Origin of the sequence: Shewanella sp. Isolate11, assembly GCF_022398315.1 — a bacterium.
Taxonomy (GTDB): Bacteria; Pseudomonadota; Gammaproteobacteria; order Enterobacterales; family Shewanellaceae; genus Shewanella.
This window is the reverse complement of record NZ_JAKEVF010000006.1, coordinates 57,672-115,342: the sequence shown is the minus strand read 5'-3', so window position 1 is coordinate 115,342 and position 57,671 is coordinate 57,672. Positions and strand designations below refer to the sequence as shown.

General features: G+C 45.5%; 55 protein-coding genes and 2 riboswitches (2 of these 57 cut by a window edge). Of the genes, 44 read left to right on the top strand and 11 right to left on the bottom strand.

What is annotated here, in order from left to right; translation table 11 throughout:
• Positions 1–363 carry the 5' portion of a glutathione S-transferase family protein gene (locus L1D21_RS14290; RefSeq protein WP_239845942.1) on the bottom strand. Its footprint begins 279 nt before the window's first position, so the window shows 363 of its 642 coding nt (coding positions 1–363); its start codon is at positions 361–363; its stop codon lies beyond the left edge, outside the window.
• A gap of 174 nt (positions 364–537) precedes the next feature.
• On the opposite strand from L1D21_RS14290, the gene L1D21_RS14285 reads away from it, so the two are divergent.
• The 5 genes from L1D21_RS14285 to L1D21_RS14265 all read left to right on the top strand — a co-directional run bounded on the left by L1D21_RS14285 (position 538) and on the right by L1D21_RS14265 (position 8,870).
• Positions 538–1,224 carry a DNA-3-methyladenine glycosylase I gene (locus tag L1D21_RS14285; RefSeq protein ID WP_239845941.1) on the top strand — a complete coding sequence of 229 codons (687 nt, stop codon included), beginning with the start codon at positions 538–540 and terminating at the stop codon, positions 1,222–1,224.
• Between the two features lie 307 nt (positions 1,225–1,531).
• Positions 1,532–2,677, top strand: coding sequence for an efflux RND transporter periplasmic adaptor subunit (locus L1D21_RS14280; RefSeq protein WP_239845940.1), 1,146 nt, complete (start codon positions 1,532–1,534; stop codon positions 2,675–2,677).
• A 15-nt stretch (positions 2,678–2,692) separates the two neighbouring features.
• On the top strand, positions 2,693–5,836 hold the full coding sequence (locus L1D21_RS14275) for an efflux RND transporter permease subunit (RefSeq protein ID WP_239845939.1): 3,144 nt from the start codon (positions 2,693–2,695) through the stop codon (positions 5,834–5,836).
• A gap of 124 nt (positions 5,837–5,960) precedes the next feature.
• Positions 5,961–7,802 carry a M14 family metallopeptidase gene (locus L1D21_RS14270; protein WP_239845938.1) on the top strand — a complete coding sequence of 614 codons (1,842 nt, stop codon included), beginning with the start codon at positions 5,961–5,963 and terminating at the stop codon, positions 7,800–7,802.
• A gap of 306 nt (positions 7,803–8,108) precedes the next feature.
• Positions 8,109–8,870, top strand: a complete 762-nt coding sequence (locus tag L1D21_RS14265; protein ID WP_239845937.1) for a DUF4097 domain-containing protein — start codon at positions 8,109–8,111, stop codon at positions 8,868–8,870.
• Between the two features lie 107 nt (positions 8,871–8,977).
• Here the strand turns inward: L1D21_RS14265 and L1D21_RS14260 are convergent, their stop codons facing one another.
• Positions 8,978–9,223: a GIY-YIG nuclease family protein gene (locus L1D21_RS14260; protein WP_239845936.1), complete on the bottom strand. Its 246-nt coding sequence runs from the start codon at positions 9,221–9,223 to the stop codon at positions 8,978–8,980.
• A gap of 203 nt (positions 9,224–9,426) precedes the next feature.
• A riboswitch (FMN riboswitch) is annotated at positions 9,427–9,610 on the top strand.
• A gap of 155 nt (positions 9,611–9,765) precedes the next feature.
• Here L1D21_RS14260 and ribB point away from each other — a divergent pair.
• A complete protein-coding gene (gene ribB, locus L1D21_RS14255) occupies positions 9,766–10,419 on the top strand; it encodes a 3,4-dihydroxy-2-butanone-4-phosphate synthase (protein ID WP_239845935.1) in 654 nt (217 codons plus the stop codon).
• 83 nt (positions 10,420–10,502) lie between these two features.
• Here ribB and ftnA read toward each other — a convergent pair whose 3' ends face one another.
• The gene (gene ftnA / locus L1D21_RS14250) at positions 10,503–11,027 is read right to left on the bottom strand and encodes a non-heme ferritin (protein ID WP_239845934.1); all 525 of its coding nucleotides are present in this window, start codon (positions 11,025–11,027) and stop codon (positions 10,503–10,505) included.
• Between the two features lie 270 nt (positions 11,028–11,297).
• Here ftnA and moeA point away from each other — a divergent pair, with 270 nt between their 5' ends.
• Positions 11,298–12,542 carry a molybdopterin molybdotransferase MoeA gene (gene moeA / locus L1D21_RS14245; RefSeq protein WP_239846011.1) on the top strand — a complete coding sequence of 415 codons (1,245 nt, stop codon included), beginning with the start codon at positions 11,298–11,300 and terminating at the stop codon, positions 12,540–12,542.
• 12 nt (positions 12,543–12,554) lie between these two features.
• On the top strand, positions 12,555–13,325 hold the full coding sequence (gene moeB, locus L1D21_RS14240; protein WP_239845933.1) for a molybdopterin-synthase adenylyltransferase MoeB: 771 nt from the start codon (positions 12,555–12,557) through the stop codon (positions 13,323–13,325).
• Between the two features lie 110 nt (positions 13,326–13,435).
• Here moeB and folM read toward each other — a convergent pair whose 3' ends face one another.
• Positions 13,436–14,143: a dihydromonapterin reductase gene (gene folM / locus L1D21_RS14235; RefSeq protein ID WP_239845932.1), complete on the bottom strand. Its 708-nt coding sequence runs from the start codon at positions 14,141–14,143 to the stop codon at positions 13,436–13,438.
• A 389-nt stretch (positions 14,144–14,532) separates the two neighbouring features.
• Here folM and L1D21_RS14230 point away from each other — a divergent pair, with 389 nt between their 5' ends.
• The gene (locus tag L1D21_RS14230; protein WP_239845931.1) at positions 14,533–16,104 is read left to right on the top strand and encodes a BCCT family transporter; all 1,572 of its coding nucleotides are present in this window, start codon (positions 14,533–14,535) and stop codon (positions 16,102–16,104) included.
• Between the two features lie 85 nt (positions 16,105–16,189).
• Here the strand turns inward: L1D21_RS14230 and L1D21_RS14225 are convergent, their stop codons facing one another.
• The 4 genes from L1D21_RS14225 to L1D21_RS14210 all read right to left on the bottom strand — a co-directional run bounded on the left by L1D21_RS14225 (position 16,190) and on the right by L1D21_RS14210 (position 20,806).
• Positions 16,190–16,909, bottom strand: coding sequence for a 3'-5' exonuclease (locus tag L1D21_RS14225; RefSeq protein ID WP_239845930.1), 720 nt, complete (start codon positions 16,907–16,909; stop codon positions 16,190–16,192).
• A gap of 7 nt (positions 16,910–16,916) precedes the next feature.
• Positions 16,917–18,806, bottom strand: coding sequence for a putative nucleotidyltransferase substrate binding domain-containing protein (locus tag L1D21_RS14220; protein WP_239845929.1), 1,890 nt, complete (start codon positions 18,804–18,806; stop codon positions 16,917–16,919).
• Between the two features lie 214 nt (positions 18,807–19,020).
• Complete coding sequence (locus L1D21_RS14215) at positions 19,021–19,926, bottom strand: helix-turn-helix transcriptional regulator (RefSeq protein ID WP_239845928.1); 906 nt, start codon at positions 19,924–19,926, stop codon at positions 19,021–19,023.
• Between the two features lie 34 nt (positions 19,927–19,960).
• Positions 19,961–20,806: a formate dehydrogenase accessory sulfurtransferase FdhD gene (locus tag L1D21_RS14210; RefSeq protein ID WP_239845927.1), complete on the bottom strand. Its 846-nt coding sequence runs from the start codon at positions 20,804–20,806 to the stop codon at positions 19,961–19,963.
• Between the two features lie 301 nt (positions 20,807–21,107).
• Here L1D21_RS14210 and L1D21_RS14205 point away from each other — a divergent pair, with 301 nt between their 5' ends.
• The 20 genes from L1D21_RS14205 (at position 21,108) to L1D21_RS14110 (ending at position 42,125) form a co-directional block, all read left to right on the top strand.
• Positions 21,108–21,578 (top strand): DUF3305 domain-containing protein, encoded by a 471-nt coding sequence (locus L1D21_RS14205; protein ID WP_239845926.1) that lies wholly within the window; start codon positions 21,108–21,110, stop codon positions 21,576–21,578.
• Positions 21,578–22,168 (top strand): DUF3306 domain-containing protein, encoded by a 591-nt coding sequence (locus L1D21_RS14200; protein ID WP_239845925.1) that lies wholly within the window; start codon positions 21,578–21,580, stop codon positions 22,166–22,168. The genes L1D21_RS14205 and L1D21_RS14200 overlap by 1 nt, the downstream gene beginning before the upstream one ends.
• A gap of 189 nt (positions 22,169–22,357) precedes the next feature.
• Positions 22,358–24,028, top strand: coding sequence for a 4Fe-4S binding protein (locus L1D21_RS14195; protein WP_239846010.1), 1,671 nt, complete (start codon positions 22,358–22,360; stop codon positions 24,026–24,028).
• Positions 24,029–24,038: 10 nt separating this feature from the next.
• Positions 24,039–24,704: a molecular chaperone TorD family protein gene (locus L1D21_RS14190; protein ID WP_239845924.1), complete on the top strand. Its 666-nt coding sequence runs from the start codon at positions 24,039–24,041 to the stop codon at positions 24,702–24,704.
• A gap of 174 nt (positions 24,705–24,878) precedes the next feature.
• The gene (locus L1D21_RS14185; protein WP_239845923.1) at positions 24,879–25,076 is read left to right on the top strand and encodes a twin-arginine translocation signal domain-containing protein; all 198 of its coding nucleotides are present in this window, start codon (positions 24,879–24,881) and stop codon (positions 25,074–25,076) included.
• 69 nt (positions 25,077–25,145) lie between these two features.
• A complete protein-coding gene (locus tag L1D21_RS14180) occupies positions 25,146–27,995 on the top strand; it encodes a formate dehydrogenase subunit alpha (protein WP_239846009.1) in 2,850 nt (949 codons plus the stop codon).
• A 27-nt stretch (positions 27,996–28,022) separates the two neighbouring features.
• Positions 28,023–28,613, top strand: a complete 591-nt coding sequence (gene fdh3B, locus L1D21_RS14175) for a formate dehydrogenase FDH3 subunit beta (protein WP_239845922.1) — start codon at positions 28,023–28,025, stop codon at positions 28,611–28,613.
• A gap of 51 nt (positions 28,614–28,664) precedes the next feature.
• The gene (locus L1D21_RS14170; protein ID WP_239845921.1) at positions 28,665–29,678 is read left to right on the top strand and encodes a formate dehydrogenase subunit gamma; all 1,014 of its coding nucleotides are present in this window, start codon (positions 28,665–28,667) and stop codon (positions 29,676–29,678) included.
• A gap of 197 nt (positions 29,679–29,875) precedes the next feature.
• Entirely contained in the window at positions 29,876–30,085 is a 210-nt protein-coding gene (locus tag L1D21_RS14165; RefSeq protein WP_239845920.1) for a hypothetical protein, read from the top strand.
• Between the two features lie 509 nt (positions 30,086–30,594).
• A complete protein-coding gene (locus L1D21_RS14160; protein ID WP_239845919.1) occupies positions 30,595–30,792 on the top strand; it encodes a formate dehydrogenase in 198 nt (65 codons plus the stop codon).
• Between the two features lie 17 nt (positions 30,793–30,809).
• On the top strand, positions 30,810–33,665 hold the full coding sequence (locus tag L1D21_RS14155; RefSeq protein ID WP_239845918.1) for a molybdopterin-dependent oxidoreductase: 2,856 nt from the start codon (positions 30,810–30,812) through the stop codon (positions 33,663–33,665).
• A 20-nt stretch (positions 33,666–33,685) separates the two neighbouring features.
• The gene (gene fdh3B, locus L1D21_RS14150) at positions 33,686–34,255 is read left to right on the top strand and encodes a formate dehydrogenase FDH3 subunit beta (protein ID WP_239845917.1); all 570 of its coding nucleotides are present in this window, start codon (positions 33,686–33,688) and stop codon (positions 34,253–34,255) included.
• 68 nt (positions 34,256–34,323) lie between these two features.
• On the top strand, positions 34,324–35,319 hold the full coding sequence (locus L1D21_RS14145) for a formate dehydrogenase subunit gamma (protein WP_239845916.1): 996 nt from the start codon (positions 34,324–34,326) through the stop codon (positions 35,317–35,319).
• Between the two features lie 172 nt (positions 35,320–35,491).
• Positions 35,492–36,868, top strand: a complete 1,377-nt coding sequence (locus tag L1D21_RS14140; protein WP_239845915.1) for a class II fumarate hydratase — start codon at positions 35,492–35,494, stop codon at positions 36,866–36,868.
• Positions 36,869–37,106: 238 nt separating this feature from the next.
• On the top strand, positions 37,107–38,444 hold the full coding sequence (locus L1D21_RS14135; RefSeq protein ID WP_239845914.1) for a coproporphyrinogen III oxidase family protein: 1,338 nt from the start codon (positions 37,107–37,109) through the stop codon (positions 38,442–38,444).
• Between the two features lie 82 nt (positions 38,445–38,526).
• Complete coding sequence (locus L1D21_RS14130; protein WP_239845913.1) at positions 38,527–39,168, top strand: HD domain-containing protein; 642 nt, start codon at positions 38,527–38,529, stop codon at positions 39,166–39,168.
• 85 nt (positions 39,169–39,253) lie between these two features.
• Positions 39,254–39,793 carry a GNAT family protein gene (locus L1D21_RS14125; RefSeq protein ID WP_239845912.1) on the top strand — a complete coding sequence of 180 codons (540 nt, stop codon included), beginning with the start codon at positions 39,254–39,256 and terminating at the stop codon, positions 39,791–39,793.
• Between the two features lie 130 nt (positions 39,794–39,923).
• Positions 39,924–40,763 carry a PfkB family carbohydrate kinase gene (locus tag L1D21_RS14120; protein ID WP_239845911.1) on the top strand — a complete coding sequence of 280 codons (840 nt, stop codon included), beginning with the start codon at positions 39,924–39,926 and terminating at the stop codon, positions 40,761–40,763.
• Between the two features lie 224 nt (positions 40,764–40,987).
• Positions 40,988–41,683, top strand: a complete 696-nt coding sequence (locus tag L1D21_RS14115; protein ID WP_239845910.1) for an MOSC domain-containing protein — start codon at positions 40,988–40,990, stop codon at positions 41,681–41,683.
• Positions 41,684–41,807: 124 nt separating this feature from the next.
• Positions 41,808–42,125, top strand: coding sequence for a DUF4870 domain-containing protein (locus L1D21_RS14110; RefSeq protein ID WP_239846008.1), 318 nt, complete (start codon positions 41,808–41,810; stop codon positions 42,123–42,125).
• A gap of 54 nt (positions 42,126–42,179) precedes the next feature.
• On the opposite strand, the gene L1D21_RS14105 is transcribed toward L1D21_RS14110, so the two are convergent.
• The gene (locus L1D21_RS14105) at positions 42,180–43,829 is read right to left on the bottom strand and encodes an electron transfer flavoprotein-ubiquinone oxidoreductase (protein ID WP_239845909.1); all 1,650 of its coding nucleotides are present in this window, start codon (positions 43,827–43,829) and stop codon (positions 42,180–42,182) included.
• Between the two features lie 228 nt (positions 43,830–44,057).
• Positions 44,058–44,192, top strand: a riboswitch (molybdenum cofactor riboswitch).
• Between L1D21_RS14105 and moaA the strand changes: the two genes are divergently transcribed.
• From moaA to L1D21_RS14035, 14 genes are all read left to right on the top strand, one after another.
• On the top strand, positions 44,180–45,160 hold the full coding sequence (gene moaA / locus L1D21_RS14100; protein ID WP_239845908.1) for a GTP 3',8-cyclase MoaA: 981 nt from the start codon (positions 44,180–44,182) through the stop codon (positions 45,158–45,160). (Overlaps the previous riboswitch by 13 nt.)
• A 112-nt stretch (positions 45,161–45,272) precedes the next feature.
• The gene (moaB, locus tag L1D21_RS14095; RefSeq protein WP_239845907.1) at positions 45,273–45,803 is read left to right on the top strand and encodes a molybdenum cofactor biosynthesis protein B; all 531 of its coding nucleotides are present in this window, start codon (positions 45,273–45,275) and stop codon (positions 45,801–45,803) included.
• Positions 45,796–46,272, top strand: coding sequence for a cyclic pyranopterin monophosphate synthase MoaC (moaC, locus tag L1D21_RS14090; RefSeq protein WP_239845906.1), 477 nt, complete (start codon positions 45,796–45,798; stop codon positions 46,270–46,272). Before moaB ends, moaC begins: the two co-directional genes overlap by 8 nt.
• 29 nt (positions 46,273–46,301) lie before the next feature.
• Positions 46,302–46,553 carry a molybdopterin synthase sulfur carrier subunit gene (gene moaD / locus L1D21_RS14085; RefSeq protein ID WP_239845905.1) on the top strand — a complete coding sequence of 84 codons (252 nt, stop codon included), beginning with the start codon at positions 46,302–46,304 and terminating at the stop codon, positions 46,551–46,553.
• 1 nt (position 46,554) lies between these two features.
• Positions 46,555–47,019 carry a molybdopterin synthase catalytic subunit MoaE gene (moaE, locus tag L1D21_RS14080; RefSeq protein ID WP_239845904.1) on the top strand — a complete coding sequence of 155 codons (465 nt, stop codon included), beginning with the start codon at positions 46,555–46,557 and terminating at the stop codon, positions 47,017–47,019.
• Between the two features lie 71 nt (positions 47,020–47,090).
• A complete protein-coding gene (gene modA, locus L1D21_RS14075) occupies positions 47,091–47,840 on the top strand; it encodes a molybdate ABC transporter substrate-binding protein (RefSeq protein WP_239846007.1) in 750 nt (249 codons plus the stop codon).
• 3 nt (positions 47,841–47,843) lie between these two features.
• Positions 47,844–48,524, top strand: coding sequence for a molybdate ABC transporter permease subunit (gene modB / locus L1D21_RS14070; RefSeq protein ID WP_239846006.1), 681 nt, complete (start codon positions 47,844–47,846; stop codon positions 48,522–48,524).
• Complete coding sequence (locus tag L1D21_RS14065; protein WP_239845903.1) at positions 48,505–49,617, top strand: ABC transporter ATP-binding protein; 1,113 nt, start codon at positions 48,505–48,507, stop codon at positions 49,615–49,617. The genes modB and L1D21_RS14065 overlap by 20 nt, the downstream gene beginning before the upstream one ends.
• A 114-nt stretch (positions 49,618–49,731) precedes the next feature.
• Positions 49,732–50,079, top strand: coding sequence for a NirD/YgiW/YdeI family stress tolerance protein (locus L1D21_RS14060; protein ID WP_239845902.1), 348 nt, complete (start codon positions 49,732–49,734; stop codon positions 50,077–50,079).
• 63 nt (positions 50,080–50,142) lie between these two features.
• Positions 50,143–50,676 carry a PepSY domain-containing protein gene (locus L1D21_RS14055; RefSeq protein ID WP_239845901.1) on the top strand — a complete coding sequence of 178 codons (534 nt, stop codon included), beginning with the start codon at positions 50,143–50,145 and terminating at the stop codon, positions 50,674–50,676.
• A 4-nt stretch (positions 50,677–50,680) separates the two neighbouring features.
• The gene (locus tag L1D21_RS14050) at positions 50,681–51,358 is read left to right on the top strand and encodes a response regulator transcription factor (RefSeq protein WP_239845900.1); all 678 of its coding nucleotides are present in this window, start codon (positions 50,681–50,683) and stop codon (positions 51,356–51,358) included.
• 82 nt (positions 51,359–51,440) lie between these two features.
• Positions 51,441–52,667 carry a HAMP domain-containing sensor histidine kinase gene (locus L1D21_RS14045; RefSeq protein WP_239845899.1) on the top strand — a complete coding sequence of 409 codons (1,227 nt, stop codon included), beginning with the start codon at positions 51,441–51,443 and terminating at the stop codon, positions 52,665–52,667.
• A 15-nt stretch (positions 52,668–52,682) separates the two neighbouring features.
• A complete protein-coding gene (locus tag L1D21_RS14040; protein ID WP_239845898.1) occupies positions 52,683–53,360 on the top strand; it encodes a TIGR01621 family pseudouridine synthase in 678 nt (225 codons plus the stop codon).
• A gap of 16 nt (positions 53,361–53,376) precedes the next feature.
• Entirely contained in the window at positions 53,377–53,544 is a 168-nt protein-coding gene (locus tag L1D21_RS14035) for a YqaE/Pmp3 family membrane protein (RefSeq protein ID WP_239845897.1), read from the top strand.
• Between the two features lie 74 nt (positions 53,545–53,618).
• On the opposite strand, the gene L1D21_RS14030 is transcribed toward L1D21_RS14035, so the two are convergent.
• Entirely contained in the window at positions 53,619–56,150 is a 2,532-nt protein-coding gene (locus L1D21_RS14030; RefSeq protein WP_239845896.1) for a M14 family zinc carboxypeptidase, read from the bottom strand.
• 205 nt (positions 56,151–56,355) lie between these two features.
• On the opposite strand from L1D21_RS14030, the gene nfuA reads away from it, so the two are divergent.
• The gene (gene nfuA, locus L1D21_RS14025) at positions 56,356–56,934 is read left to right on the top strand and encodes a Fe-S biogenesis protein NfuA (RefSeq protein WP_239845895.1); all 579 of its coding nucleotides are present in this window, start codon (positions 56,356–56,358) and stop codon (positions 56,932–56,934) included.
• Between the two features lie 294 nt (positions 56,935–57,228).
• Here the strand turns inward: nfuA and dinF are convergent, their stop codons facing one another.
• Positions 57,229–57,671, bottom strand: partial view of an MATE family efflux transporter DinF gene (gene dinF / locus L1D21_RS14020; protein ID WP_239845894.1) — the 3' portion only. It continues 895 nt past the right edge of the window; only the last 443 of its 1,338 coding nucleotides appear in the window; its start codon lies off the right edge, out of view — the gene reads right to left on this strand; its stop codon occupies positions 57,229–57,231.

Below are 57,671 nucleotides of genomic sequence, written 5' to 3'. Positions count from 1 at the left end.
TAATAATCCATGATTCGCGTGCATATTTTCTATGACGTAGAGTTTATTATTCAGTTCGATATCCACTTGTCTATCGAGAAGGCGAACTTCAAGTAGAGATTCAAAATGAGTCGGCAATAGGTGCGAGCCTGTGTGCAAATGATGATCTATATATTCAATGATAATGCTGGACTCAGGTATAAGCTCACCGTTGGCTTTTCTTAATAGAGGAAGTTGTCCTGGTGGGTATTGCTTGGCAAATTTTTGGCGTGAAAAGGGGTCACTTAAATCAATCTTGTTAGGAAAGAAGTGGGCTTGTTTTTCATATAGTGCTATCAGCACTTTCTGGCTATAGCGACACAAAGGATGGTAAAACAGTTCCATCGTAATATCGTCTTCAAGCATAGGCTTATGCAGTTAATTTTAGTTCGAAAATGCCCATAGTGCTGTAAGGCTTTATTTGGGGATGGCTAGAAAGTTGTTCGGCGATAAATTGATCGACTTAGATCTGACTGTCGTACAATAAGGTGTAAGTAAGAGATTATAAGAGAGCGTGAGTTGGAATCATTTAAGCAGATTTATCAGCGCGCTTGTGAGCGCAAAGGTGGTGAGGCGGCGTTGGCGTTATTGATGCCGCAGATCTCAAGTAAGGCATCAATAAAGCATTATACCGACGCAGAACTTTTGTCTGAGATCAGCCGAAAGGTATTTCAATGTGGTTTTGTTTGGCGTGTGGTGGATCATAAATGGCCTGCTTATGAGAAGGCATTCTTTGATTTTGAGCCGCAGAAAGTATTGATGTTGTCGCCTGAGCAATTGCAGCAACGGGCCAGTGATGAAACCTTGATCCGTCATCTAAAGAAAACCCAATCCATCTATGATAATGCCTTAATGATCCATGATATACAGCTCAAACAGGGGAGTTTTGCCGAATTTATTGCCAATTGGCCTGTAGAAGACATTACCGGCTTGTGGAGTGAGTTAAAACGTCGGGGCTGTCGCCTTGGTGGTAATACAGGACCTTATTTCTTACGTACTATTGGTAAAGATACTTTTTTGTTGACCGATGACATCAAAGGATATTTTACAGCACATAAGTTAATCGACTACGGCTTTACCTCTAAAGCAGGGCTTAAACAGGTGCAAGAGGTGTTTAATTGTTGGCAACAAGAGTCAGGATTATCCTTAGCGGAAATTAGTCGGATTGTTGCCTGCAGTGTTGGTGATAATCGACTGTCAATTTGAGCTTGTTTTGTGCTCAAATGATTTAATCTGTCATAGTGACTCAATATTAGTTATTTAAGCTGCAAAAGATACACAAAGTCACGCATGTTGCCTGTTTGTTGTTGTAATCGATTGTTGTTTTAACCTAAAGTTAACTTAGCTTCATGTTTAAAATAATAATTTGCACTAACTTACAAAATGGCGGGTGTATTGTCCGACAAGGTATGAGATAAATATCGTCTCATATTTTTATACAAATTATGCTTTCAAAAAGAGCCCGATAGCGTTCTGCTATACATGGGCGTTTTGTTTTGATTTAGGAGTTATCATGCGGCAGATAGTGAAAATTGCCTCTGTTATTAGTGTGGCGTTATGGATGACGGGTTGTGGACAGGAAGAGGCACAAACTCAATCTGCCGCTGCAGCACCTCGAAGTGTTGAAGTCGGTGTGGTTAACGTGGTTGCAAAACCACAAGCAATCCTTGTCGAACTACCTGGCCGTAGTAAAGCATTTCTTGAAGCTGAAGTTCGCCCTCAGGTGTCAGGAATTATTACTGAACGTAGTTTCGTGGAAGGCACCGATGTTAAGCAAGGTCAGTCATTATATAAAATCGACTCATCGACCTATGAAGCCGCAGTCGCAAGTGCTGAGGCGGACTTGGCGCGTGCCAATGCGAGCTTAACTTCAACTAAAGCTAAGGCGACCCGTTATCAAGAGTTGATTAAGACCAATGCCATTAGTCAACAAGACTATGATGATGCTGACGCGGCTTATAAAGAAGCGATTGCCAGCGTGACAGTGGCTAAGGCCGCAATTCATACCGCTAAAATTAATTTGAAATACACGCAAGTCGAAGCCCCTATTTCTGGTCGTATCGGCAAGTCTTACGTGACTCCTGGAGCCTTGGTTACGGCGAATCAGAGCCTAGTGTTGGCGACGATTCAACAGCTTGATCCGATCAATGTGGATATTGCTCAGTCGAGTGCTCAGCTGTTGCGCTTAAAGTCTAAGCTAAAGCAAGGCTCGCTACAGGCCGCCGATAATGCCGATGTGACACTGATTTTAGAAGATGGTAGTCAGTATTCTCATACAGGTTCTCTTCGTTTCTCTGAAGTGAATGTTGATGAAAATACCGGTTCTGTGACATTACGTGCTGAGTTCCCGAATCCTGATGGTGTGTTATTGCCTGGCATGTATGTTCGTGCCGTGCTAAATGCGGGAACCGATCCTAAAGCGATTCTTGTGCCACAAAAAGCAGTCACTCGTAACACCAAAGGCGAAGCCGTCGCTATGGTTATCGGAGCAGAAAATAAGGTTGAACCGCGTGTTTTGACTACTGCAGAAGTGATTGATCATCAATGGCGAATCACCAGTGGTTTAGTAGAGGGTGATCAATTGATTGTCGAAGGACTTCAAAAAATTCGTCCAGGGGCACCTGTGGTTGGTAAGCCTGTAAGCGACAAACAACAGTAAAAGTAGGGTAAAGTTATGGCTCGTTTCTTTATCGATCGCCCTATTTTTGCTTGGGTGATCGCGATTATCGTTATGTTGGCCGGGGTGCTTTCTATTATGAAGCTTCCCGTGTCGCAATATCCTAGTATTGCACCACCAACGGTTGTGATTAGTGCTGCGTATCCTGGTGCATCGGCGAAAACCATGGAAGATACCGTGACTCAGGTGATTGAGCAACGTATGACGGGTATTGACCATCTACGTTATATCTCATCTACCAGTGATAGTTTTGGTAATGCGCAGATTACAATGACATTTAATGCTGAAGCTGATCCTGATATTGCTCAGGTACAGGTTCAGAACAAATTGCAACTTGCTATGCCTCTGTTACCACAAGAAGTGCAGGCGCAAGGTGTGAACGTCGCAAAGTCTAGCGCCGGCTTCTTGATGGTTGTGGGTTTCGTTTCTTCCGATGGCTCTTTGGCTAAGAATGATATTGCCGATTATGTTGGCGCTAACATTCAGGACCCTCTCAGTCGTGTTGCGGGTGTGGGTACGATTCAGCTTTTTGGCGCCCAATATGCAATGCGTATATGGCTCGACCCGCTAAAGCTAACCCAATACAACTTGACCAGTACCGATATCCTGGTTTCGATCCGTGAACAAAATGCTCAGGTTTCTGCGGGCCAATTGGGTGGTGCTCCTGCGGTTCAAGGTCAAGAGCTTAACGCGACCATTACCGCTCAGAGTCGTTTACAAACCCCAGAAGAATTTAAAAAGATCATTATCAAGTCTGATACTTCTGGTGCAAAAGTTTACTTAGAGGATGTGGCTCGAGTTGAGCTTGGTGCCGAAAGCTATTCAGTTGAATCTTACTACAACGGTAAAGCCGCTTCGGGTATCGGTATTCAGTTAGCCACTGGCGCCAATGCATTAGCAACGGCGGAAGCGGTGCGAGAGAAGATTGCCGAGATGCAACCTTTCTTCCCCCAAGGGTTAGAAGTGGTGTATCCCTATGATACAACGCCATTCGTAGAAAAATCGATTGAAGGCGTAGTACATACGCTGTTGGAAGCTGTGGTACTGGTATTTGTTATCATGTATCTGTTCTTGCAGAATTTCCGAGCCACGCTGATCCCGACGATTGCGGTGCCTGTTGTATTGTTAGGTACTTTTGCCATTTTGAACACCATGGGTTTCTCAATAAATACCTTAACCATGTTTGCTATGGTTCTGGCTATTGGTCTGCTGGTAGATGATGCCATTGTTGTGGTTGAGAACGTCGAGCGTGTGATGCAAGAGGAGGGCTTAAGCCCCATCGAGGCCACACGGAAATCGATGGATCAGATCACCGGCGCCTTGGTCGGTATTGGCTTGACCTTGTCGGCAGTCTTCGTACCTATGGCATTTATGTCAGGTTCTACCGGGGTTATTTATCGTCAGTTCTCGGTAACCATTGTGTCGGCAATGGCACTGTCTGTTATGGTGGCGATTATTCTGACGCCGGCGTTATGTGCCACCATGCTTAAACCTATTGCCAAGGGTGAAAGTCACATCAAAACAGGCTTCTTTGGTTGGTTTAACCGTCAGTTTGATGCCATGACCGCACGTTATGAATCTGGTGTGGCGGCAATGATCAAGCGTACCGGCCGTGTGATGTTGATTTATGTCGGTATTGCAGTGGCTGTAGGTTGGATCTTTATGCGCATGCCAAGTGCCTTCTTGCCCGATGAAGATCAGGGCATCTTGTTTACTCAGGCGATTTTGCCGACAAACGCGACTCAAGAAAGCACCAAGAAGGTGATGGAAAAGGTAACAGACTTCTATCTAAACCAAGAAGGTGACAATGTTAACTCGGTATTCAGTGTTTCTGGTTTCAGTTTCGCCGGTAGCGGTCAAAACATGGGTATTGCTTTCGTTGGTCTGAAAGATTGGTCAGTACGACAAGGCGAAGGGCAGGATGTACAGTCGTTGGCTGGACGCGCCATGGGCATGTTTAGTCAAATGAAAGAAGCATTCGTATTTGCTTTCGTGCCTCCGGCGGTAATTGAGCTAGGCACGGCTAATGGTTTCGACTTTTATCTACAGGATAAAAATGGTCAGGGTCATGAAAAGCTTTTGGAAGCCCGTAACATGATGTTGGGAATGGCGGCACAAAACCCTAATCTTGTGGGCGTTCGTCCCAATGGTCAGGAAGATGCACCTATGTTCAAAATTGATATTGACCATGCCAAGCTTCGCGCATTAGGGGTTGATATTGATTCGGTAAACAGTGTCTTAGGTACGGCTTGGGGTGGCAGCTATGTCAACGACTTCATCGATCGAGGTCGTGTGAAGAAGGTTTATGTACAAGGTGATGCCGAATACCGTATGCAGCCTGAAGATCTCGATACTTGGTATGTTCGTAACGCCAATGGTGAAATGGTGCCATTCTCTGCATTTGCAACGGGTCGCTGGCAATTTGGTTCGCCACGCCTTGAGCGTTTTAACGGCTTACCTGCAATGAATATTCAAGGTGGTTCGGTGCAAGGATACAGTACCGGCGCTGCGATGAATGATATCGAAGCTATGGTTGCTAAATTACCTCCAGGATTTGGTGTTGAGTGGAACGGTCTTTCTTATGAAGAACGTCTATCGGGTAATCAGGCCCCAGCCTTGTATGCTTTGTCTATTCTAGTGGTATTCCTAGTATTGGCAGCCTTGTATGAAAGCTGGTCTGTGCCGTTTGCGGTTATCTTGGTGGTTCCGTTGGGGATTATTGGTGCACTGCTGGCGATGAATGGTCGCTTGCTTCCTAACGACGTATTCTTCCAAGTTGGTCTGTTAACTACTGTAGGTCTAGCTACTAAGAATGCCATCTTGATTGTAGAATTTGCTAAAGAATATTACGAAAAAGGTTCGACGCTGGTGGATGCGACCTTGCATGCGGTTCGCGTACGTTTACGTCCAATCTTGATGACCTCTCTAGCGTTTGGTCTTGGGGTTGTACCGTTAGCCGTTAGTACCGGGGTGGGTTCAGGAAGTCAGAATGCGATTGGTACAGGTGTACTTGGTGGCATGATGAGTTCGACCTTCTTAGGTATCTTCTTTATTCCGATTTTCTTCGTGATTGTTGAGCGCCTATTCAGCAAGCGAGAGAAAAAAGCAGTCGAGTCATCAGCTACGGAAGTTAAAGAGTAACTGAGTTGTTATATCCTTAAAAGCCCAGCATTTGCTGGGCTTTTTATTGTTATTAGGGTGTTGCACTCAAGCCCGATTTCATTAAAGATGAGGGTCTAATAATAAGCCGTAAGGTCACTCATCTATGCGTTGTAAATTCTCTTATCTTACTATTTTGCTTGCGACTTGCTTTACCGCTTCGGCCGTTGCCGATGTCAGCAAGGTCGCGACTCCTCAAATTGCCGACACTTATGTTAACGATCCTGTTTTGCCACCGAGTTTGGTTTGGCATGGTAACAGTGAATCGCTACTCAAAGCCGCCGATGATGCGTGGGCAACACCATTCGAGCAAGGTGGTTTAAAAACTAGCCCTAGCTACAATGAAACCTTCGTTTGGCTGGATAAATTGATTGCCAGCAGCGATAAATTACATAAAGTGTCGCTCGGTAAGAGCCCTCAGGGCCGTGATATCTGGATGGTGATCGCTTCAAGTGATGGTGCTGATACCCCAGATAAACTGCAGGCTAACGATAAACCTACGCTGTTGGTACAGGCAGGGATCCACTCGGGAGAAATCGACGGTAAAGATGCTGGTATGATGTTGCTGCGTGACATAGTTATGGGTGATAAAGCTGCGTTGTTAGATAATGCTAATCTGCTGTTTGTGCCTATTTTTAGTGTCGATGCTCATGAGCGTAGTGGGCTGTATAACCGTGTGAATCAGCGTGGTCCGGTAGATATGGGCTGGCGCACCACAGCGAACAACCTCAACTTGAACCGTGATTATGCCAAAGCTGACACCCTAGAGATGCAGCATATGATCAGCGCGATTAATGATTGGCAGCCGGATTTATATATCGATGTTCATGTTACCGACGGCATCGATTATCAATATGATGTTACCTTCGGCTATAACCTTGCTAATAGCTTGAGCCCATCCAGTTTTCGTTGGTTAGATAAAAAATATCGCCCCTATGTCGAACAGGCGCTCACGGCACAAGGACATATTCCTGGCCCCTTAGTGTTTGCAATGGATAATCGTGATCTAACCAAAGGCATGTCGTTGTGGAATGCCAGCCCGCGTTATTCTAACGGCTATGGTGATGTTCGCCATTTGCCGACGATTTTAATTGAAAATCATAGCTTGAAGCCGTTTAAGCAGCGGGTATTAGGCACCTATGTCATGCTTGAATCGACCCTAGAGATTATCGGTAAGCAAGCCACCTCGCTGAAATCGGCAATTGAGCAAGATAAGCACCGTTACAGCAAACTTATCCCGTTAACTTGGCAAAGTAAGCAACAAGCGCAAGGTTGGGATTTCAAAGGGATTGAGTATCAGATGGAGCTCAGCCCGATTAGTGGCGAAGAAGTGGTACGCTGGACAGGTAAGCCTAAGTTATATGAAAATCTGCCGGTGATTGGCAATACAGTGGCCGATATTAAGGTAAATCGTCCCTCGGCTTACTATATTCCACCTCAGTGGCAACAGGTGATTGAGCGTCTTAAGCTACATGGCGTTAGAATGAAAACCCTAACTCGCCCAACAACCTTGACTCTGAGTCAGTATCATTTGTCTGCGGTTAAATTTGCCGACCAAGATTATGAAGGTCGTCAGCGTGTTTCTGCCGATGTTGAGCCGCATTCACTGAAAACCACTTTGCCAGTGGGAACCGTTAAAGTTGAAACTCGACAACCTTTAGGTGATTTAGCCATCTTGTTGCTAGAGCCGCAGTCGCCAGATTCGCTGTTACAGTGGGGCTTCTTTAATCCTATCTTTACTCGTACCGAATATATTGAGGATTATGCGGTTGAGCCTCTGGCGCAAAAGATGTTGAGTGATGATCCCGCACTAAAGGCAGAGTTTGAAAAGGCGCTGCAAGATAGCGAATTCGCCGCCGATCCTAAGGCGAGATTACGTTGGTTTTATGAGCGTAGCCCTTATTACGATCAGCAGTATCTCAAGTATCCGGTTTTACGGGGTGAGTAAGTCTAGTAAGGCTATGTGAGGTTAACCTATAAAAACGCAGGCATTGTCTGCGTTTTTTATTGGCAATCTTGTATTGGTTTTATTCGGTGACATGGAAAAGGTGATTTTTACCAATATATGGTAAATCGCACTATTGATATCAGTAATACTTATCTCCTAATTGGGTGGGTTTTTAATAATTTGCCTATAAAACAGAGTGATATGATTTTGGCACAGTCTCTGCTTATACAGAATCTAATTGAATTTGTGTTTTTAAAAAGAATAAGCCCCCTCATCAAGATGAGGGGTATTGAAAAGGAATGAATTATGAATCTTCGCCCATTGGTATTTGTAGTCTTAGCCAGTAGCTTACTTTCCGGCTGTATTATTAACGTTAATGGCGCTGGAATGCGCTCGTTTGATTATCACCATCAAGAACAACTGGCTATCGATGCCAATGAGTTAACTACCTTGGTGGCTAATACGGGAGCAGGTTCGTTAATCATTAAAGGCGAGCCGGGATTAACTCAAGTACAGCTAGAAGCCGACATCTATGGCTATGAGGGTATTGAGCCAGAGCTTACTCTAAGCCGTGACGGGGACCGGGCTAAGTTGGTGGCTAATTTTGATGGTATGTGGTCATTTAGCGGTAATTCTCCGTATATCGATTTAATTGTTAAAGTGCCAGAGGCCATGAAACTGGACATAGATGATGGCTCGGGCAGTATCGATATTAAAGGCGTGATTGCCGATATGAAGATTAACGATGGCTCTGGCAGCATGACCATTGACGGGGGTAAATCTCTGGATATCAATGATGGTTCTGGCGAAGTAGTGCTTACCAATGTTAACGGTGCAATTAACTTAGAGGATGGTTCTGGAAGTATTGAGATTAGTCATGTTAATGGCGATGTGATGATCACCGATGGTTCCGGTGCTATGACTATTAAACATGTGGTTGGCAAAGTGACGATTGATGATGGTTCAGGCAGCATTCGTGTTGAAAACAGTAATGGTCTGCTTATCACAGAATCGGGTTCTGGCGATGTTAGCTTTGACAACATCAATGGCCCTGTGAGTTTAAATTAATTAACCTGGCTTCCCGGCGCGGTGGCTAATTGTTATCGACTCGATGGTGATTTGATAGTGTTAGCCAACGCCCACCCTCCATTTATTATTTGGTTTATGCTGGCAGATTAGCTTGTAGTGATTGCTGTTGTGATTATTGCGAGTTTGGCTTGGCGGCTGAGCTTCTTGATAGCGATTTCGCGTTTTAGTGCTTGAGAGTGATCGCCAACGGTCTCTCGATAAACCAATTGCAACGGACCTTTACCACGTAAGAACTTAGCCGCCTTTGCTCCACCTTGTTGATGCTCTTGAAAGCGGCGCTCAACATCGGTTGTGATGCCAGTATAAAGCTGTCCTTTTCGACATTGGACCATATACAGAAACCAAATAGCATCAGCCATAGTATCGGTTACCTATTATCACTTGCAATTGCATCTCAATCATTTTGCTGTTGTGACTCTAATACTTTTGTGACTTTAAAACCAATGAGGTTAGGTGATTTGCCTAGCACTTGTCACCCTGTAACTTGTTATTTTGATTATTTTGGCGCACCATAGCCGCGTCTACCTACCAAGGTAGCAATTCTCAGGGCGGGGTGTAACTCCCCACCGGCGGTGATAGTTATTTAACTTAAGCCCGCGAGCGCCTGAAGCAAGTTCAAATGCTTTAGGGTCAGCAGATCTGGTGCACCTTTTAAGGTTATTCCAGAGCCGACGGTAATGAGCACTTAGTGCACTAAGTCCGGATGAAAGAGAAGATTAAGATGTTGTAATGGCTCTGCTGTCTGATGTTAGACAACTGCCGTTTATCGCCTATCTTATGCCGCACAGCCTTCAATGAGGCTGAACTGCGCTATTTTCTGTACGCCCTGATTCTGGCACAAAACCATTTTATTAGTATTACTAAGGATTTAACCATGAATCAGTCTTTACTCTCTCCTTTTGGTGATGCGATCACTCGTGTCGAAAATGCCCTTGCTGCGCTACAGGCGGGTCAAGGTGTGCTGGTTGTTGATGACGAAGATCGTGAAAATGAAGGCGATCTTATTTATTCGGCTGAACACCTTACCAATGAACAGATGGCGCTGCTTATCCGTGAATGCAGTGGCATTGTTTGTCTTTGTTTAGCCGATGATAAAGTGAAACAGCTGCAACTGCCGCCCATGGTCGAAGATAACTCCAGCCAGTATGGTACCGCGTTTACCGTGAGTATTGAGGCGAAAGTGGGTGTAACTACTGGTGTTTCGGCTGCGGATCGTGTGACCACGATTAAAGCTGCAATTGCCGATAATGCGCAACCGAGTGATTTAGCGCGTCCAGGTCATGTTTATCCATTACGTGCTCAGCCAGGTGGAGTATTGACTCGTCGTGGTCATACCGAGGGAACTATCGACTTAATGCAGCTTGCAGGACTTAAAGCTGCGGGGGTGTTGTGTGAAGTGACCAATGTTGACGGTACTATGGCTAGATTGCCAGAGATCATCGCTTTTGGTGAGAAGCACAATATGCCAGTATTAACCATCGAAGATATTGTGGTGTATCGTAAAGCGCAGATGGCACAAGCGAGTTAAACTTGGCTTGTTAAACAGATGAACAAAAGGGCGGTAATTATTCCGCCCTTTTTGATCGCCCATTGGTATTAAATAATGGCCGCTTACTCGCCAGTGGTCATGATACTGGCTGACTCTTCGATGGCCATTTGTGCTAAATCTTTATCGACAAAGAACAGTGCCTTACCGTCTTCACCGACTAAGCGGATCTTGTCGACGATAGACTTAAATAGCTTCTCTTCTTCATGCTGCTCCGAAACATACCATTGCAGGAAGTTAAAGGTTGAGTAGTCTTGGTTAGTGAATGCTGCATGGGCTAGGGCATTGATCTTACTCGTGATCATTTGTTCATGTTCATAGGTGTATTCAAATAGTGCCAGTAATGAATCAAATTCAGCTTGCGGTGCTTCGATCGCGCCAAGTAGTGGCATGCCACCGGTTTCACTGACATAGGTGAACAGGCGATGCATGTGTTGCATCTCTTCATCGGCATGGGCACGCATAAATTTTGCTGCACCTTCAAAGCCTTTATCTTCACACCAAGCGCTCATTTGTAAATAAAGGTTAGAGGAGAAGAACTCCACATTAATTTGGGCGTTCAACTGATCAATCATTGTTTGGGCCAGCATAGTAGATCCTTTTGCGGTACATTTTTTAGGTCGACTATTGTGTAAAACCCCTTAGTGAATTGCAACCAAATTTACTTAACTTAATGTTTTATAAATACAAATAATTACTATTAAGATTGTTAGCTTTGTTTGGTCGAGTGGTTATGAGGTGATTTGTCGCTATTAATCGAAGTGGGTTTGAGGTCAAAAACTGGCGTTAAGATCATAGTCATCTGGAATCAGCGTGGCATAATGAGTTCATATTCGCTTTTACTTATCTCTAAGGTACTGATCCCAATGAAAGTCGATCCATGTTCTCAGTCAAGCTTAATGCATCCGGACCAAGCCATCATCAAACTGCTTGAGCAGGTGAGACCCTTACATGACTCTGAAGTGGTGCAACTGCCTGAAGCGTTAGGACGAGTATTAGCTGAAGATTTAGCATCGAGTATTGATCTGCCTCCTTTCGATAATTCATCGATGGACGGATATGCGTTTCGTTTTCAAGACCTTGCAAATAATGCCCAGTTAACACTGATTGGTGAGTCATTTGCTGGTCATCCTTTTAGCGGGGAAGTGCAACCCAATACCTGTGTTCGCATCATGACTGGTGCGCCAGTTCCGCGGGGATATGACACAGTGCAGATGCAGGAGAAAGTGATCGCTAATGGCGATGCAATTCAAATTGAACCCCCTAAAAGCATCGGCGCCAATGTTCGTTTGCGTGCAGAGGAAGTGAAGCGCGGCAGTAAAGTGTTGCAGGCAGGCACCTTGGTTGGTGCAGCCGAAATGGGTGTGCTAGCCACCATAGGTGCGAGTCAGGTACGGGTCACGCGTCCCGTTAAGGTGGCTTTCTTCTCCACAGGTGACGAGCTTCGTCCTGTGGGCACAGAGCTAGGTCTAGGACAAATTTACGACTCTAATCGTTATAGCATCCAAGGCTTGCTGAGTCGTGCTAATGTCGAATGGATCGATTTGGGCGTGATTGAAGATGATAAAGAGTCGATCCGAGCGGCATTTCTTACCGCAGCCTCACAAGCCGATATGGTGATCACTTCTGGCGGCGTCTCAGTGGGTGATGCCGACTTTACCAAACAGGTTTTGGATGAAGAGGGTGAGATCACCTTCTGGAAGCTGGCAATGAAGCCGGGTAAACCTTTTGCGTTTGGCCACTTAGGTAAAGCCGTATTTTGCGGTTTACCCGGTAATCCTGTTTCTTCTATGGTGACCTTTTATAAGTTGGTGTGGCCTTTGATTAATAAGATGCAAGGGCTAATCCCAAGTCAGCCTTTGCAAGTGCAAGCTAAGTTGATGAGTGATATACGAAAATCTCCCGGTCGCGTGGAATATCAGCGTGGTATTTTGACACAAAATGCACAGGGGCAAGCTGAGGTAACCATTACTGGCGGCCAAGGCTCTGGCATGTTGACCTCGATGAGTTTGGCTAACTGTTTTGTGATTTTGCAGCAGCAACAAGGGGATCTTCCGGCTGGCAGTATTGTCACCGTAGAACCTTTTCCTGCCGTCTTGAATTAATTGGATTTTATCATGACATCAGCGACTGATAATGATGAGCTTCTGAGCGATAGTGAGATTTTGAGATATAGCCGTCAGATCTCCATCAAGGCGATGGATTTTGAAGGTCAAGAAAAGCTAAAACTTGCCAAGGTGTTGGTGATAGGTGTTGGTGGTTTAGGCTGCGCCGCCAGTCAATATATGGCGGTAGCGGGTATTGGGCACATGACCCTAGTGGATTTCGATACTGTTGAGATTTCCAATTTACAGCGACAAGTGTTGCATCAAGACTGTAATGTGGGTCAACCCAAGGTTGAATCGGCTAAAGAAACACTAAGCCAGCTTAATCCTCATGTTGAGATAACCACTATCAATGCGGTTCTCGACGACGCCGAGATTGAGGCTCTGGTGGCTAAGCATGATTTAGTGATGGATTGCACCGATAACATTGCGGTGCGTGAACAGTTAAACCTAAGTTGTTTCGCCCATCGTGTGCCTTTGGTTTCTGCAGCCGCTATTCGTATGGAAGGCACTGTAACCGTTTTTGATTATCAGCAGGATAGCCCTTGTTATCACTGCTATAGCAAGCTGTTTGGCGATCAGCAGCTTACCTGCGTCGAATCAGGGATCTTAGCGCCTGTGGTGGGTATGATAGGTTGCTTGCAAGCCGTTGAGGCGATTAAGGTGATCACGGGTATGGGTAAACCTTTGTTGGGACGAATTTTAATGATCGATGCTCTGACTATGGAGTTTCGTGAAATGAAATTAGCAAAGCAGAAAACTTGTACAGTTTGTGGAGAGTGAGTGCTCACTATTTGAGCGGTTTTATTTGATTTTACCCGTTTAACTTGTCAAAAAGCCCTGGCATCTCGCTAGGGCTTTTTGTTATGGCCGGTTGATATTATTCTTGCGGTTTATTTTAAGTGGCGTCCGCCGTCTAATGCTAATGATCGCCCTGTGATGTAGTGGCTGCTTAACAGGTAATTCACCGCGTTTAACACCTCTATTTCGCCAGCCTCCCGAGCCAATAATGATTTCGCCAAGGCTTTTTGTTTATAGGCTTCATCATCGCCTTCATTAAAGCAGATCAGCGCTGGCGCAATACTGTTGACTTTGATTTTGGGTGCAAATTTAGCAGCAAAGGAGAGGGTTAAATTTTCCAATGCAGCTTTACTTGCTGCATAGGCGATATGTTTACTGCTGCCTTTTTGGGCGACAAAATCGGTGAGATGAATAATATCGCTAAGGCGATCACCCTTTGTTAGCAGAGGGGCTAAGCCAAGGTTAATTTGGTAGGGCGCAGTGACATGAACTTGCATTACTTGAGACATGATTTCACTGGCACCGAGTGGATTGTCATCTGTCAGCCATAATGAAGCATTATGGATAATGGCATCAAGCTGCTGGTATTTTTGGGTGATGATTTGAATAAAATCTTCTACCTGCTCACCTTCTGTGAAGTCACAACAATAGAGGTCAGCACCTAATTCACTGAGGGCATCTATACTAGGATAATGGCTGCGAAAGGTACCTATAACTTGATAGCCTTGTTCGATAAAGGCGTTGGCAAGATAAAGTCCGATACGCTTGCCTACGCCGGTAATTAGAATTGTGGGTTGCATACTATTCCTTGGCTGATGCTTTGGTTTATTTTGCTAAATGGGTTTATATAACGAGTGGGTTTATTTAAGCAAAATTTCACTTAACTGTACCGACTTTCATCTAAAAACGGTAAAAGAGTCTATTTAATTGTTTGGATCTCACCGCTTATTAGTTAGTGCTCTAATGATGCAATACTGTTGGTGTCGATGATTATTTGCTCTTTTAATCTTCATATTTAATGTTATTAGTAATAAGTGTCGCAAAAAAAAGCTTTTTATTGGACGTCTTTTTTTAGGACGTTACACTAGGAAGTAGTGTTATTTTGTAGATTACTATGAGTTCAAATCATTTATAATTGCGAAAATGATTTTCTGGTGGTGATTCTTTAAGTCTTTAACGGAGAGAATCGATGACAAAAGGTATTGATAAGTACAGTATCGACAGTACTGATTATACGATTGGTCAGGACAATGTGCAGAAGTGGGGCTTTGATGTGCATAACCCTGTTTTTGGTGTGAGTGCAGGTTTTATTGCCCTATTTTTGATTGCCACATTGGTAACAGATGCAGAAACGGCTAAAGCTGTACTCGATGGCATTAAGTGGAAAATCATTGGCGCATTCGATTGGTTGTTTATTTGGTCAGGCAATATTTTTGTTTTGTTTTGCTTAGGCTTAATCGTTTCGCCTTACGGTAAAATCCGTTTAGGCGGTAATGAAGCTACTGCTGATTATTCCTTCTTATCATGGTTGTCGATGTTGTTTGCCGCGGGGATGGGGATTGGCTTGATGTTCTGGAGTGTCGCCGAACCCGTGGCTTATTTTACCGGCTGGTATGAAACGCCCTTAGGCGTTGAAGCTCATACTCCTGAGGCTGCTAAATTGGCATTAGGGGCGACCATGTTCCACTGGGGACTGCATCCTTGGGCTATTTATGGTGTGGTTGCCTTGTCGCTGGCTTTCTTTGCTTATAACAAGGGCTTACCACTTTCAATTCGTTCAATTTTTTATCCTATCTTAGGCGATCGCGCTTGGGGCTGGGCGGGTCATATTGTCGATATTCTTGCCGTACTGGCTACCCTGTTTGGTTTAGCAACTTCGTTAGGTTTAGGGGCGCAGCAAGCCGCAAGTGGTATTCATCATGTGTTTGGTTTTACTGCTGATATTACCCTACAAATTATAGTCATCGTTTCGGTCACCCTGCTAGCTGTAGTGTCAGTTGTGAGAGGTATCGACGGTGGGGTGAAGGTGATCAGTAATATTAATATGATCGTCGCCTTCTTACTGCTGATTCTGGTGGCTATGATAGGTTATGCCGTTAGCCTAGGTTCGATTCCTACCACTTTTATGGCCTACATCGAAAATATTATTCCTTTGAGCAATCCTCATGGCCGTACAGATGAAGCTTGGTTCCAAGGTTGGACTGTATTCTATTGGGCTTGGTGGATCTCTTGGTCTCCTTTTGTGGGGATGTTTATCGCTCGAGTTTCTAAAGGGCGTACGGTACGTGAGTTCATTACCGCGGTATTGCTGGTACCAACTTTTGTTACCTTAATTTGGATGTCTGTGTTTGGCGGTATGGCGATTGACCAAGTGATCAACAAAGTTGGCGAGCTGGGTGCTAAAGGCTTAACCGATGTACCATTGGCAATGTTTGAAATGTTTGATGTATTGCCCTTTGGTAATCTGTTATCGATTATTGCAGTGATATTGGTGTTGGTATTTTTTATCACCTCTTCAGATTCCGGCTCCTTGGTGATCGACAGTATTACCGCTGGTGGTAAAGTTGATGCTCCTATTCCACAACGGGTCTTTTGGGCATTACTCGAGGGGGCGATTGCCATCGCACTATTGTGGATTGGTGGCACACAAGCCATCCAAGCCTTACAGGCGGCGGCTATCTCTACCGCGTTACCGTTTACCGTGATATTGCTGCTGATGTGTGTCAGTTTGATTAAAGGGATGCGTACCGAGCGCTTCTAAAGTGAAATCTAAATAGAAAAGGAAGCCTTGAGCTTCCTTTTTTATTGGTTTTCTTTGGAGAATGGTGGATAAGCTTACTTGACCACTATTGCCAAAATTCATTTATCGGCAGTTGTGGATCATAGTGATGAGCGATTTGTGCTTGCAGCAATTCTGCAGTAGCGATGGCATCGGTTAGTGCGTGATGTGGTGGATAAATGGGTAATCCATAACGCGTCCGACACGCGCCTAGTCTTACCGATGGCGGCTTGATACCTTTGAGGCGATTCCAAAGGCCGCCGTGATGTTTATGTTGAATAATCGACTCTAATACCATGGTATCAATCACAGGAAACTCGATGCCTTTATTGATGCGTGTCATTAATGCGCGTTGGAAAAATTGTCTCTCTATCTGCTGATAATGCACCACCATGATTTTGCCTGCCATTTCCTGTAACACTTGCTGGAAAATGGCCGAGAGATCCGGCGCATCCATAATGTCACTATGGGTGATACCGTGAATAATGACAGAGTCTTCTTGTAGCTTCTCACGTGGTTTTACAGTCCAGTTTTTGGCGCGATTGACGAAAATGCGATTGAGGTTAAAAGGAACTGTGCCGATAGAAATAATATCGTCTTTATCGGCATTTAAACCCGTTGTTTCAAAGTCCATGGCGAGAAATTCGATGTCAGCGATAGGCTGGCTGGCATCGGGAAGTGGCGTAGCATAATATTCACGCAATACCGGATGTTCGATGACCTTAAGCTTTTGTTCAAACTTGCCATGCCAGTCGATGCTAGGAGGTGAAAGTAACTTCTTTAGCATGTGTGGCTCACTTGAATTGGTTACTGGCTTGATAGCGGAATTTTAGGAAATTCTGGCCATTGCTTAAGATCTGAAACGCATCTTTCAAATTTCGGCGCTCAAAATCAGATAGATGTTCCGGCTCAATATTGTTGTCGGGATCGATATCGTGTTCGACATCATAGGCTTGGTGCCGGATGCGCACCATAGAGATAAACTCCATTGCATCACGTAGGTCTTGGGCTCGTCCCTTAGGCAGAATGTTGGCCTCTATGATGTCATCGAGGCGTTCAAATGAGTTGCGAGCACGCGAACCTACTGCTAATGCGTGCACACGGATTAAATCGGCTAGCGGTGCAGTGCCACGTCGTTTCAGGTTAATCGAGTTGTTATGGCGCCCATCTTTTTCCATCACAAAGTCTTTAAAGAAGCCTAATGGAGGCGTGCGATTCAGGGCGTTTCGGGCGAGGCAGGCGAGAAAACGGTTGTTTTTACGGGCACGCCTGACAATAAAACCATTTAATTGTTCGGCCCATTTTAATTTGCCGTAGACCCCATCGAGGTCGAAGAAGATAGAGGCATTTAATAAGGCTTTTGGATTGGGGTTGTCTATCCAATCAGCGAAGCACGCTTCCCATTCTTTGCGTGTCATGCGCCAGGTGGGATTGGTCGCCATAATGTCGCCTGTGCAATAGCTATAGCCGCATTGATCTAGGCTGTCGCAGACAAATGTGGATAAATCACTGAAGTATTGGTCGTGCAGTTTTTTATCGAACTTGTCATCTAGAATAATCGCATTGTCTTGATCGGTAACGATAAGTTGCTCATCACGCCCCATAGAACCCAAAGCCAAAAAGCAGTAAGGGATCGGTGGAGGGCCAATTTTTTCCTCGGCGAGCTCTAAAATGCGCTGTTTAAAGCTACGGCCAATTACCGACATAGCGCTGCCTACCATGTGCGAATTGGCATCTTCATTAACCAGACGCACAAAGCTATCCTTCACTTGTAAAGCCAATACCGCAAGCTCTTCAATAGATTGCTGCTGGAAAATACTGCTGACCAATAGTAAGGAGTTTTGCGATTCATAACGCACAATATCAGTGGCTTCAATAATGCCGATGGGATGACGCCCTTTGAGCACTGGCAGATGATGGACGTTATAACGCAACATGGTCAGCATCGCCTCATATACATAGGCATTATGATCCAATGAGACCACTTCGGTCGACACAATAGAGGTCACATCGTTCGTGGGATCTATACCTTCGGCGACAACACGAGTACATAAGTCTCTATCGGTAATAATCCCCATTAAGGGGGAAGTATCATTCTCATCATCTTCGAGTATATCGGGATCGATCACCAATAATGAGGACACATTGTCTTGAGCCATTATGATGGCTGCATTTTGAATACTTTCGTTCTTGTTGATATAAGGAGCTTCACGGGTGAGTAGTGTTCGTACCTTAGAGGTGCTGAGATCGTTTTGGTCGCTGGAGTTCGATACGGCTTGGCGCAACCGAGCATTATCTTCAACTTCGACAAAGTCGGCGAAGGCATCATGCTCATCATAAATCTGTTGGAATATGGCTTCAGGAATACAGTAAACCAAAGTGTCTTCAATGGCTTTTACGGGGAAGCGTACTTTGTTATTGGTTAGCAGGCCCATTTGACCAAATAGATCACCCGTATCGAGGCGATTATAGAGCTCGCCTTTGCGACGATAAACTTCGACCTCGCCACTGCGAATGATGTATAGATCATGAATATAATCGCCAAAATGAATGATTGGCGTGTCTTTACGGTAGTAAGAGATCTCTACATGACGGCAGACCTCGGCAACCACCTCTTCGGGCAGAGAGTTAAACGGTGGATACTGCTGTAAGAAATTTTGGATATCGTTTAACTCTGCTTCCATCGGGTTCCCTACTATGTGTGAAGCGATTTGAACTGTTTAGTATATATCATTCACCCTATTTGATTATGCGATACACAGCAAAAGCTGTTGATTTAGTTAACCTGAACTCGGGGTGACGAGTGTCGAAAAATCTAAATTTAACGAGCTAAATGAATGCAATAAATGATGCCTATTCAGCGGCTCTGCTTATCCAGAACTCAGGTTAGTAAGAGTGTTAATGGGCTGTCCAGAGCATCTGGCCACATTGACTCAGGTCATAGCCTCCTAACTGAGCAGCAAGTTGGCGCGTTTGAGTACTACCGAGCATATCGAATAGGGCTTGTAACTGACGACGGAAGTAGATCCCCTGAGGCATGACGAAGTCAAAAGATTCTGTGATTAAAGGCACGAAACTCAAGCCACTTTCCATAGCAACCGATTGGCAACCAAAGCCGATGTCGGCTTCATTACGAGCAATAAAACCTGCCAGTTCGCGTTCGCTATAGGCGGTAACCGCAATATCCAGTTGTTCGATGCTTGCACCTTGTTTCATCAACCAATGCTCTAAATGCTGTTGGCTGCCCGCACCCGTTTGTCGGCCAACCCAGCGCCAAGGTAAGGCGATCACTTTATCTTCTTCTTGGCATCTGTGATGCATTTCGCTGCGCATCATCAAGCCTTGCTGACGGGTATAACCGTGAACCATGACCCATTGCTGGTGGTTGGGATAGCCCTTTAATAGTGCCGGATGGCGAATATTGCGCTCTTCGACATTGCCCCAGTGCAGAGTGCAAACATCGGCATAACCGCGCGAGAGCAGGTCTAATCCCATACGCGAGCCCGTTGAGCTGTAACTCACTAGATCGCTCTTGCCTATGCGAGACATTAATCGAGACACTAACATTGATAGCAGTGGGTCGTCGCTTCCCGTGATGTGCATGCGATCGGATAACATGCCGCTATGACAGGAGTCCATCACCCAGCGGTCAATCAATATTTTTGGAAACAGCCATTTACCAGTTACTTTGGTTGCGGGCAATATACAATCATTTGCCATGGCGTAGACCTTTTTTTCATTCAGATCTAAATACTCCGCAACCTGTTTAGCGCTCATATAAACCAGCTCACTGGGTTCAGTCATCAATGTTCCTTTAAATTTGTCAGAGCCTAAGGGGTTAACCTTGATTGCGTTTAGCGGGTGGAGCATCAAATTCGATATTGTCAGCTCCGTGATATATCAGAAAGTGTCGCCCTTTAGCTCGGGCGATCATTGTGATCCCCAGCTTTTGCGCTAACTCCAGTCCCATCTGGGTCGCACCGCTGCGAGATAACAATACTGGAATGCCCATTTTAGCGACTTTGATGACCATTTCAGAGGTCAGTCTACCTGTGGTGTAAAACAGTTTATTGCCGCCCATTTCTTGTTTTAGCCACATTTCTCCGGCTAAGGTATCGACTGCATTATGGCGGCCGACATCTTCGACGAAACTGCTGATTTGATCGCCTTGGCATAGGCCGCAACCATGGACAGCTCCAGCATTTTTATAGGTTTCGTTATAAGCGCTAATGTTGTTTAACAGGCTGTATAACATGCTTTGTTTTAGCTGGGGTTTTGGCAACACTATATCATCCAGTCCATCCATAAAACCGCCATAAACCGTGCCTTGGCCGCATCCAGTAGTGACGGTTTTTTCTGCTAGCTTTTCGGCTAAATGTTCGGTGGTTTCAGAGGTGATCACAGCGGCTGAATTGACTTCCCAATCGACAATCACAGATTCAAGTTTGGATACATCAGAAATAAAGCCCTGATTTTTTAGATAGCCTAATGCTAAGGCTTCAGGCCTTGCTCCAAGGGTCATCAAGGTCACGATAGGCTGCCAGTTTAGATATACGGTTAATGGCCGTTCGCAGGCAATATGTTTATCAACGACTTCACCTTGTTCATTAATCGCTTTAACGGCAATGGTCAATGGCGCATCGGCTTGAGTTTTTAAGAATGTGGGCTGTTTATCGATTGTCATGAAAATCATCTTTATTCATTGGGCTGTTTGCAGCATAGCAATAATCATTCCCAGCGGCGGAATTGCTGTTTAAATGCGTGATCAAGATAAGGACTCAATGGCAAAACGTCCTTTTATGTCCCGCTAAAAAATCCAAGTAGGACAATTTGTCCTACTATAAAGGAGGAATTGATGATCTAGTTCAAACTATTGTAACTCCTTTGCTGGCATGCTTTTTGCTGACTTAAGACATATAGAGCTTACCCGTAATCGGAAACGCACATAGCTGTATTCCGATTTTAAATCAGTAAACGGAGACGCAATGCTACGCACTGAAAATCAATGGCCCATGTATGTTTCGCTGAAGAAGGTGAAAAAGCAGGTAGGGCGTTGGATAGCTGAAAGTTGGGAACTCGACCAAGTCTTACCCGGTTCACAAGATGCACCCCCTGGTGCGCAATTGATTGCTTTAGAGCTGCATAAAGATGAGCGGGGCAGTTATCGCATCAACCTCGATATGGATAACGCCATGTTGTATGTGGTTTGTGATGAGCTTGAAGATGGCACTTGGGTGCCAACGATGATCTCTGCCGATCAAAACGTCGCCGCAGGCTGTCTTGAAGGAGATACCCCAGTACTGAACTTTGCTATGCCTGATGCAGTTGCTTGTTGGATTGAAGCCTTCATTACTCGTCACGGCGAAGTTGAAATTTGTGCCCATCGTCGTAAGCATGTTAATCGCAGAAAGAACGAAGGGCCGAGTAGTAATGCAAATCGTGGGCAGGTTTCATAATGACTGATCAACCATCAGGTTTCTTGGCACGCTGGAATTTGCGTCGTCAGAAAGTACAACAAGAAGAGCAAGCCGAAGCGACTGCTGAATTGACCGATGAATCGGTTCAGGTTGTAGACGCGGCAGACGTTGCTCCCGAGAGCGACACAAGCGTTACCGAAACGCCAGAAGATAGAGTCTTAACTGCAGCAGACTTACCTGATCCTGAAAAAATTGAGGTGGGTGGTAGTTTTGCGAGTTTTATGGCTGACAATGTCGATCCTGCGGCTAAAACCGCAGCCCTAAGAGCCTTGTGGAAGCAGCCACATTACAACGAAATTGATGGCTTGCTGGAATATGCTCTCGATTACACTAATCAACCAAAGCTGAGTAGCGAAGCTTCAGCTGAATTAGCCAAGAAAGTTTTCCGTCACATCATTAAAGATGAGGATAAAGAACAAGTTGAAGCAGAAGAGATGACTGCGGCAACTGAGCAAGATATAGACAATTCGGACAATGCAATAACTGCGGACAATTTGGACGCGGAAAGCATTGAATTGACCCAAAATGAACCAGACCCACAAGCTACACCTAAGCCTCCCGTTGTTTAAGGTTAGTTTAGAGTGTTTTTAAATCCATAATTTTGGTACGTGAATTGCTGTAATAAAGCACATTAATCAACAACTTTGTTTGTTGTTGATATTTAAGGTGAAGCTGGCGCATTAAGCGCATGCCAATAGAGCACAACAGCCGCCTCGCTGACAGCAAAAGCCAAAACTGTTCAGGAACGCAATGTGAGCATGCATTTTAAGAGTAGTGAGAGTTTGACCGACCTAAAGCAGGTTCGTCAGCAAGTGTTGGGACAGACGCAAATTCTTCAAAACCTGATCCCACCAACAGTAAGCTATACCACTGAGGGCAATGTATTAGTCATTGGCCCCGAAGATTTAGCTCGCCTCGCGGCAGACAAATTGTCCAATATGGGCCAACGTGCGATTCTCGCCAACGAATCCATTACCAGCCAAGATGAAGCCCATCTCGAAAAGGTGATGGCAGCCGCCGAAGATGTCGAAAGCTATTACAACAAGCTAATTGAAATTAAAGGTTTTCTAGGCCAATTCCAAGTTAAGGTCGAGATTGAAAACGGTACCGCGGATTTAAGTCTGGTGGCGATTCGTAAAGCCCATTTCGATTTAATCCTCGACCTGAGTCAATCACCCTGTATCAATCTTGAGATGCTGCCTCCGGGCTATTTTTATGTCGGCCAGGATGAAGACAAACTCGCAGATGCTATCGCGCAGCTGCCTGACTTGGTTGGTCAATTCGACAAACCGCGTTATGTCAAAGTAAACAGTAATATCTGTGCCCATAACCGTAACGGCATTGAAGGCTGTAACCGTTGTCTCAATTTCTGTCCAGCCGATGCAATCTCGAGTGTGGCCAAGAAAATCGAAATTGACCCTTATCTTTGTCATGGTGCAGGTAGCTGTACCAATGCTTGTCCAACCGGTGCGATAAGCTACGATTTACCGACGCCACAAGCTTTGCATTCGTACTTACATAAAATTGTGAGTCGTTTTCGCGAGCAGGCACAAACGGCCCCCGTGATCTTATTCCATGATGGTGCCAATGGGGCTGCGTTAATTAACGAAGAGCTGCATGGTGCGATTCTTCCTGTTGAGCTTGAAGAGATCACCGTGGCCAGCATGGATCATTGGATGTCGGCATTAGCTTGGGGCGCACGACAAATTATTGTGCTTAATACCGATGCGACCGCGCCGACATTGACGCAAATGCTTAATGGTGAACAGCAACTTGCCAATGATATTTTTGATGAAATGGGTCAACCGCAGCGTGTGAGCGTGATCAACCAGAATCAACTTGGTGAGCTATCAGCCTTGGTAGAAACCAGTGCCAGCTGGCCAGTAATTGTGCCAGGTGAATTTGCGGCCACCACTAAGCGTGCGACACTTTATGCCGCCATCGATCACCTTAATAGCCAAGCGGCATCGACCGATACTTGTTTGAGCAAAAGCAATATCCCTTTTGGTAAGGTCACGGTAAATACTGACAACTGCACCTTGTGCTTGTCTTGCGTGTCTACCTGTCCTACTCAAGCATTAACCGACGGTGGTGACCTTCCTGCGCTACACTTTGTTGAGCAAGACTGTATCCAGTGTGGTTTATGTGAATCGGCTTGCCCTGAGAAAGTGATCAGCCTGACCTCACAAATGAATTTCGATGCGGCTGCTCGTCAGCAACGTCAAACCTTGAACGAAGAAGCTCCATTTGAATGTATCCGATGCGGCACTCCTTTTGCCACCCAATCTATGGTGAAAAGAATGTTGGATGTAGTCGGAGGCCATAGCGCCTTCAGTGCCAACACAGAAAGATTAAAAATGTGTGGTGACTGCCGAGTAAAAGATATGTTTGAAGACATCCTTCAAGATCCTGAAAAGCAACTGCGATAAGAGTTTAGCTATGACCGAATTAGTAAGAGAAGTATCAGAAAACGATCAGTTAAGAGCCGATATTTATCAGCTTCTGGCAGCACTGTTGCGCAGCCAGCCAAGCGATGAGTTGTTGCAATTTCTTTCGAACCTTGAAATCGATGTCGATGATGATAGCGACATGACTAAAGCTTGGTCGGCGTTGAAATTAGCAGCGGGTCAATTCACTAGCGAACAGCTCGAAGATGAATATTTTAATATCTTCTTAGGCGTGGGAAGTGGCGAAATCTTACCTTATGGCAGCTGGTTTATGACGGGCTCATTAATGGATAAACCGCTGGCTTTGTTACGCCAAGACTTAATGCAATTAGGTTTTGAGCGCAGTGAAGATGTCAAAGAGCCGGAAGATCATGTGGCGGCGCTGTGCGAAGTGATGGGCACTTTGATTTTGGAAGCACCAGGTTATCGCCAATTGGCCTTCTATCAACGTCATATTGGTAGTTGGATCGAGCGTTTTTGTGACCATTTAAGTCGCACGCCAAGCGCGGCTTTTTACGCAACGGTTGCCCAGCTAGCCAAAGCCTTTTTCGTTATCGAAGCGAATGAGTTTGAACAACTAAGTTTAAATATTCCGGTTAACTGCCCAGGTAGTGAAGCGGAAAAAATTACACCATCGACCAGTGAGCTTGCCTCATAGTTTGTGGTGATCTGATATGCCAGCAGGTGAAAACCTGCTGGCATAGAGAAAACAGAGGGCTCGCCCTCAGCGTAAAGGAGATTCGCAATTTTTAGGATGAGGAAAACCTGTTTTATTGCCTCATCGAGATGATAAGAGTTGCGAGTCAATGTTGAGTCAAAATAAGGAGACACTATGAAGAAGCAAGCTTCCGATATGAGTCGTCGTCAACTACTGAAAGCCTTGGCTGTAGGTAGTGCCGCTGGTGCGGTAGCAACGGTAAGTGGCCAAGCGATGGCTGCGACACCTGAGACTACTGAAACAGTGACTGGCGATGGTTATAAAGAGACAGATCATATTCGTAGTTATTACGCGTCGTTACGTTCTAAGTAAAAAAGCAGTATTGCTACTTAAACATCAAAGTAACTACGCAGTAATTCAATAACATTAGGAGAGTGTGTGATGCGATTAACCCGCAAAACAGACCAGGCAGAAGCTACTAAAAAGCCCGTCCTAGGTCTCAATCGTCGCCAATTCCTTCAGTCAGCAGGTCTTGCTACTGGTGGTATTGCCGCGGCCTCTATGCTTGGCGCAGGAATGATGCGTAAAGCGCAAGCCTCTGAAGTCCCACATGATGCACCAACCGAAGTAAAACGTACTATCTGTTCTCACTGTTCCGTGGGTTGTGGTATCTATGCTGAAGTGCAAAATGGGGTGTGGACTGGTCAAGAACCCGCATTCGATCATCCGTTCAACGCAGGTGGACACTGTGCTAAAGGTGCATCGCTACGTGAACATGGTCACGGTGAGAAACGTCTTAAGTATCCAATGAAGCTGGAAGGCGGTAAGTGGAAACGTCTCTCTTGGGATCAAGCGATTGAAGAAGTTGGCCAAAAAGCATTGGATATCCGTAATGAATCGGGTCCAGATTCAGTATTCTTCATGGGTAGTGCTAAGTTCTCTAATGAACAGGCCTATTTATACCGTAAATTCGCAGCGATGTGGGGCACTAACAACGTCGACCACTCAGCGCGTATTTGTCACTCTACCACTGTAGCCGGTGTTGCAAACACTTGGGGTTATGGTGCGCAAACCAACTCTTTCAACGATATTCGTAGCTCTAAGGCGATGATGTTCATTGGCTCAAACCCAACTGAAGCTCACCCTGTAGCAATGCAACATATCTTGGAAGGTAAAGAGCGCGGCGCGAAAATTATCGTCGTCGACCCTCGTTTCACCCGTACTGCTGCGAAAGCTGACGAGTACGTGCATATTCGCCCAGGTACAGATATTCCTTATATCTATGGTCTACTGTGGCATATCTTCGAAAACAAATGGGAAGACCAAACCTTCATCGACCAGCGTGTTTACGGTATGGAACGTATTCGCGAAGCTGCGGCTAAGTGGACTCCTGATGAGGTTGAGAATGTAGTTGGTGTTCCGCAAGAGCAGATGTATCGTGTTGCTAAGATGCTGGCTGAAACTAAGCCGGGCACCATTGTTTGGTGTATGGGTGGTACTCAACATCACATTGGTAATGCCAATACTCGTGCTTACTGTATCCTTCAGCTTGCTCTGGGTAATATGGGTGTTTCTGGTGGTGGTACAAACATCTTCCGTGGTCACGATAACGTACAGGGTGCAACCGATTTCGGCTTGCTATTCGATACGCTACCTGGCTACTACGGCTTGAAGACTGGTTCTTGGAAGCACTGGTGTAACGTCTGGGAATTGGATTATGAATGGGTAAAAAATCGCTTCGATCAAGCGCAATACCTTGGCCAAGATCCAATGACTTCTACCGGTATCCCATGTTCTCGTTGGCATGATGGTGTACTTGAAGATAAGTCTAAGATTGCTCAGAAAGATAATATTCGTATGTCATTCTTCTGGGGGCAGTCTGTTAATACCGAAACCCGTGGTCGTGAAGTGCGTGAAGCATTGAACAAGATGGACACTGTGGTGGTTGTGGATCCATTCCCAACAATGGCGGGTGTTATGCACACTCGTAAAGATGGTGTGTATCTACTTCCTGCAGCAACTCAGTTTGAAACCTACGGTTCAGTTTCGGCGTCTAACCGTTCGCTCCAATGGCGTACTCAGGTTATCGAACCGCTATTTGAGTCAAAACCTGATCACGTGATCATGTATAAACTGGCTAAGAAGTGGGGTATCGAGAAAGAGTTCTGTAAGAATATCAAGGTGAATGGCGATGAGCCGTTGATTGAAGATATTACTCGCGAATTCAACAGAGGTATGTGGACCATCGGTTACACTGGTCAAAGCCCTGAGCGTTTGAAGATGCACCAAGAAAACTGGGGTACCTTCGACATTAACTCGCTTGAAGCTCCAGGTGGTCCAGCTAAAGGTGAAACCTATGGTCTACCTTGGCCATGTTGGGGTACACCAGAGATGAAACATCCTGGTACTCAAATCCTTTATCGTACCGATCGTGAAGTGAAGTATGGTGGTGGTAACTTCCGTGCCCGTTACGGTGTAGAACATGAAGGCAATAACATTTTGGCTGAAGGTTCATATTCTAAGGGGTCTGAGATCAAAGATGGTTATCCAGAATTTACTGACAAGATGCTCAAGCAGCTTGGCTGGTGGGATGATCTGACTGCGGAAGAAAAAGCGGCAGCTGAAGGTAAAAACTGGAAGACAGATGTTTCTGGTGGTATTCAGCGTGTGGCTATTGCACATGGCTGTATTCCTTACGGTAATGCGAAAGCGCGTTGTATCGTTTGGAACTTCCCAGATGATATCCCTGTGCATCGTGAGCCTCTGTATACACCGCGTCGTGACTTGGTATCTAAGTATCCTACTTATGATGACCGTATGGTTGCACGTCTACCTACGCTGTATAAGTCAATTCAAGATAAAGACTTTGCTAAAGACTTCCCACTTGCACTGACCTCGGGTCGTTTAGTGGAATATGAAGGTGGTGGTGAAGAAACCCGTTCTAACCCATGGCTAGCTGAACTTCAGCAAGAGATGTTTATTGAAATCAGTCCTGGTGATGCTGCGGATCGTGGTCTTCGTGACGGTGATGATGTTTGGGTTCACAGTCCTGAAGGCGCCAAGATTAAGGTGCAGGCTATGGTGACGCCACGCGTTATCAATGGTGAGTGCTTCATGCCATACCACTTTGCGGGTGTTTTCGAAGGTGAAAGCCTAGAGAAGAGTTACCCAGAAGGTACGGTACCTTACATCATTGGTGAGTCAGCCAATACCGTCTTGACCTACGGCTATGACGTAGTGACTCAGATGCAAGAGACTAAGTCTAGCTTGTGTCAGATCACTAAAGCCTAACTGAACTTGATGAGGAGATAAGCCATTATGGCAGTCATGAAATTTCTATGTGACACCAAACGCTGCATCGAGTGTAATGGTTGCGTCACAGCTTGTAAGAACGAAAACGATTCCGCTCTCGAGTGGGGTATCCAACGTCGTCGCGTAGTGACCATCAATGATGGTCAGCCAGGTGAAGCGTCAATCTCAGTGGCATGTATGCACTGTACCGATGCGCCTTGCCAAGCGGTTTGTCCTGCAAACTGCTTCTACAAAACTGAAGACGGCTTAACTTTACACAACAAAGATACTTGTATCGGTTGTGGTTACTGTCTCTATGCTTGCCCATTCGGCGCGCCTCAGTTCCCTAAACAGGGCGCTTTTGGTAGCCGCGGTAAGATGGATAAGTGTACTTTCTGTGCCGGTGGTCCAGAAGAGACCTTCTCTGAAGCAGAGCGTAAGAAGTACGGTGCTAACCGTTTAGCCGAAGGTAAATTGCCAATGTGTGCAGAGCTTTGTTCTACTAAAGCACTGCTAGCGGGTGATGCTGAGGTGGTATCTGATATTTACCGCCAACGTATGGCTAAACGTGGTAACCCAAATGCTATCTGGGGTTACACCCCTAAGACTGGCGTCTAAAGTGAATAGGACTGTGGGTCTTCGGGCCCACACTCTGTTAAAGGAGTGACTATGTTATTAAAATCACTGCGCAGCCTATTCACGGTTTTGGTTTTACCACTGATATTAGTAATGGGGCTGGGTCTGACGACCAGTGCTATTGCTTCGGGTGAGCAAACCAGCCAGCAGATGGCTAATGCAAATACCAGTGATGCCGATCTGTGGCGAGCCGTAAAATCTGGAGACAAGGGATACACCACAGCCAAAGGTGCTGAAGGTGGGGTAATGATCAATGTGTCGGCCATCGAAGGGACGAACATTAAAAATGATTATTTAACCCCAGTGATGGCGCTTGCTGTGCTTGGTGTATTTGGCGCATTTTTGTTGTTCTATTTTGTTAATGGTCCATCAAAATTGAGTCATGGTTTCTCCGGTAAGATGGTGCTGCGATGGAGTAAGGCGGATCTGTTGATCCATTGGGTACTGGCTATTTCGTGCATGGCGTTGATCTTCACGGGTCTTAACATCATGCTAGGTAAGCACGTACTGCAACCTTATGTCGGTTCTGGCATTTGGGGATCGCTAATCTATGGTAGTAAAACTATCCACGACTATGTTGGCCCCTTATTTATGGTGGCTTGGGCTGTTTGCGTGGTTAAGTGGATGCCGCTGCAAACCTTTAAAATGTACGACCTGAAGTGGTTTTTAGTGGTCGGTGGTTATATTAACTTTGGCCCATTTAAAGGTAAGCACCCTGATAGTGGCTTTGCTAATGCGGGTGAGAAGATGTGGTTCTGGACTCTCACCTTATTTGGCTTGTTCATCGGTGTATCTGGGATCATGTTGGTGATGCCTGGCCTCGAACTTCCACGTGAAGCGTCGATGTTCGCACTGCTGATTCACGGACTCAGTGCTATTATCATCATCGCCTTTACTATCGTTCATATTTGGATGGCGACAGTACTGAGTGAAGGTGGTATGGAATGTATGAAGTCTGGTTACTGTGATGAGAACTGGGCAGTACAGCACCATAATCTTTGGTACGATGAAATCAAAGAAAACGGCAGCTTGACTTATAAGGATTAGCGGGAAAGTTTTTCTTACCTGCAAATTTGTTAAAACACCCCGTTAGGTAACTAACGGGGTGTTTTTTATTGGCAGAATATAGGAGGGATAATTTGAGTTGCTGGATAGCTTCAGATCACCACATGATTGACTGAACATTTTAAATCCTTCATTGTTGAGCAAAATAAGAATGTTATATCAGCAAAGGGAAGTGGTTTATGAATATTAATGCATCGCTAATTGGTCAGTCGGTCATAGTTGTTATGCTGTTGATAGCTGCGTTGAGTTACTATTTAGGGATGAAGAAAACCGGTTCCCCTAAAATATCAGCCTTGATAGGTTTTCTCCTGAGTATTATTCCGATATTGGGATTAATTTACGTCGCTCTGTTATCGATGAAACCAAATCTTGATACCAATAAAAAATAAGCCGTCGTTCAAATCTACTCAGCTTGCGCAGTAATAAATAATAACGATTATTACGCGTAAGCTCTTACATATTTCTAAATCTCATTCCCAAAACATATTCTAAAAACTTTTCGCGCAATTTTATGCTTTTTCTGCTTGGTGGATATTGCAGTAAAAAATGGCAATTACCGCGGTATTCCTTCGACGACAATAACAAAATTTTCACATCTAAGTTGAAGAAAATTCGACCATTTTTTGTCTTGGTTTACCAAATTATTTTGCGCTAAACATGATTAGCTTAACACTTTGGTGATTTATCCATTTTTTGTAACCGGTTAACCCGATTTAGATCAATATCTGTGGTGTTTTTCTTACTTATATTGCAGGGGCAATTAATTGGATGTTTTTACTAAAGATACAAATTTCACCAAGCAAGTACTAAGTCATAACAATTTGTTAGCAACGTATTCTGGCCTAATTTGCATAAACCATCCTTAGTTATGAACTGCCTTATTTCTCTAGGAGAAAGAATGAAAAAGCAACAGCCCGATCTCGCTCGTAGATCATTGCTGAAAGCGATCACTGTAGGTGGCACAGCTAGTGTTGCCATCGCCGCTACCGGTGTAAGTGTCGCGAATGCAGCAGAAACAAAGACCAGTGCGAAAAGTACTGATAGCTACCATGAAACTGCACATATCCGCAGTTATTACAACAGCTTGCGTAGCTAATTTAGGAGATTCCAGCGATGAAATTAACTCGCACATCAAACGAGACACCAACAGTTGCTAAGCCAACTTTAGGTATTAGTCGTCGTCAATTTATGAAGCATGCAGGTATCACTTCTGGTGGTATTGCAGCAGCCTCTCTTCTTGGTACTGGCATGATGCGTCGCGCCGAGGCCAAAGACATTCCACATGATGCACCAACGGAAATTAAACGTACTGTATGTAGTGCGTGTGCGGTAGGTTGTGGTTTATACGCAGAAGTACAAAACGGTGTTTGGACAGGTCAAGAGCCTGCATTCGACCATCCATTCAATGCTGGCGGCCATTGCGCTAAAGGTGCGGCTCTTCGTGAACATGGTCATGGTGAGAAGCGTCTTAAGTACCCAATGAAATTGGTTGACGGTAAGTGGAAGAAACTATCTTGGGAGCAAGCTTTAAACGAAGTTGGCGACAAGATGTTAGATATCCGTAAAGAGTCTGGCCCTGATTCACTTTACTTCATGGGTAGCGCTAAGTTCTCTAACGAAGGCTGCTACATGTATCGTAAGTTTGCGGCTATGTGGGGTACTAACAACGTCGACCACTCAGCACGTATTTGTCACTCTACCACGGTAGCCGGTGTTGCAAACACTTGGGGCTACGGTGCGCAAACTAACTCTTTCAACGATATCCAGAATGCAAATGCAATCTTCTTCATCGGGGCTAACCCTGCTGAAGCGCATCCAGTATCGATGCAGCATATCTTAATCGCGAAAGAGAAAAACAACGCTAAGATCATCGTTGTTGATCCACGTTTCTCTCGTACTGCAGCGAAAGCCGATCATCACTGTGCAATTCGTCCAGGTACAGATATTCCATTCATTTACGGTATGCTTTGGCACATCTTTGAAAATGGTTGGGAAGATAAGACCTTTATCGAGCAGCGCGTTTTCGAGATGGACACTATTCGCGAAGAAGTGAAGAAGTTCCCACCTCAAGAAGTTGAGCACATCACAGGTGTAAGTGAGCAAGATGTTTACCAAGCGGCGAAGCTAATGGCTGATAACCGTCCTGGTACTGTGGTTTGGTGTATGGGTGGTACTCAGCATCACGTGGGTAACGCTAACACTCGTGCTTACTGTATCCTTCAGCTTGCCCTAGGTAACATGGGTGTTTCTGGTGGTGGTACTAACATTTTCCGTGGTCACGATAACGTACAGGGTGCAACTGACTTAGGTCTACTGTTCGATACGCTACCAGGCTACTACGGTCTTAAGACAGGTTCTTGGAAGCACTGGTCTCACGTTTGGGATCTAGACTTTGACTGGGTTAAAGGTCGTTTCGACCAAAACGAATACCTAGGTCGCGTTCCAATGAACACTCCTGGTATCCCATGTTCTCGCTGGCATGACGGTGTACTTGAAACACCTGAAAAACTAGCACAGAAAGATCGCGTTCGTATGGCGTTCTTCTGGGGGCAATCGGTTAACACCGAAACTCGTCAAAATGACGTACGTGAAGCGCTAGATAAGATGGACACTGTGGTTGTTGTGGATCCATTCCCAACAATGGCGGGTGTAATGCATCGTCGTCAAAATGGTGTGTACTTGCTACCTGCAGCGACTCAGTTTGAAACTGAAGGTTCGGTTTCTAACTCTGGCCGTAGCCAACAGTGGCGTGAGAAGGTCATTGAGCCATTGTTCGAGTCTAAGACCGACCTTGAGATCATGTACCGTCTATCGCAAAAATTGGGCTTCGATAAAGAGTACACCAAGCGCATCGCTAAAGATGCCAACGACCTAATGGTTATCGAAGACATTACTCGCGAAATCAATCGCGGTATGTGGACTATCGGTATGTCAGGTCAAAGCCCTGAGCGTCTGAAGTTACACACCCAAAACTGGGGTACATTCAGCAACAAGACTCTTGAAGCTGAAGGCGGCCCAGCGAAAGGCGAAACTTATGGTCTACCTTGGCCATGTTGGGGTACACCAGAGCAGAAACACCCTGGTACCCAAATTCTGTATAACACAAACAAACACGTACTTGAGGGCGGCGGTAACTTCCGTGCTCGTTACGGTGTTGAATACCAAGGTAAGAATCTATTGGCCGAAGGCAGCTTCTCTAAAGGTGCTGAAATCCAAGATGGTTACCCAGAGTTCACCGCAGACATGCTGAAACAGCTTGGCTGGTGGGATGACCTAACTGCTGAAGAGAAAGCGGAAGCAGAAGGTAAGAATTGGAAGACCGACCTTTCTGGTGGTATCCAACGTGTGGCGATGAAACATGGTTGTATCCCATTCGGTAACGCGAAAGCGCGCTGTATCGTATGGACCTTCCCTGATCAAGTGCCTGTTCACCGTGAGCCGTTATATACGCCACGTCGTGATCTTGTTGCTAAGTACCCAACTTATGACGATATGCAAGTACACCGTCTACCAACGTTGTACAAGTCAATCCAAGAAGTTGATAGCACTGACAAGTACCCACTCGGTTTGACTTCTGGTCGTCTGGTTGAGTACGAAGGTGGTGGTGAAGAATCTCGTTCTAACCCATGGCTAGCCGAACTTCAACAAGAGATGTTTGTTGAAATTAACCCAGCTGACGCAGCAGACCGTGGCATCCGTAATGGTGACACTGTATGGCTAGAAGGTGCTGAAGGTGGCCGTATCAAGATCCAAGCTATGGTAACGCCTCGCGTTAAACCAGGTGTGACTTGGATGCCATACCACTTTGCTGGTGTTATGCATGGTGAAAGCCTAGCGCCTAACTATCCAGAAGGTACAGTGCCTTATGTGATTGGTGAGTCTGCAAACACGGCATTGACCTATGGTTATGACCCTGTGACGCAGATGCAAGAGACTAAAGCTTCGCTTTGTCAGATCACTAAAGCCTAAGTACTGGGAGAATTACCAACATGGCTACAATGAAATTTTTATGTGATACCAAGCGCTGCATCGAATGTAACGGCTGTGTCACTGCATGTAAAAACGAAAACGACTCTGCTCTAGAGTGGGGTATTCAGCGCCGTCGCGTAGTAACCATCAATGATGGTCAACCTGGCGAAGCTTCAATCTCTGTAGCATGTATGCATTGTACTGATGCACCATGCCAAGCGGTTTGTCCTGCAAACTGTTTCTACAAGACTGAAGATGGCTTAACGCTTCACAATAAAGACACCTGTATCGGTTGTGGTTACTGCCTATACGCTTGTCCGTTTGGCGCACCTCAGTTCCCTAAGAAGGGCGCTTTTGGTACTCGCGGTAAGATGGACAAATGTACTTTCTGTGCTGGTGGTCCTGAAGAGAACCATTCAGATGCAGAACGTCAGAAGTACGGTTCAAACCGTATTGCTGAAGGCAAACTGCCTATGTGTGCTGAGCTTTGTTCTACCAAAGCACTGCTTGCTGGTGATGCTGAGGTTATCTCAAACATCTTCCGTGAGCGTGTTGCATACCGTGGCTCAAAAAATGCGATTTGGGGCTAATCCCTCACTTGTATAACGCCACTATAATCCACGCCGAGTTCGCTCGGTGTGGACGATAAGGATGTAATATGAACAAATGGTTCAAACAATTTAGCGTGATCTTAGCGTTAGTGATTGGCACCACTTTTAGTGCTTTATCATTTGCGCATGATGGCGCCACAGATCATAGCCATACTCAGGCAACTGAAGGGCAGATCTGGTCTGAGCTACAAGCTGGGGCAACGGGATACACCTCTTCACATGGTCAGTTCCATAACCAGCCGATTAACACCTACGACTTGCGCGTATTGGAGTTACGTAGTGACTGGTTAGCACCTGCATTAATGTTGGCGCTATTTGGCATGATCATCATCTTTGTGCTGTTTATTAAAGTAAATGGTATCTCGAAGTTGCATCATGGCTTCTCGGGTAAGATGGTTTACCGTTGGTCTAAGTTTGACTTGTCTATCCACTGGTTAGGGGCTATCCCTTGCTTGTTGTTGATCTTGACCGGTTTGACTCTGCTTGCGGGTCGCTTCTTCTTCCAGCCTTACTTAGGTGAAGGTTTCTGGGCGGGCATGGTTTACGCATCGAAGCAGATCCACGATTTCATGGCAATTCCGTTCATGATAGGTTGGGCGCTTATGACCACATTGTGGGCTAAGAACCAGCTACCTAAGATGTATGACGTTAAGTGGTTCCTCGTTGTTGGTGGTTACATCAACTTTGGTCCATTTAAAGGTAAGCACCCTGATGCGGGCTTTGCTAACGCAGGTGAGAAAATGTGGTTCTGGGCGTTCGCGCTATTTGGCCTCATTATCTCTGCGTCTGGTATGTTGCTGCTATTCCCGAACTTGTTCGAGCCTAGCCGTACATTAAGCTTAATCGCATTAGTGCTTCACTCTGTCAGCGCTATCATTATCTGTGCTTTCTCTATCGTACATATCTTTATGGCAACTGTAATGTCTGAAGGTGGTATGGAGTGTATGGTATCGGGTTACTGTGATGAAAACTGGGCGACCCAGCATCACAACCTTTGGTTTGATGAAATCAAAGAAAACGGTACGCTTAAGTACAAACAATAACGCAAGAGAGACATTTGAGGCCAAGGCCTGAAGTGTTCAAACTCAGCGATAATTCAAACACCTCGTTAGATTACTAACGGGGTGTTTTTTTATGCCGTTTCAAAGCATCTGAATTTTCTTAGAATTTATCCTAAGCTCAAGTTATCGATAGTGATTAACCTTGGGCTTAGCTATGGAATATAAATCGGTGCATGACAGCATGGGTGAGATCGACATTCCTGTCGATGCACTCTATGGTGCCCAGACGGCGAGGGCGATCAAAAATTTTCCTGTGAGTGGCCAAACGCTTCCACGTAATTTTATTCGCGCTTTGCTGTTAGCAAAGTTGGCTGCAGCAGAAGCAAATACAGAATTAAAACTACTCGACAGATCCACTTATCTGGCCATTGCTGAAGCGGTACAAACCTTGTTGGCCGACCCTCATCTGATGCGCCATTTCCCCGTGGATATTTTTCAAACGGGTTCAGGAACTAGCACCAACATGAATGCCAATGAGGTATTGGCCACTTTGGTGTCGCAAAAGTTGTCGAAAGAGATTAGCCCCAATGATGTGATTAACATGGGGCAGAGTAGCAACGATATTATTCCTAGCTGTGTGCATATCAGTGCTTTATTGGCCCTCGAACACACGCTACAGCCTTCGCTCAAATTGCTTATTGATACCATTAGCAATAAGGCTGAGGAACTCGATGCTGATATCAAAACCGGACGCACACATTTAATGGATGCCATGCCGGTGCGTTTCAGTCAGGTGCTCGAAGGTTGGGCGAGTCAGCTGGTGCAATGTCAGCAGTTGATCACGGCCATACGACCTGCGTTATCGGCATTGGCACAAGGCGGCACAGCGGTGGGAACGGGGGTAAATACCCATGCTGATTTTAGTCGGGTCTTCTGTGAAAAGTTGTCTTTGTTAACTCGAATGCAATTTCATCCAGCCGATAACCTATTTAGTCGCATAGCTAGCCATGATACGGCGGTGGCCTTGTCTGGACAGCTGAAAACCACGGCGGTTGCCATTATGAAGATCAGTAATGACCTTCGCTGGATGAATTCAGGGCCCTTGGCGGGGTTGGGTGAGATCGAGTTGCAAGCATTGCAGCCTGGTTCGTCAATCATGCCGGGAAAGGTAAACCCTGTGATCCCCGAGGCGGCCTGTATGGTTGCCGCTCAAGTGATGGGTAATGATACGGCTATTACTGTCGGTGGCCAGTCGGGAAATTTTGAACTCAATGTGATGCAGCCATTAATCGCGGCGAATTTATTGCAGAGTATCGAAATCCTAGCCAATGTCAGCAGGCTGTTAGCCAATAAGGCGATTGCTAATTTTAGCGTTAATCGACAGCAGATCGCCGCGACTTTAAGCCGTAATCCTATTCTTGTTACGGCGTTAACCCCTAAAGTGGGTTATGAAACAGCGGCGAAAATCGTTAAACAGGCTTATCAACAACATAGGCCTATTATTGACGTGGCCGCTGAGTTGACGGAGTTAAGTCAACAGGAACTCACCGAACTGCTTAATCCTGAAAGACTGACTCATGGTGGTTTTTAGTCATTCCCTCTACTACACATTTATTAGTGGCTATAATAAATTATTAATCGCTAAAGTATGACTTGCTTAACAATTATGACTTCAAAATACTGTTAGGTGTTGTAACTGAAGGACAGTTCACGTTTTATATAGATCGTAAATGTTAGTTTTACTTAGCGTGAAAACAATCAGATACCCGCGTTTAATTTCATTTATTCAATGGTTTTAAATCTAAGGCTAGAATTAGCTAGGAAGCATTATGTCGATAAATTTTCAAACGGTTGCCAGTGACTTGAATAAGCCGTACCAAGCCAATATTACCGTCCCAAGCTGGATGCTAAGCTCAATGGAGCGTGTCATGCAGTACTATGTCGACAAGAACTTGCGTCTCGATACGCAGTCAGCCTCTATGATGCCTGCGCCTATCGAAGGCAAAAAGTACATGCTTTATGCACATGTACCTTTCTGCCACACCCTGTGTTCTTACTGTACCTTCCATCGTTTCTTGTTCAAGGAAGATAAGGCTCGCGCCTATTTTATCTCGCTACGTAAAGAGATGGATATGGTCAAAGCCTTAGGTTATGACTTCGAGTCCATGTATATCGGTGGCGGCACCACAACAGTACTCGAAGATGAACTGGCACGCACTATTGAACACGCTAAGACCCTGTTTCCGAGTATTAAAGAGGTTTCTTGTGAATCGGATCCTCAACACCTCGACAGTCCTGGCTTTAAACAGCTAGAGGGCTTGGTGGATCGCATGTCGATTGGGGTACAAAGTTTTAATGACGATATCTTAGCGATGACAGATAGAATCGAGAAGTTTGGTACAGGCCAGCAAACGTTCGATAAGATCATGGCGGCTAAAGAGCTGTTCCCAATCATCAACGTCGATCTAATTTTTGGTTTCCGAGGTCAAACTGACGAGGTCATTCAGCATGACTTGGATATGGCATCACGTTTAGATCCTCGTCAAATTACCACGTACCCGCTGATGATCACCCATCAAACGCGCAAGAGTGTTAAGGGTAAACTTGCTGCACCTCAAGGTGATATGGCGCGCCAATATCGTCAAATTTTGAATAGCCTCAACGGTCAATATAACCAGTTATCGGCATGGGCTTTCGGTAAAACCGATAATGAAGGTTTTGATGAATACGTTATTGATTATGATGAATACTTGGGAGTAGGCTCAGGCTCGTTTAGTTTCTTAAACGATACCTTGTACGTGAACAATTTCTCTCTGAAAAAATACCAAGAAAACATCGCCGCTGGGCGTATGGGTGTTGAGCAGCAGAAAAACTACAATAAGAAAGATGTGATGCAATATCGTTTCTTATTGGGTATGTTCTCGGGCCGTCTGTCTCGTAAATATTTCCGTGAAACGTTCGGGGTTAACCTAGATTGGGCGCTGTTTAAAGAGATGACTTCGATGAAGGCTATCGGTGCCATTAAGAATGACCCGACCGATCCGGATAATCTGATTGTGACCGATAACGGTAAGATGATGGGCTTGTTGATGATGAAAGAGTTTTATTCGGGGATGGATAACGTTCGGGCCCAGTTGCGGAAACCGTTAAAAGCCTGCGATATGTAACAGGTATAAGCCAAGAAGCACTTGCCATTTGATAAGCAAAAGGTTGACTATAGGTCAGCCTTTTTTGTTTTTGGAGATAAGATTGTCGGTTTCGCCATCTTTGCATTTGCTAGAACAGCAGTGTGTTGAGTATATTTCATCACTTCAACAAACCGATGCTGCCCATGATCTGCAGCATGTCAAACGTGTGGTAAAAACAGCTAAACTCTTGGCAGAGCGGAGTGGAGCCGAATTGGCGGTGGTGCTTCCGGCCGCTTGGCTACACGATTGTGTCGCCTTACCGAAAAATCATCCTCAACGTCAGCAGGCTTCTCTTCTGGCAGCCGATCAGGCGCTTATTTTCTTGCAAAGTATCCATTATCCCGAGCAGTATCTTGCCGATATTCATCATGCGATTGTGGCACACAGCTTTAGTGCCAATGTGGTCGCGACAACTATCGAAGCTAAGGTGTTACAGGATGCGGACAGACTCGATGCTCTTGGCGCCATAGGTATCGCGCGTTGTATTCAGGTGAGTTGTAGTTTAGGTCGGTCGTTATATCATTTAGAGGATCCGTTTTGCAGTGGGCGTATTCCTGATGATGGTCAATTTGCTATCGATCATTTTTATCTTAAGTTATTGCAACTTGCCCAAACCATGCAAACCCAAGCGGGTAAGGAAGAGGCTGAGAAACGACAAGCTTTTATGCAGCAGTATCTACAGCAATTAGCCTGTGAAATTTAGATTTTCCGCCATTCGTTATCCCGAGTTCAGGTTAAGTATTGATATTCAGGTGCCAGTATTTAATTGCCAATAATAAGGACAGGGTGTGAACATTTTTACTACAACACGTATCTTATGCCGCGAGTTTGAAACTGAGGATTTACGGCCTTTTAGCCTATACCGTGCCGATCCTAAGGTGGCGCAATATCAAAGCTGGAGCGACTATAGTTATCAGGATGCGTTAGGCCTGTTCGAACAGATGCAGCGAACGCCATTTGCGACCCCTGATTCGTGGGTGCAATTAGCCTTAGAATGTCGGGAGACCCGACAGCTTTTGGGCGATTTAGCATTACATTTTATCGATGATCAACAGATGGAAATCGGCTTTACTTTAGCGCCGCAGTTTCAGCATCAAGGTTACGCCACCGAAGCGGTTAACGGTTTACTGTATTACTTGTTTATTGAGCGTGGTGTTCGCCGCATTGTTGCCACCACAGATTGTGATAATCGGCCATCATGGAGCTTGCTTGAGCGAGTTGGCTTTCGCCGTGAAGCACATCATATTGAAAATATCTTTTTTAAAGGTCAGTGGGGCAGTGAGTTTGTTTATGCCATATTGGCGAGTGAGTTTGCCGCAGCGCAATAAAAGTTTGGCTCTGATTGAGTCAAATCTGTGTGCTTGTTATAAATAACTGCTGGCGTGGGGTTTTAGACCAGCGACAATATTTTTTGGGACCTTGTCTTTTCCCTTACCTGTTAGTTTTGTGGAGTTTTTTATGGCCAATATTCTCCTTATCGCCAATTTAAATTGTGACCGCTTGTTGTTACTTAACAAACCGCTACAAGTGGGCGGACGATATCATTATCAAGATGGTGGCCAACGACTCGGTGGTGGTGGAGCAAATACGGGGATCGGATTGGTTTGGGCGGGCCATGATGTAGCCTTGGTGAGCCAAGTGGGTCGTGACAAAGTGGGTGATTGGCTACTGGCAGAAGCCAGTACCATGGGCATAGATTGTCGTTTGATGCAGCGTTATTCACAAAATACCTGTGAGATGCTGTTAATGATGACCCCAGATGGAGAGCGCACCATTATTCGGCCTGAGCGTCCACGTTTTCAATTATCCGCACCGCCCAATTGGTCGCAGTGGGATGCCTTGTATATTAACTCTTCTGCTTTGGGCGTTGACGATTGGGCATTGAGCGCCATGTCACAGACCCTGGTGATTGCTCAGTTAGCTAAAGATTGTCGTCCCCGTCCATGCCATTATTTAATTACTTCGGCGACCGATCTTGCTGGGCGCAGTGAACTTTCGCCCTGGGAATTTGGACTCTCTATTGCAGGCAGTCATTTACGTGGCTTTATTGTGACGCATGGAGCGTCGGGAGCGACGCTTTATCAGGCTGATGGCCAGCAATTAGTTGTTGCGCAGCAGGCCGAAGTGGTCGACACCACCGGTGCTGGTGATGCTTATGCCGCGGGTTTAATACATGGATTATTGCGCGGTATTGGTGAAGTCGAAGCGATGCAAGAAGGCGCTCGCTGGGCTGCTTTTGCTGTGTCGACACAGAGCTCTATTCCCGGTGAGCAATTGCATCAATACCTCAGTCAATAAAGCGCTTAATCAGTTTGAACACTGTCATTAAAGTGTCATTTGAGCAAGATAAACTACGCTTGTTGGTCGGGATAAATTGTTAGACCAAGCTTCCGTACTTTCCTTCCTGATGCTAAACACTTTTCTGTTCTCGCCTCTATCGAAGAGGCTTTTTTTTGCTTAAATTTTGATGAGTTATATGGCAATGTATGGCTAATTATACTGATTAAGGTGATGCAGCCGAGATGATAAAAACGCTATCGGGTTTGTTTGCTGGTGAGCAAAGCTCTGAGTTTGAAGGTCGTGCGACTATGATCGATGGAAAATCTTCGCAGTCGTCGCTTTCGGTTGGTCTACTCTCAGTCGAAGGAGATGCTCAAGCCGATCCGCAACATCATGGTGGTGCCGATCGTGTGTTGCATCATTTTCCGCGAGAGCATTACGGTCAATATCGCCGTTGGGATATGATGAAAGGCTTTAAAGATGCGCCGACTATGGGCGAGAACATCAGCACTGTGGGTTTAGATGAAACCCAAGTGAATATTGGCGATATTGTTGCTATCGGTGAAGTGGTATTGCAGGTGACTCAGCCGCGATCTCCCTGCTTCAAGTTAAACCATCAATTTGGCCATCCTGAATTTGCACTGGCGATGCAGACCAGTGGCTTATGTGGTTGGTTTTATCGGGTGATAACGCCGGGAATAATCAAGCTGAGTGATGGTATCGAGTTGCTGGAGCGTAAAACTGACATGAGCGTGCGAGAGGCTATGAGCATCTATTTTGCCACCGAATTCGATAGCGCAGCTTACCAGCGTTTAGCCAATTGTGAAGGTTTGGCTCAGACTTGGGTGAATAGCTTACAACAGCGTTTGCAGAACCAAAAAATTGAACCTTGGCAACGACGCTTATTCGGCTTTGAACAGCAGAACAATAGCAATTAATTACTGGTGTGTAGTTCAAGTAAAGTTAACTGAATGAGGTCACCTGGCCTAATCTTAATTAGCACTATCAAAAAGGAGAACAATAGTGACTGAGCATCAAGTGTTATCAAGGGATGACAAGAATATGGGGCTGGCGGTGCATTTAGCGAGTTTCTCCGGTTATCTTATCCCATTTGGCTCGGTATTAGGTCCGTTAATCGTCTGGTTGATGAAACGCGATGAAATCGACTTTGTTGATAGCTGTGGTCGTAACTGTTTGAACTTTAAGATCAGCATGATGATTTATATCTTGATCAGTACGATTCTTGTGTTTATCGGTATCGGGCTTATTTTGCTAGGTGTGTTGGCAATCTTCGATATTGTGGTGACTATTATTGCCGCGATGAAAGCGACTGAAGGGATCAGTTACCAATATCCTATGGCGATTAAATTCTTTAGCTGATTTGACCTAAAAAAAGCGCCGCAATTAAAAATTTGCGGCGCGTTTGATGCTAACTTACATATTCGGGTAGTTTGGACCACCGCCTCCTTCTGGAGTTACCCAAGTGATGTTTTGGCTTGGGTCTTTGATATCACAGGTTTTACAGTGGATGCAGTTTTGTCCATTGATCATAAACTTCTTCTCACCGGCTTCTTCGACAATTTCATAGACGCCTGCAGGGCAGTAACGCTGAGCGGGTTCATCATATTTAACCAAGTTTACCTGTAACGGAATGCTTAAGTCTTTTAGACGCAAGTGGCATTGCTGATCTTCCTCATGGAAAGTATTAGACAGGTAAACTGAAGACAGCTTATCGAAGCTAAGTTTGCCGTCTGGCTTAGGATAATCAATCTTGTTGTAGGCTCCGACCTCGGCCATTTGAGCATAATCGGGCTTTTCATCTCTGAGCGTGATGGGGAATTTACCGCCAAACCAGTTTTGGTCAATATAGTTAAAGGCGCCGCCAAGATAAGCGCCGAACTTATGCATAGCTGGGCCAAAATTGCGTGAGCAATAGAGTTCTTGTTGTAGCCAACTTTGTTCAAACTTCTGCTGATAAATATCCAGATCTTTGCCACTATCGACTTCGGCAAAGAGCGCATGACAGATGGTTTCGGCGGCTAGCATGCCACTCTTCATTGCCGTATGAGTCCCTTTGATCTTGGCGAAGTTTAGGGTTCCTGCGTCACAACCTATGATTAATCCGCCAGGAAAGCTCATTTTGGGCAGTGAATTTAAGCCGCCTTTAGTGATCGCTCGAGCGCCATAGCTAATACGCTCGCCATCTTTTAGGTACTGGCTGATCACCGGATGAGTCTTGTAACGCTGAAATTCATCAAATGGGCTCAGGTGGGGGTTCTGATAGTTAAGATCTATGATTAACCCCACGGCAACTTGATTGTCTTCTAAGTGATAGAGGAAGCCACCGCCTGAAGCGCCCTCGGTGAGAGGCCAGCCACCTGTGTGAACGACTTTGCCCTGATGGTGTTGTTCGCTGGGTACCTTCCAGATCTCTTTGAAGCCGATACCATAATGTTGCGGCGTTTTACCATTATCTAGGTGATATTTTTCGATTAACTGTTTGCCTAAATGACCGCGACAACCTTCACTAAAAACGGTGTATTTGGCATGTAGTTCCATGCCGGGCTCATAACTGTCTTTGGGTTGGCCGTCGGCACCAATACCCATATCGCCGATGATGATGCCTTTTACGCTACCATCATCGTTGAATAGCAATTCGCTGGCGGGGAAGCCGGGGAAAATCTCGACACCTAATGCTTCGGCACGTTCTGCTAACCAGCGAGCAAGATTACCGACACTGATAATATAGTTGCCGTCATTGTGCATGGTCTTGGGGATAAGGGCATTGGGCATGGCACGAAACTTAGATTCTGTGCTAAGCATATATAACTCGTCATCGGTCACGGCAGTATTGAGAGGCGCGCCGGCTTCTTTCCAGTCGCTAAATAGCTCATCTAGTGCTCTGGGTTCAAACACGGCACCCGATAAAATATGGGCACCAACTTCAGAGCCTTTTTCGACCACACAGACAGAGAGTTCTTGCCCACTGTCTTGAGAAATTTGCATCAATCTACACGCCGTTGCTAGCCCTGCAGGACCAGCCCCAACTATAACGACGTCGAACTCCATCGATTCGCGTTCCATTATCTCACCTCTATATTGCTTATCCCCCGATTGAAACGGGTGTTTTATTGTTTGCCATCACCTTACCTTAAAATGCTAAGGTGGCACAGACTTTAACCAGTGGATATCACCTAATTATGGGTAATAATCTTCGTGAGCGCTGTCACAGAATGTTAACGGTTCATTTATTCTGCACAAATAATAAACGCTTATTGGTATTATTAAAGATTGTTTTAGGCCTATAATAAGTAAACGACGGTTCTCCGAGCTTCCAGTCCTAAGTCCACAGATACGGGTTGTTAGCCGTGGCAATAGTGCCACCGGGGTGAGAAAAGAAATTGACTCACCTCCCCTTACTTGGAAAGGTGATCATGTCTCAACTACAAGACAATTTTGGTCGAAGGTTTCACTACCTGCGAATGTCAGTCACTGATGTTTGCAACTTCAAATGTACGTATTGTTTGCCCGATGGTTATCACCCCGATGGTAAGCCCAAATTTTTAGATCTTAATGAGATCGAAAATCTGGTGGGCGCTTTCGCTGAGGTAGGAACCCAGAAGGTTCGTATCACTGGCGGTGAGCCAACGTTACGCAAAGACTTTACCGATATCATCCGTATCCTTGCCGATAACGACAAAATCAACACTATTGCTACCACCACTAATGGCTATCGTTTAGCTAAACATGCTAAAGAGTGGCATGACGCCGGCCTGAGGCGGATTAATGTGTCGGTCGATAGCTTAGACCCGCGTATGTTTTACCAGATCACGGGTGAAAATAAATTTGATGACGTGATGCGTGGAATCGATGCGGCATTATCGGCAGGTTTTGAGCGTGTAAAAATTAATGCCGTGTTGCTCAAAGGCCTTAACGATAAAGACCTGCCTCGCTTTTTGCACTGGATCAAACACACGCCTATCGATCTACGCTTTATCGAATTAATGGAAACCGGTTTAGGGCATGATTATTTCCATCAGCATCATCTTGCAGGTAGCGATATCAAACAGCAATTGATTGATACCGGTTGGCTGCGTGACCAATCTGCAGTCGATGATGGGCCAGCACAGAATTTCAGTCATGATGATTATCAAGGCAGAATCGGGCTGATCATGCCCTATGAGAAAAACTTCTGCGCTAGCTGTAATCGTTTGCGGGTCTCTGCTAAAGGTAAGTTGCATCTGTGTTTATTTACCGAAAATGGCGTAGATTTACGCGACTTGCTGCAACAGCGCAGTCAGCGAGATGAGCTGATTGAACGCTTACATGGCCAGCTACAAACCAAAAAAGAGACGCATTATCTGCACGATGGCATTACCGGCGTGACTCAGCATCTTGCATCTATCGGTGGTTAATTCACTTCTTGAGCTAACGCAAATATAAGCGGTCAATATATGGGTATACTCAGATATTGACCGTTGGTGAGTTATTTTTTAGTAAGTTGAGCTTAAGCGAAAGAGAGAAGTTATGGGTCATTGTACACATTCACAATTTATCCCTCTGAATATTGCCGTGTTAACCCTGTCAGATACCCGAGATTTTAGCCGTGATAGTTCAGGGCAGTTTCTTGCCGATGCAGTGGTCGAAGCCGGTCATAAGCTAATTGACCGTCAGTTGATTAAAGACGATAAATACCAAATTCGTGCGGTAATATCTCAATGGATCGCCAGTGATGATGTGCAGGTGATTGTGACGACAGGCGGCACAGGTTTTACCGAGCGCGACAATACTCCAGAAGCCGTTACGCCCTTATTTGATCGTCAAATTGATGGTTTTGGAGAGCTGTTTCGTCATATCACTTATACCGAGCTAGGTACATCAACGGTCCAGTCGCGCGCCTTGGCGGGCTTTGCCAATCGAACCGCCGTTTTTTGTTTGCCGGGCTCGACTGGTGCTTGTCGTACTGGTTGGAATAAAATCATTAAAGAACAAATTGATGCAACACACAGACCCTGTAACTTTGTGATGCACGTGAAAAAGGTAGCCATAGATGAGTAATGAGTTCACCCATATTAATGCCGACGGTAACGCCCACATGGTGGATGTGACTGAAAAAGCCGTCACAGAAAGAGAGGCGCGTGCCGAAGCCTTTATCGAGATGGCTCCTGCGACCTTAGAAATGATTATGAGCGGCAGTCACCACAAAGGTGATGTGTTTGCTACCGCACGTATTGCCGGTATTCAGGCGGCGAAGAAGACATCAGACTTGATTCCGTTATGTCATCCTCTGATGTTGACCAAAGTTGAGGTCGACCTTGAGGCGCAGCCAGAATGTAATCGAGTGCGCATTACCAGCCTGTGTAAATTATCCGGCAAAACCGGTGTCGAAATGGAAGCTTTGACCGCAGCATCAGTGGCGGCCTTGACCATCTACGATATGTGTAAAGCGGTGCAGAAGGATATGGTGATCTCGCAAACGCGCTTGCTGGAAAAGCGTGGCGGAAAATCGGGCCACTTCAAGGTATAACGACCAAATTAAGTAAGGTGAAACCATAAATGATAAATGTACTTTTTTTTGCTCAGGTTCGTGAGCTGCTAGGTGAAAGCGCTTTGATGGTCGAGGCGTCCGACGCCACTAATACTGCTGAGGGTTTACGCGCTCAACTTGCCGCTAAAGATGAAAAATGGGCTAAGGTATTGGCCACTGACAAATTATTAGTCGCGGTTAATCAAACCATTAGTGGCTGGGATACCCCAGTACAAGATGGTGATGAAGTGGCATTCTTCCCGCCAGTAACTGGAGGCTAAAATGAGTCAGCCAATGGATCGCATCTTAGTGCAGAATGCTGATTTTAGTGTGCCAGACGAGTACGCTCGTATAGCAACGGATAACAGTGATGGTGCGGTAGTCACTTTTGTCGGTAAGGTGCGAGATTTTAATGATGGTAGCGTGGTCACCGATCTGACTTTAGAGCATTATCCCGGTATGACCGAAGCGGTGTTGCAGCAAATTGCTCAGCAAGCGCGTGAACGTTGGCCGCTCAATGAAGTGACCATTATTCATCGTGTTGGCACCATGAGCCTAGGTGAACAAATTGTGTTTATTGGGGTGACTAGTGCACACCGTAAAGCGGCATTTGCGGCTTGTGAATTTTTAATCGACTTTCTTAAGACTAAGGCGCCGTTCTGGAAGTTAGAGGCCGGCGATAAGGGTAAGAACTGGGTCGAAGCCAAAGATGCCGATGAACAAGCGGCCAAGATGTGGCAAAAATAATCGCAATCTATTCAGTTTAAAGGATTAACATCGAGATGCATTTTATCCGACACCTGTTTGTCGCATTATCTATGTGGGCTATAACCTTGCCGTGCTTGGCACAGGTGCCGACGATTGCGGCTGCGGCGAACATCAAGTTTGCCATGGACAAAATTGCGACTCAATTTACTCAAGATACGGGTAAAAAAGTGCGTATCTCGTATGGTTCTTCAGGAAACTTAGTGGCGCAAATACGTCATGGTGCTCCCTTTGAGATATTTTTGTCGGCAGATGATAAATATATTTATCAATTGCACCAACTCGGCGTTACCACCACTGACGGCGATTTGTATGCAATTGGGCGTCTGGCATTAGCGTCGGGCAAGGGCTCCAAGTTAAGCCTAGATGCCGATTTAAATGGATTAAAACAGTTATTGGCACAGGGCAAGTTGGAGCGCTTCGCTATCGCTAACCCTGAACATGCGCCCTATGGCGAGCGAGCTAAAGAATTATTAAATCATGTTGGACTTTGGCAGCAGCTGGAGTCACATCTTATTTATGGTGAGAATGTCTCTCAGGCGGCACAGTTTGCGCTGAGCGGTTCAACCGATGGCGGTATTGTTGCCTTGTCGCTTGCCATGGCGCCACAGTTTCAAGCGGCGGGTCATTATATCGCCTTGCCTGATGAGCTCTATTCTCCGCTGAATCAGCGCATGGTATTAACAGAGAAAGCGGGTGATACCGCCAAGCTATTTTACCAATATTTGCTTCAACCTCGCGCGCGCCAAGTCTTTAGCGAGTTTGGTTTCGGTTTACCTCCTTTAGCATCGACCGAGCTGTAATTGATGGATTGGCTGGCATTAGGATTATCGGTCAAGCTCAGTTTAGTTACTGTATTGGTGTTAATCCCTTTTGCTATCTGGGCTGGACGATTTCTTGCTTACCATCAGTTTCGGGGTAAATCCTGGGTGGAAGCATTGATCATGGTTCCTTTAGTTTTGCCGCCAACGGTTATTGGCTATTACATGCTGGTGGGCTTAGGTAGCCAATCTTGGCTGGGGCGTTTTATTGAACAGCTTTTTGGTCAGCAATTAGTATTTCATTTTTCAGGCCTAGTGGTAGCCTCTGTACTGGTTAATATTCCCTTCGCCATTCAACCCATTCAACGTGCCTTCGAAGCCGTACCCGAAGAGGTGCGAGACTCCGCCGCCTGTTGTGGTATGCAGCCATTTAAAGTGTTGATGCGTATTGAGCTGCCTCTGGTTTGGCCCGGAGTGTTAACGGCGTTAGTGCTGTGTTTCTCGCACGTGTTAGGTGAATTTGGCGTGGTGTTAATGATGGGCGGTAATATCGAAGGTGAAACCAAAACCATTGCCATATCTATCTATGACAGCGTGCAGGCATTTGATTTTAATAGTGCAGGGCAGATGTCGTTAGTGTTATTGCTATTTGCCGTGACAGCGCTCGCGCTAACTACCAGTTTATCGCGCCGACTCGGAGGCTTGAATGCAACAAGTCGTCGCTGATCTCTATTGTCGAATTGAGCAAATCAAAGAAATTAAGATTAACGCCGAGTTTAGCTGTCGCGCTGGCGAAGTGTTGGCGGTCGTCGGCCCTTCAGGCGGCGGCAAATCGACATTGCTGCGCATGATAGCCGGTTTGCTCAAACCTGAATCGGGAGAGATCCGCTATGGTGATCGTCAATGGTTCAGTAGCCAGAATGGCTGTTGTTTAACACCACAACAGCGACATCTAGGATTTGTGCCGCAACACTTTGGCTTGTTTCCTAATATGAATGCGCTGGAAAACGTGGTGGCGGCTTTGGGGCATATCCCTAAAGCTGAGCGGGTGCCACGAGCACAAGACTGGCTTGAACGAGTTAATCTGCATGGTTTACCGAAAAGATTACCGGCCAATTTATCTGGTGGGCAGCGACAACGGGTCGCTTTAGCCAGAGCTTTAGCTCGAGAACCCTCGGTATTGTTGCTGGATGAGCCTTTTTCCGCGGTGGACCGTGAGACGCGCGAGCGTCTTTACCTCGAATTGGCCCGGTTAAAATCTCAGTTGTCGATTCCGGTGATCATGGTGACCCATGATCTCAATGAGGCGTTGTTGTTAGCCGATAATATGATTCTTATTAGCCAGGGCGAGTTGTTACAAAGTGGCACCCCTCGAGAAGTCTTGAATCAACCCCGCAATGAGGCAGTGGCTAAGCAGATGGGGCTACGTAATATTTTCAATGCCGAAGTGGTTCAGCAAGAGGCTGAAAGGAATATTACTTGGTTGCAGTTTGGTGATGACGCCATAGCTTGTCAGCATGTTGAGCATCTCAACGTCGGCGATCGAGTGCGCTGGGTTATCCCTAATCAAGGGGTGAGATTTAACTCTATTACTCAAGGGCGTCTTTGTCGCAGCTTTAATAAGTTGGTGGTGACCATAGAATCTACGCTTATTATGGGCGAAACCGTGCGCCTGTTGGCGAGTATTAAAGGGGTCAAGCATCAGCTTCATGCTGATGTGCCATTGCACCTAGCTCAGAAGTTGGCTTTAGCTCAAGGTGTCGAAACCGAAGTCGCTCTAAAATCAGAATTAATTCACATTCTTGAGCCACATTCTTAATTCACAAGAATGACTCTTGAAAATGATCAATCGTTAATCTGGTTTCCATCTTGTAGATAACTCGTCTGCATTAACATGTCCGTATTGATGATCGAATTAATGTGGAGATTGGTGGTGTATAAATTAAGCGGAATGGTGATTTTATTGTGTTTGATGGCGTTTCCGGCGCTCGCTGGATATAAGGGACCTAGCGCTGAAGTGATAGCGAAATCAGCCATTGAAGCCCTGAAAGCTAAAGACGATACTCGCTTAGAGCTTACTGGTTATATAGTTAAAAGCTTAGGTGATGAAAAATACCTATTCCGTGATGGCACCGGTGAAGCCACCGTCGAGATTGATGATAGTTTATGGCGTGGAATTGAAGTCTCCGACACCACCAAGGTGGCGCTGCTTGGTGAAGTCGATGACGATTGGTTTGGCAATGAAATTGAGATTGAGCAAATCAATTTGATCGCTGAATAACACTAGCTCATAAACTAGAACAGCAGTTAAGATAGCGATATTAAAGAATTTTGTGGAGGAGCTATGGCTCGTTGGTTTATCAGTTTTTTGCTTGTGACAGGTCTTAGTGTGACAGGTTGTGCCAGTGCAAATACGACCTTGCTAAGCTTGCTATCGGATGACCAGAGTTATACTCCTCAGATGATGATTGCTCAAGTTGAGCAAGACTATCCCGGAATCGTGACCGAAATTGAAGCCGAAGAGCACAAAGGTGAGTTGGTTTATGAAGTCAGTGTCATCAATATTAAAGATGATACTGAAATTGAGCTCGAATTTAGTGGCAAAGATGGCAAGTTACTCAAACAGAAAGTACAACACCTGGATGCCAATGATGATGAGCTGAAGGCGGCTCAATTATTGAATAATATGCAGCTGAGTTTTTCAACATTAGTTAAGCAAGCCATGGGGGATAGTCAGGCTCATATTCAAGAAGCACAACTGGATCATGACTTGGGCATTAGTTACTTAGAACTAAAATTGATCGACGAAAATGGTAAGCGTAAGGTCGCATACGATATAAAGAATCAGCGCCCGTTACCCTTGTTGAAGTGGGACTAAAATAATGAAAGTATTGTTAGTTGAAGATGACGCGACCACTATCGATTACGTGGTTAAAGGATTTATTGAGCAAGGGCACAATATTGAGACGGCAAGCGATGGTCACCAAGGGCTACTTTTAGCCACAAGTATGCAATATGACCTGATTATTTTAGACCGCATGTTACCTCAGCTCGATGGCCTCAAGGTCCTTGCTGCATTAAGAGCGACAGGCGACCAAACTCCGGTGTTAATTCTGTCTGCATTGAGTCATGTCGATGAACGAGTCAAAGGCTTACGCGCTGGTGGTGACGATTATATGACTAAACCATTTGCCTTCTCTGAGTTATTAGTACGCGCCGAAAAATTGATGCAGCGTGGCACTTCGCAGCCGACCCATACCGAGCTTGCGGTGGGGAACTTAGTGATGGAACTGCTGACCCGCAAAGTGACCTTAGATGGCAGCGAAATCATGTTACAGCCGAAAGAGTTCCAACTGCTTAAATACCTGATGGAACACCCAAACCAAGTGATCAGCCGGACTTTGCTTTTTGAAGCTGTGTGGGACTACCACTTTGACCCTCGTACCAATGTGATCGATGTACATATAGCAAAGCTGCGTCGCAAGTTTGAAGAGCTAGGTTACGGTGATTTGATCGAAACGGTTCGAGGGGCTGGCTATCGCCTATGTCAAGGGCATTAAGCCCTATCAGAGTAGTGCCTGGCGCATTACGATTATCTTTTCTGCCCTAGTCACCCTGATTATTGGCGCCTTATTATTTGGTATGTATCGTCAGCTCATCAATGAGCAGGAGTTACAGACTAATCAACATTTAGCCTCGGAAAAAGTCCGTTATCAGCAGATGGCGTTGACGCTGGATCGACGAAGCTTTGCGACTCAAATTCGTAATGCCGATCCTAAAACCGCTTTGGTGGCATGGCGTAGCTCGATGGATCTGATTGGTGCACTGAGTCTGATACCTGACGATATGCCCATTTTGCCACAGACCCGTGATTTCCCTATTCTTGCTGGAGGTGCCGATAAACTACATATCTTAACCGGTGGCTTAGTGATCACTCGTTATGGCCCGGTATTGATCGCCACTCGAACCGATCAGCTGGCGACCTTAATTGAGCGTTTTGTGAATGCCGCCATCACAGCATTGATGTTGACCATAGTGTTGACCCTAGCACTGGGCTATCTGTTTTCTAAGGCGATTTTGCGACGCCTTGTGCAATACAACCGCTTAAGCCGCCGCATCGAGAAGGGCGAGTATTCCACTCGTTTGCCAATTAGCTGGCGTAAAGATGAATTTGATCTGCTTGCGGTGAAGTTTAATCGGGTACTCGATACCTTAGAAAATAACCTCAATGCCGTGCGCGGCGCGACAGATAATATTGCCCATGACTTGCGGACTCCCTTGTCACATTTACGTATAGGCATCGAGCAACTGCCAACAAAATCTGCCGAGGAACTCGATGAGGCTTGCGCTATTTTAACCGAAGAACTCGATGATTGTTTGGCTACCTTCGATGCCATGTTATCGCTAACTCGTATAGAAGAGGGACAACAGACTCTTGAGTTACAGCCGTTAAGCTTGCACGATTTATGCACGGATCTATTTGAGATGGCGGAGGCGATGGCAGAGCTCAATGGCCAAAGCTTATCGCTGCAAACTAGCGATGATTACACTGTGATGGCGGATAAATATTTACTGTTTCAGGCCTTATTTAATTTAGTTGATAACGCGATTAAATACTCCGGCGACGGTGCCAGTGTTAAGATTGTGCAGCAGGGAAATCAGCTACAGATCATGGATACTGGACCGGGAATTCCTATAGATGCCAGAGAAAAAGTATTTAACCGCTTAGTTCGACTCGACCCGAGTCGACATAATAAAGGTACAGGGCTTGGACTATCGCTGGTGAAAGCCATTCTACAACGTCATAATGCCAGTATCAGCCTAGGTGATAATCAGCCTGGCTTAATTGTCACCATCACTTTTGCATAACACTAACGAGCCTATATGTATCAAATCATCGCAGATGAAACCGATTTTTTGGTGATCGATAAGTCTGCTAACGTTCACTTTCATAGCCAGGATGGCCAAGCCGGGGTGATGGCTCAGTTGGAGTTGGATTTAGGGATCAAGCTCTATTCGGTACACCGGCTCGATACCATGACTTCAGGGTTGTTGTTGTTTGCAAAAAGTAGCGCCGCTGCCGCGACATTCACCGCCATGTTTAGCGCCCACCAAGTGCAAAAGTATTACCTGGCATTAGCCCAAGGTAAGCCGAAGAAGAAACAAGGTGCGATTATCGGCGATATGGCTAAATCGCGCCGCAGCATGTACAAGTTACTTCGCAGTAAAGAAAACCCCGCAATCACTCAATTCTTCTCGTTATCTGTGGCACAAGGATTAAGGCTATACTTACTCAAACCTTTGAGTGGCAAGACCCATCAATTGCGGGTGGCTTTAGCCAGTATTGGGGTGCCGATATTGGGCGATAGCCTTTATGGTGGTGCAGCTTCCGATAGGGGCTATTTACATGCTTATGCATTGCAGTTTGAATATCAAGATAAGCCATTTCGATTTAGTAGCACCCCATCACTTGGGGAGCAGTTTGCAATGCCTGAAGTGAAAAATGGCTTGCAAAGCTGGGGTGAGCCTGAGAAGTTAGACTGGCCGAAAGCAAAAAAATGACAAGGAATTAAATAAGATGGATACCAACAAATTATTACTCGTTATCATCGCTATTTTGTTACCCCCAGTAGCAGTATTTCTGAAGAGTGGCGTGGGCAAAGATCTACTGATCAACGTCATCTTATGTATACTGTTCTGGATCCCGGGCTTATTGCATTCGTTGTGGGTTGTCACCCGTACATAATTCATTGCGATGATTTGAAAAAGCACAGCTTAGGCTGTGCTTTTTACTTACTGCTTAAATTAGCGAGTTAGGAATTAATGCAGGTTAGGGATGAAATAAAGGCTGTTACTGTAAACTTTTTCAGAGCCTAACCAAATATTTCTAAACAGCAGATCGTCACTCAGGGCAACGACGGCCCCTTTGCCGCGACGTTCGACCACCATCGCTGGAGTGTCACTCAGACTGCGTTGATACTCTTCGGCGAGATAACCATCAAGCAGAGGTTCGTCGGCGTAGCTGGCTGCAGTGATAAAGGGAGTATCAGATTGCACTAAGCCCAATGCTTTATTTTTCAATATGGGAAGTTGTTCTCCGACAATACCGAAATTGAGCGGATGGCTGGCGTCGAGGTTTAATGCTACCACTGCGCCGCCGATAGCGCGTCTCGCTTTGAGTGTATCTTTATCGGCGAAACTCATACCATCGGAGGAAAATAGCTGGCTATAGAAACGGCTACCTTTCACATCGGTGCGCAATAAGTTGTTTTTACTTAACCATTCTAGGGCGCCTTTTTGGGCCACAATAATGCCGCCATCTTTAACGAATTGCGAAATTCTGCGAGCGTCTTTGTTATCGAGATTACGGTAATTGCCATCGACTAAAAACAGATGACTATATGGGTCAAAATTCAGTTCACCAACACGGCTCATATCCACTTGAGTCAAAGGTGCGCCGATGCGATTATCCATGTAATACCACAGCTCGCCTACCTCGCTAGCGACGGAACCATAACCGGTTAATACCAAGGGCTTGATGGGGTTGATCTTATAAAAATCGGTACTGCCTAAGTCGATACCTGTAATGGATAAACCCGTGTTAAGGGGAGTAAACGCCACTTGATATTGCTTGGCTAATGTCTGGATAAGCTCATTTAACTGATTGAACTCCAATTCCTGTTCACCCAATGGAATTTGCAACGTACCAGCTGCAAATTGCGTCACTTGTTGTTTAGTCTCAATACTAAATGCTGAAGCGGCAAATTTGACTCTGACCCCAGACGATAATAGTTGCTGCAACATGGCTGCGGCGTTTTGCTGTCGCCAATCTATCAGCACTGCCACACTGTCTTTGTCTATATTCGTAGTCACATAATCTGGGTGTGTTGTCAGTAAGTTATCCACATTGAGGCTGGCGTCTCGGATCATGTCTAAGTTATAGGAATAACCAAGGTTCCAGCTTGAAACATCATAAAACGTCGGGTTTTCAAATTCAGTTCGCGGATCGAACATCGCCAGCAACAGGCTTTTTTGTTTCTGATTAATTGGAATAAATAAGCTGTCTTGTGGCTGATATCTATGTTGCCCTTGCTTGATCGTATCGGGCAGGTAAAAGTATTGGATCTGGTGTTGAGCCAAAAGCTGAGCCAGATCGTCACGTCTACCGGGATCATCACTGGTGCTGACTAAGAAGCCGATTTCACGTCCAGAAGGCTGATGTTTGTCTTTACGTTGATAGAAACGAGCTTGATAGTTCTGTAACTCTTGTCGCAATGCAAAAGCGCCTTCGAGGCTTGAATAGGATGTGGCTATCTGATTGTTAATTGCTTGCTGAAAGGTAATCAAGCCATTGTCAGAATCCTGAATTTGGCCACGCACACTCGCCTGTTCAAATAATACTCCCACAGAGCCATTGATATCAGGGTAGGTGGAGCCTTTACCGTAATAAAAGTCATCGAAACCCTGTTTGGTGTAATAAGGTTGCTTGAGGTTATCGAGTGCCTTGGCGTGAAATTGGGCTAATTTGTTGGTGATTTCTTGATTTTCCGACGGCGTTAGCGGGTGAGTGCGATTCGGTACGCCGGGTTGGAAAAAGTAGGTCTTGTTGTGTCCCATCTCATGAAAATCACCCACATAGTGCGGATTCCATTTGTGGAATAACGCGATGCGTCCCTGTGATTCGGGGTGACGCAGGAATAACCAGTCGCGATTAAGATCGGCAAAGTAATGATTAACTCTGCCTGCGGGCCAGTTTTGTTTATGTTCGTTGTGTTTAGGATCGCTGACTTTAATTTTACCGGTGTAATTGTTGGTCCAAGTCGAAAAGCGATCGAAACCATCGGGATTTTGCGTCGGAGTGATTAATACTACGGCATTATCAAGTAGCTCTTTTACCCAAGGATCTTGGCTAATGCTGAGTTCATAACTCACTTGTAGTGCAGCGTGGGCGCCGCTGGCCTCATCTCCATGTATCGAATAAGCCAGCCAGATAATCAGAGGACCAGTTTGCTTGGTGCCCGTTTTGACTTGAGCGCGCTCGGCGAGGATGCTATCGAGTCGATCTTGATTTTGCTTGGAAGTGATCACCGCAGTAAGTTGTTGGCGTCTCTCATGGCTATAGCCGGTTGATTCTAGGCTGACGCGGGGACTTTGGCTGGCGAGTTGCTTAAGATAATAGTTGATCTGATCGTGGCGTAAATGCCATTCACCCAGCGGGTAGCCTAAAAATTGCTGTGGTGATTCGATAGCCGATAAAGCATCTATAGGTGTTGATGACAGGCTTTGAGCGTTCGATGCAAAGCTAGAATAAAAAGAAAAAAAAGAAAGCAGCAGTATGCAAAGTCGCAGCATGATCAGGATCTATGTTGTTGTGTATAAAATTAAATTAACAGTTAGTGTAGTCAGTTACCATAGTTAGGCGATACTAGTATTTCAGGTTTTAGGTAAAAAATTGTTGCGTAAAGGCCATAGGGGCTACAAAGCTGACGGCAGTAAGAGTATCATAAGCCTAATTCTTACCAAAACACTCGGGTTTAACCTGACGGAGCATGTTTTAATGATCACCATTTCCGATGCAGCTCAGGCACATTTTGTAAAGCTATTAGCGGATCAGCCTGAAGGAACTCATATTCGCGTTTTTGTTATCAGTCCAGGTACGCCTTCGGCTGAGTGTGGCGTTTCTTATTGCCCACCAGATGCAGTTGAAACTGACGATATCGAACTTGAATTTAATGGTTTTCATGCCATGGTTGACGAAAAAAGCGCACCTTTCTTAGAAGATGCCAGTATCGATTTTGTTACCGATCAACTGGGTTCACAACTCACACTGAAAGCACCAAATGCAAAAATGCGTAAAGTGAACGATGATGCGCCGCTGAAAGAGCGTATCGAGTATGTGATCCAATCAGAAATCAACCCACAACTTGCCAGCCATGGCGGTAATATCATGTTAGTGGAAATCGATGCCGAAGGTGTGGCTATTCTACAATTTGGTGGCGGTTGTAACGGTTGTTCAATGGTTGATGTGACCTTGAAAGATGGTATTGAAAAGCAGCTATTAGATCTTTTCCCTGGTGAACTCACTGGTGTAAGAGATGTGACAGACCATGAACATGGTGCTCACTCTTACCAGTAATCTCGTTCAGCAGCGATAATAAATAACCTGAGCTCTGGATAAGCAGAGCCGCTGAATAGGCATCTTTGCGTGCCTCTCTGCGTTGCTCTGCCTAACCATAGCTCGCTATGGTGTACGACAAAGCGCCTTGATATGCCCAAAAATCTGCGCATTCAGTCAGGAAATAGACTTTCCTTTTCGAACTAATCCTTTATAGCATTGAATTAGCTTGTTAAATTTAGATTTTCCGACACTCGTTATCCCGAGTTCAGGTTAAATAAAAAACGGGATGACAATAATTGTCATCCCGTTTTTTTATCCTAATTGTTGTTTGAGGCGTAAGTGATAGTGCAGTGCCAGACTGAGACTTCTAGCCAACATAAATAGGCTCATTGCTGCCCATAGTGCATGATTTCCCGTTGGTTGCAGCAGTAGCCATACAGGGAAAAATACCATAAAGGTTGAGAGCATCATGCTATTACGCATGATTTTACCTTTTGCTGCACCGATATATACGCCATCAAATAGATAGCAAGCAAATGCCAGTAGTGGCATCAAAATCACCCAGTCGAGATATTGCTCCGCATACTCACGTACCGACGACAGGCTAGTGAGTAGTGCGATAAGTTGTTCCCCCCAAAGGGCGAAGGTTAAGCTAAATAAGAGGGCGGCAATGGCTGACCAATAGAAGGCCAAGCTTACGGATTCGGTCATACGTTGACGGTTATTTTCGCCATAAGCTCGTCCAACCTCGGCTT

What these genes read in the sequence shown, in the direction of transcription:
- L1D21_RS14280 (WP_239845940.1), top strand. Translation starts at nt 1,532, where the DNA reads ATGCGGCAGATAGTGAAAATTGCCTCTGTTATTAGTGTGGCGTTATGG.
- L1D21_RS14275 (WP_239845939.1), top strand. Translation starts at nt 2,693, where the DNA reads ATGGCTCGTTTCTTTATCGATCGCCCTATTTTTGCTTGGGTGATCGCG.
- L1D21_RS14270 (WP_239845938.1), top strand. Translation starts at nt 5,961, where the DNA reads ATGCGTTGTAAATTCTCTTATCTTACTATTTTGCTTGCGACTTGCTTT.
- L1D21_RS14265 (WP_239845937.1), top strand. Translation starts at nt 8,109, where the DNA reads ATGAATCTTCGCCCATTGGTATTTGTAGTCTTAGCCAGTAGCTTACTT.
- L1D21_RS14260 (WP_239845936.1), bottom strand. Translation starts at nt 9,223, where the DNA reads ATGGTCCAATGTCGAAAAGGACAGCTTTATACTGGCATCACAACCGAT.
- ribB (WP_239845935.1), top strand. Translation starts at nt 9,766, where the DNA reads ATGAATCAGTCTTTACTCTCTCCTTTTGGTGATGCGATCACTCGTGTC.
- ftnA (WP_239845934.1), bottom strand. Translation starts at nt 11,027, where the DNA reads ATGCTGGCCCAAACAATGATTGATCAGTTGAACGCCCAAATTAATGTG.
- moeB (WP_239845933.1), top strand. Translation starts at nt 12,555, where the DNA reads ATGACATCAGCGACTGATAATGATGAGCTTCTGAGCGATAGTGAGATT.
- folM (WP_239845932.1), bottom strand. Translation starts at nt 14,143, where the DNA reads ATGCAACCCACAATTCTAATTACCGGCGTAGGCAAGCGTATCGGACTT.
- L1D21_RS14230 (WP_239845931.1), top strand. Translation starts at nt 14,533, where the DNA reads ATGACAAAAGGTATTGATAAGTACAGTATCGACAGTACTGATTATACG.
- L1D21_RS14225 (WP_239845930.1), bottom strand. Translation starts at nt 16,909, where the DNA reads ATGCTAAAGAAGTTACTTTCACCTCCTAGCATCGACTGGCATGGCAAG.
- L1D21_RS14220 (WP_239845929.1), bottom strand. Translation starts at nt 18,806, where the DNA reads ATGGAAGCAGAGTTAAACGATATCCAAAATTTCTTACAGCAGTATCCA.
- L1D21_RS14215 (WP_239845928.1), bottom strand. Translation starts at nt 19,926, where the DNA reads ATGACTGAACCCAGTGAGCTGGTTTATATGAGCGCTAAACAGGTTGCG.
- L1D21_RS14210 (WP_239845927.1), bottom strand. Translation starts at nt 20,806, where the DNA reads ATGACAATCGATAAACAGCCCACATTCTTAAAAACTCAAGCCGATGCG.
- L1D21_RS14205 (WP_239845926.1), top strand. Translation starts at nt 21,108, where the DNA reads ATGCTACGCACTGAAAATCAATGGCCCATGTATGTTTCGCTGAAGAAG.
- L1D21_RS14200 (WP_239845925.1), top strand. Translation starts at nt 21,578, where the DNA reads ATGACTGATCAACCATCAGGTTTCTTGGCACGCTGGAATTTGCGTCGT.
- L1D21_RS14195 (WP_239846010.1), top strand. Translation starts at nt 22,358, where the DNA reads ATGCATTTTAAGAGTAGTGAGAGTTTGACCGACCTAAAGCAGGTTCGT.
- L1D21_RS14190 (WP_239845924.1), top strand. Translation starts at nt 24,039, where the DNA reads ATGACCGAATTAGTAAGAGAAGTATCAGAAAACGATCAGTTAAGAGCC.
- L1D21_RS14185 (WP_239845923.1), top strand. Translation starts at nt 24,879, where the DNA reads ATGAAGAAGCAAGCTTCCGATATGAGTCGTCGTCAACTACTGAAAGCC.
- L1D21_RS14180 (WP_239846009.1), top strand. Translation starts at nt 25,146, where the DNA reads ATGCGATTAACCCGCAAAACAGACCAGGCAGAAGCTACTAAAAAGCCC.
- fdh3B (WP_239845922.1), top strand. Translation starts at nt 28,023, where the DNA reads ATGGCAGTCATGAAATTTCTATGTGACACCAAACGCTGCATCGAGTGT.
- L1D21_RS14170 (WP_239845921.1), top strand. Translation starts at nt 28,665, where the DNA reads ATGTTATTAAAATCACTGCGCAGCCTATTCACGGTTTTGGTTTTACCA.
- L1D21_RS14165 (WP_239845920.1), top strand. Translation starts at nt 29,876, where the DNA reads ATGAATATTAATGCATCGCTAATTGGTCAGTCGGTCATAGTTGTTATG.
- L1D21_RS14160 (WP_239845919.1), top strand. Translation starts at nt 30,595, where the DNA reads ATGAAAAAGCAACAGCCCGATCTCGCTCGTAGATCATTGCTGAAAGCG.
- L1D21_RS14155 (WP_239845918.1), top strand. Translation starts at nt 30,810, where the DNA reads ATGAAATTAACTCGCACATCAAACGAGACACCAACAGTTGCTAAGCCA.
- fdh3B (WP_239845917.1), top strand. Translation starts at nt 33,686, where the DNA reads ATGGCTACAATGAAATTTTTATGTGATACCAAGCGCTGCATCGAATGT.
- L1D21_RS14145 (WP_239845916.1), top strand. Translation starts at nt 34,324, where the DNA reads ATGAACAAATGGTTCAAACAATTTAGCGTGATCTTAGCGTTAGTGATT.
- L1D21_RS14140 (WP_239845915.1), top strand. Translation starts at nt 35,492, where the DNA reads ATGGAATATAAATCGGTGCATGACAGCATGGGTGAGATCGACATTCCT.
- L1D21_RS14135 (WP_239845914.1), top strand. Translation starts at nt 37,107, where the DNA reads ATGTCGATAAATTTTCAAACGGTTGCCAGTGACTTGAATAAGCCGTAC.
- L1D21_RS14120 (WP_239845911.1), top strand. Translation starts at nt 39,924, where the DNA reads ATGGCCAATATTCTCCTTATCGCCAATTTAAATTGTGACCGCTTGTTG.
- L1D21_RS14115 (WP_239845910.1), top strand. Translation starts at nt 40,988, where the DNA reads ATGATAAAAACGCTATCGGGTTTGTTTGCTGGTGAGCAAAGCTCTGAG.
- L1D21_RS14110 (WP_239846008.1), top strand. Translation starts at nt 41,808, where the DNA reads ATGGGGCTGGCGGTGCATTTAGCGAGTTTCTCCGGTTATCTTATCCCA.
- L1D21_RS14105 (WP_239845909.1), bottom strand. Translation starts at nt 43,829, where the DNA reads ATGGAACGCGAATCGATGGAGTTCGACGTCGTTATAGTTGGGGCTGGT.
- moaA (WP_239845908.1), top strand. Translation starts at nt 44,180, where the DNA reads ATGTCTCAACTACAAGACAATTTTGGTCGAAGGTTTCACTACCTGCGA.
- moaB (WP_239845907.1), top strand. Translation starts at nt 45,273, where the DNA reads ATGGGTCATTGTACACATTCACAATTTATCCCTCTGAATATTGCCGTG.
- moaC (WP_239845906.1), top strand. Translation starts at nt 45,796, where the DNA reads ATGAGTAATGAGTTCACCCATATTAATGCCGACGGTAACGCCCACATG.
- moaD (WP_239845905.1), top strand. Translation starts at nt 46,302, where the DNA reads ATGATAAATGTACTTTTTTTTGCTCAGGTTCGTGAGCTGCTAGGTGAA.
- moaE (WP_239845904.1), top strand. Translation starts at nt 46,555, where the DNA reads ATGAGTCAGCCAATGGATCGCATCTTAGTGCAGAATGCTGATTTTAGT.
- modA (WP_239846007.1), top strand. Translation starts at nt 47,091, where the DNA reads ATGTGGGCTATAACCTTGCCGTGCTTGGCACAGGTGCCGACGATTGCG.
- modB (WP_239846006.1), top strand. Translation starts at nt 47,844, where the DNA reads ATGGATTGGCTGGCATTAGGATTATCGGTCAAGCTCAGTTTAGTTACT.
- L1D21_RS14065 (WP_239845903.1), top strand. Translation starts at nt 48,505, where the DNA reads ATGCAACAAGTCGTCGCTGATCTCTATTGTCGAATTGAGCAAATCAAA.
- L1D21_RS14055 (WP_239845901.1), top strand. Translation starts at nt 50,143, where the DNA reads ATGGCTCGTTGGTTTATCAGTTTTTTGCTTGTGACAGGTCTTAGTGTG.
- L1D21_RS14050 (WP_239845900.1), top strand. Translation starts at nt 50,681, where the DNA reads ATGAAAGTATTGTTAGTTGAAGATGACGCGACCACTATCGATTACGTG.
- L1D21_RS14045 (WP_239845899.1), top strand. Translation starts at nt 51,441, where the DNA reads ATGTATCGTCAGCTCATCAATGAGCAGGAGTTACAGACTAATCAACAT.
- L1D21_RS14040 (WP_239845898.1), top strand. Translation starts at nt 52,683, where the DNA reads ATGTATCAAATCATCGCAGATGAAACCGATTTTTTGGTGATCGATAAG.
- L1D21_RS14035 (WP_239845897.1), top strand. Translation starts at nt 53,377, where the DNA reads ATGGATACCAACAAATTATTACTCGTTATCATCGCTATTTTGTTACCC.
- L1D21_RS14030 (WP_239845896.1), bottom strand. Translation starts at nt 56,150, where the DNA reads ATGCTGCGACTTTGCATACTGCTGCTTTCTTTTTTTTCTTTTTATTCT.
- nfuA (WP_239845895.1), top strand. Translation starts at nt 56,356, where the DNA reads ATGATCACCATTTCCGATGCAGCTCAGGCACATTTTGTAAAGCTATTA.